At 28.3% G+C, this 57,671-nt stretch carries 68 protein-coding genes and 9 pseudogenes; 19 read left to right on the top strand and 58 right to left on the bottom strand.

Features of this window, described 5'->3' with window-relative positions:
• Positions 1-188: 188 nt before the first annotated feature.
• A complete protein-coding gene (locus DJ007_RS07235) occupies positions 189-1,796 on the top strand; it encodes an IS1634 family transposase (protein ID WP_129407969.1) in 1,608 nt (535 codons plus the stop codon).
• Positions 1,797-1,896: 100 nt separating this feature from the next.
• Here DJ007_RS07235 and DJ007_RS07240 read toward each other — a convergent pair.
• Both DJ007_RS07240 and DJ007_RS07245 read right to left on the bottom strand, forming a co-directional pair.
• Positions 1,897-3,281, bottom strand: a pseudogene (locus DJ007_RS07240) (IS1634 family transposase); the annotation flags it as partial.
• Between the two features lie 26 nt (positions 3,282-3,307).
• Positions 3,308-3,529, bottom strand: coding sequence for an IS1634 family transposase N-terminal domain-related protein (locus DJ007_RS07245; RefSeq protein WP_129409028.1), 222 nt, complete (start codon positions 3,527-3,529; stop codon positions 3,308-3,310).
• Between the two features lie 94 nt (positions 3,530-3,623).
• Between DJ007_RS07245 and DJ007_RS19095 the strand changes: the two genes are divergently transcribed.
• Positions 3,624-3,824, top strand: coding sequence for a S1 RNA-binding domain-containing protein (locus DJ007_RS19095; protein WP_276318718.1), 201 nt, complete (start codon positions 3,624-3,626; stop codon positions 3,822-3,824).
• Positions 3,825-3,843: 19 nt separating this feature from the next.
• Here DJ007_RS19095 and DJ007_RS07255 read toward each other — a convergent pair whose 3' ends face one another.
• The 7 genes and pseudogenes from DJ007_RS07255 to DJ007_RS07280 form a co-directional block, all read right to left on the bottom strand.
• Positions 3,844-5,241, bottom strand: a complete 1,398-nt coding sequence (locus DJ007_RS07255; protein ID WP_206076201.1) for a sensor domain-containing diguanylate cyclase — start codon at positions 5,239-5,241, stop codon at positions 3,844-3,846.
• Positions 5,242-5,370: 129 nt separating this feature from the next.
• On the bottom strand, positions 5,371-6,561 hold the full coding sequence (locus tag DJ007_RS07260; RefSeq protein WP_206076202.1) for an amidohydrolase family protein: 1,191 nt from the start codon (positions 6,559-6,561) through the stop codon (positions 5,371-5,373).
• Between the two features lie 46 nt (positions 6,562-6,607).
• Positions 6,608-7,963 (bottom strand): 8-oxoguanine deaminase, encoded by a 1,356-nt coding sequence (locus tag DJ007_RS07265; RefSeq protein WP_129409031.1) that lies wholly within the window; start codon positions 7,961-7,963, stop codon positions 6,608-6,610.
• Complete coding sequence (locus DJ007_RS07270; RefSeq protein WP_129409032.1) at positions 7,960-9,375, bottom strand: pyridoxal-phosphate dependent enzyme; 1,416 nt, start codon at positions 9,373-9,375, stop codon at positions 7,960-7,962. Before DJ007_RS07270 ends, DJ007_RS07265 begins: the two co-directional genes overlap by 4 nt.
• A gap of 52 nt (positions 9,376-9,427) precedes the next feature.
• Positions 9,428-10,324: a xanthine dehydrogenase family protein molybdopterin-binding subunit gene (locus DJ007_RS15750; RefSeq protein WP_206076262.1), complete on the bottom strand. Its 897-nt coding sequence runs from the start codon at positions 10,322-10,324 to the stop codon at positions 9,428-9,430.
• 11 nt (positions 10,325-10,335) lie between these two features.
• A pseudogene (locus tag DJ007_RS20130) lies at positions 10,336-11,644 on the bottom strand (xanthine dehydrogenase family protein molybdopterin-binding subunit).
• Between the two features lie 130 nt (positions 11,645-11,774).
• Entirely contained in the window at positions 11,775-12,632 is an 858-nt protein-coding gene (locus tag DJ007_RS07280; protein ID WP_165974062.1) for a GNAT family N-acetyltransferase, read from the bottom strand.
• A gap of 98 nt (positions 12,633-12,730) precedes the next feature.
• Between DJ007_RS07280 and DJ007_RS07285 the strand changes: the two genes are divergently transcribed.
• Positions 12,731-14,107, top strand: coding sequence for a glycoside hydrolase family 13 protein (locus DJ007_RS07285; RefSeq protein ID WP_165974063.1), 1,377 nt, complete (start codon positions 12,731-12,733; stop codon positions 14,105-14,107).
• Between the two features lie 24 nt (positions 14,108-14,131).
• Here DJ007_RS07285 and DJ007_RS07290 read toward each other — a convergent pair whose 3' ends face one another.
• The 4 genes from DJ007_RS07290 to DJ007_RS15775 all read right to left on the bottom strand — a co-directional run bounded on the left by DJ007_RS07290 (position 14,132) and on the right by DJ007_RS15775 (position 16,203).
• A complete protein-coding gene (locus DJ007_RS07290) occupies positions 14,132-14,641 on the bottom strand; it encodes a uracil-DNA glycosylase (protein ID WP_240739373.1) in 510 nt (169 codons plus the stop codon).
• Positions 14,587-14,796: a hypothetical protein gene (locus DJ007_RS17485; protein ID WP_240739374.1), complete on the bottom strand. Its 210-nt coding sequence runs from the start codon at positions 14,794-14,796 to the stop codon at positions 14,587-14,589. The genes DJ007_RS07290 and DJ007_RS17485 overlap by 55 nt, the downstream gene beginning before the upstream one ends.
• A 481-nt stretch (positions 14,797-15,277) precedes the next feature.
• A complete protein-coding gene (locus DJ007_RS15770) occupies positions 15,278-15,667 on the bottom strand; it encodes a transposase (RefSeq protein ID WP_206076205.1) in 390 nt (129 codons plus the stop codon).
• 29 nt (positions 15,668-15,696) lie between these two features.
• Complete coding sequence (locus tag DJ007_RS15775; RefSeq protein WP_206076206.1) at positions 15,697-16,203, bottom strand: IS110 family transposase; 507 nt, start codon at positions 16,201-16,203, stop codon at positions 15,697-15,699.
• 573 nt (positions 16,204-16,776) lie between these two features.
• On the opposite strand from DJ007_RS15775, the gene DJ007_RS07300 reads away from it, so the two are divergent.
• Positions 16,777-17,091 carry a hypothetical protein gene (locus DJ007_RS07300; RefSeq protein ID WP_129409035.1) on the top strand — a complete coding sequence of 105 codons (315 nt, stop codon included), beginning with the start codon at positions 16,777-16,779 and terminating at the stop codon, positions 17,089-17,091.
• Between the two features lie 87 nt (positions 17,092-17,178).
• Here the strand turns inward: DJ007_RS07300 and DJ007_RS07305 are convergent, their stop codons facing one another.
• The 41 genes and pseudogenes from DJ007_RS07305 to DJ007_RS07490 all read right to left on the bottom strand — a co-directional run bounded on the left by DJ007_RS07305 (position 17,179) and on the right by DJ007_RS07490 (position 44,102).
• A complete protein-coding gene (locus DJ007_RS07305) occupies positions 17,179-18,672 on the bottom strand; it encodes a restriction endonuclease subunit S (RefSeq protein ID WP_129409036.1) in 1,494 nt (497 codons plus the stop codon).
• 1 nt (position 18,673) lies between these two features.
• Positions 18,674-19,018 carry a hypothetical protein gene (locus DJ007_RS15780; protein ID WP_206076207.1) on the bottom strand — a complete coding sequence of 115 codons (345 nt, stop codon included), beginning with the start codon at positions 19,016-19,018 and terminating at the stop codon, positions 18,674-18,676.
• Positions 18,972-19,775 carry an HsdM family class I SAM-dependent methyltransferase gene (locus tag DJ007_RS15785; protein ID WP_206076208.1) on the bottom strand — a complete coding sequence of 268 codons (804 nt, stop codon included), beginning with the start codon at positions 19,773-19,775 and terminating at the stop codon, positions 18,972-18,974. Before DJ007_RS15785 ends, DJ007_RS15780 begins: the two co-directional genes overlap by 47 nt.
• A 101-nt stretch (positions 19,776-19,876) precedes the next feature.
• Positions 19,877-20,800 carry a hypothetical protein gene (locus DJ007_RS15790; protein ID WP_206076209.1) on the bottom strand — a complete coding sequence of 308 codons (924 nt, stop codon included), beginning with the start codon at positions 20,798-20,800 and terminating at the stop codon, positions 19,877-19,879.
• A gap of 2 nt (positions 20,801-20,802) precedes the next feature.
• Positions 20,803-21,120, bottom strand: a complete 318-nt coding sequence (locus DJ007_RS07315) for a hypothetical protein (protein WP_129409037.1) — start codon at positions 21,118-21,120, stop codon at positions 20,803-20,805.
• On the bottom strand, positions 21,117-21,419 hold the full coding sequence (locus DJ007_RS07320) for a hypothetical protein (protein ID WP_129409038.1): 303 nt from the start codon (positions 21,417-21,419) through the stop codon (positions 21,117-21,119). Before DJ007_RS07320 ends, DJ007_RS07315 begins: the two co-directional genes overlap by 4 nt.
• A complete protein-coding gene (locus DJ007_RS07325) occupies positions 21,416-23,350 on the bottom strand; it encodes an LPS-assembly protein LptD (RefSeq protein WP_129409039.1) in 1,935 nt (644 codons plus the stop codon). The genes DJ007_RS07320 and DJ007_RS07325 overlap by 4 nt, the downstream gene beginning before the upstream one ends.
• Positions 23,290-23,778, bottom strand: coding sequence for an LptF/LptG family permease (locus tag DJ007_RS19105; protein WP_165974064.1), 489 nt, complete (start codon positions 23,776-23,778; stop codon positions 23,290-23,292). Before DJ007_RS19105 ends, DJ007_RS07325 begins: the two co-directional genes overlap by 61 nt.
• The gene (locus DJ007_RS19110) at positions 23,769-24,254 is read right to left on the bottom strand and encodes an LptF/LptG family permease (protein WP_129409041.1); all 486 of its coding nucleotides are present in this window, start codon (positions 24,252-24,254) and stop codon (positions 23,769-23,771) included. Before DJ007_RS19110 ends, DJ007_RS19105 begins: the two co-directional genes overlap by 10 nt.
• Entirely contained in the window at positions 24,254-24,895 is a 642-nt protein-coding gene (locus tag DJ007_RS07340; protein WP_129409042.1) for a phosphate signaling complex PhoU family protein, read from the bottom strand. The genes DJ007_RS19110 and DJ007_RS07340 overlap by 1 nt, the downstream gene beginning before the upstream one ends.
• 82 nt (positions 24,896-24,977) lie before the next feature.
• A pseudogene (locus tag DJ007_RS20135) lies at positions 24,978-25,543 on the bottom strand (NAD(+)/NADH kinase).
• Positions 25,544-25,563: 20 nt separating this feature from the next.
• Entirely contained in the window at positions 25,564-25,803 is a 240-nt protein-coding gene (locus DJ007_RS07355; RefSeq protein ID WP_129409045.1) for an NAD(+)/NADH kinase, read from the bottom strand.
• Positions 25,804-25,807: 4 nt separating this feature from the next.
• The gene (locus DJ007_RS07360; RefSeq protein WP_129409046.1) at positions 25,808-26,107 is read right to left on the bottom strand and encodes a YggT family protein; all 300 of its coding nucleotides are present in this window, start codon (positions 26,105-26,107) and stop codon (positions 25,808-25,810) included.
• A gap of 5 nt (positions 26,108-26,112) precedes the next feature.
• The gene (locus tag DJ007_RS07365) at positions 26,113-26,811 is read right to left on the bottom strand and encodes a YggS family pyridoxal phosphate-dependent enzyme (protein ID WP_129409047.1); all 699 of its coding nucleotides are present in this window, start codon (positions 26,809-26,811) and stop codon (positions 26,113-26,115) included.
• A gap of 1 nt (position 26,812) precedes the next feature.
• Positions 26,813-27,838, bottom strand: coding sequence for a Holliday junction branch migration DNA helicase RuvB (ruvB, locus tag DJ007_RS07370; RefSeq protein WP_129409048.1), 1,026 nt, complete (start codon positions 27,836-27,838; stop codon positions 26,813-26,815).
• 213 nt (positions 27,839-28,051) lie between these two features.
• Positions 28,052-28,699, bottom strand: a complete 648-nt coding sequence (locus DJ007_RS07375) for a methionine ABC transporter permease (protein WP_206076210.1) — start codon at positions 28,697-28,699, stop codon at positions 28,052-28,054.
• On the bottom strand, positions 28,696-29,661 hold the full coding sequence (locus tag DJ007_RS07380) for a methionine ABC transporter ATP-binding protein (RefSeq protein WP_240739431.1): 966 nt from the start codon (positions 29,659-29,661) through the stop codon (positions 28,696-28,698). The genes DJ007_RS07375 and DJ007_RS07380 overlap by 4 nt, the downstream gene beginning before the upstream one ends.
• A gap of 23 nt (positions 29,662-29,684) precedes the next feature.
• Positions 29,685-30,481: pseudogene (locus DJ007_RS20140) on the bottom strand (MetQ/NlpA family ABC transporter substrate-binding protein).
• Between the two features lie 300 nt (positions 30,482-30,781).
• Positions 30,782-32,079, bottom strand: a pseudogene (gene asnS / locus DJ007_RS07390) (asparagine--tRNA ligase).
• A 75-nt stretch (positions 32,080-32,154) separates the two neighbouring features.
• A complete protein-coding gene (locus DJ007_RS07395) occupies positions 32,155-32,343 on the bottom strand; it encodes a helix-turn-helix domain-containing protein (protein ID WP_129409050.1) in 189 nt (62 codons plus the stop codon).
• A gap of 324 nt (positions 32,344-32,667) precedes the next feature.
• On the bottom strand, positions 32,668-33,285 hold the full coding sequence (locus DJ007_RS07400; RefSeq protein ID WP_129408989.1) for a zonular occludens toxin domain-containing protein: 618 nt from the start codon (positions 33,283-33,285) through the stop codon (positions 32,668-32,670).
• Entirely contained in the window at positions 33,282-34,256 is a 975-nt protein-coding gene (locus DJ007_RS07405) for a helix-turn-helix domain-containing protein (RefSeq protein WP_129409051.1), read from the bottom strand. The genes DJ007_RS07400 and DJ007_RS07405 overlap by 4 nt, the downstream gene beginning before the upstream one ends.
• 45 nt (positions 34,257-34,301) lie before the next feature.
• Positions 34,302-34,775 (bottom strand): hypothetical protein, encoded by a 474-nt coding sequence (locus tag DJ007_RS07410; RefSeq protein WP_129408995.1) that lies wholly within the window; start codon positions 34,773-34,775, stop codon positions 34,302-34,304.
• Between the two features lie 98 nt (positions 34,776-34,873).
• Complete coding sequence (locus DJ007_RS07415; RefSeq protein WP_129408996.1) at positions 34,874-35,629, bottom strand: tyrosine-type recombinase/integrase; 756 nt, start codon at positions 35,627-35,629, stop codon at positions 34,874-34,876.
• Positions 35,630-35,671: 42 nt separating this feature from the next.
• Positions 35,672-35,929 carry a hypothetical protein gene (locus DJ007_RS07420; protein ID WP_129408998.1) on the bottom strand — a complete coding sequence of 86 codons (258 nt, stop codon included), beginning with the start codon at positions 35,927-35,929 and terminating at the stop codon, positions 35,672-35,674.
• Positions 35,930-35,945: 16 nt separating this feature from the next.
• Complete coding sequence (locus tag DJ007_RS07425; protein WP_129409052.1) at positions 35,946-36,296, bottom strand: hypothetical protein; 351 nt, start codon at positions 36,294-36,296, stop codon at positions 35,946-35,948.
• 77 nt (positions 36,297-36,373) lie between these two features.
• On the bottom strand, positions 36,374-36,718 hold the full coding sequence (locus tag DJ007_RS07430) for a hypothetical protein (protein WP_129409002.1): 345 nt from the start codon (positions 36,716-36,718) through the stop codon (positions 36,374-36,376).
• A gap of 12 nt (positions 36,719-36,730) precedes the next feature.
• Positions 36,731-37,483 carry a hypothetical protein gene (locus DJ007_RS07435; protein ID WP_129409053.1) on the bottom strand — a complete coding sequence of 251 codons (753 nt, stop codon included), beginning with the start codon at positions 37,481-37,483 and terminating at the stop codon, positions 36,731-36,733.
• Positions 37,462-37,908: pseudogene (locus DJ007_RS07440) on the bottom strand (transglycosylase SLT domain-containing protein); the annotation flags it as partial. The gene DJ007_RS07435 and the pseudogene DJ007_RS07440, both read right to left, overlap by 22 nt.
• Before the next feature lie 34 nt (positions 37,909-37,942).
• The gene (locus tag DJ007_RS14705; protein WP_165974065.1) at positions 37,943-38,098 is read right to left on the bottom strand and encodes a hypothetical protein; all 156 of its coding nucleotides are present in this window, start codon (positions 38,096-38,098) and stop codon (positions 37,943-37,945) included.
• Positions 38,099-38,227: 129 nt separating this feature from the next.
• Positions 38,228-38,863: a hypothetical protein gene (locus DJ007_RS07445; protein ID WP_129409055.1), complete on the bottom strand. Its 636-nt coding sequence runs from the start codon at positions 38,861-38,863 to the stop codon at positions 38,228-38,230.
• Positions 38,863-39,183, bottom strand: a complete 321-nt coding sequence (locus tag DJ007_RS07450; RefSeq protein WP_129409056.1) for a hypothetical protein — start codon at positions 39,181-39,183, stop codon at positions 38,863-38,865. The genes DJ007_RS07445 and DJ007_RS07450 overlap by 1 nt, the downstream gene beginning before the upstream one ends.
• Positions 39,184-39,359: 176 nt before the next feature.
• On the bottom strand, positions 39,360-39,698 hold the full coding sequence (locus DJ007_RS07455; RefSeq protein ID WP_129409057.1) for a hypothetical protein: 339 nt from the start codon (positions 39,696-39,698) through the stop codon (positions 39,360-39,362).
• 41 nt (positions 39,699-39,739) lie between these two features.
• Positions 39,740-39,985, bottom strand: coding sequence for a hypothetical protein (locus DJ007_RS07460; protein ID WP_165974066.1), 246 nt, complete (start codon positions 39,983-39,985; stop codon positions 39,740-39,742).
• A 256-nt stretch (positions 39,986-40,241) separates the two neighbouring features.
• Entirely contained in the window at positions 40,242-40,493 is a 252-nt protein-coding gene (locus DJ007_RS07465; RefSeq protein ID WP_129409059.1) for a hypothetical protein, read from the bottom strand.
• A gap of 122 nt (positions 40,494-40,615) precedes the next feature.
• Positions 40,616-40,945: a hypothetical protein gene (locus tag DJ007_RS07470; RefSeq protein ID WP_129409060.1), complete on the bottom strand. Its 330-nt coding sequence runs from the start codon at positions 40,943-40,945 to the stop codon at positions 40,616-40,618.
• Positions 40,946-40,955: 10 nt separating this feature from the next.
• On the bottom strand, positions 40,956-41,492 hold the full coding sequence (locus DJ007_RS07475; RefSeq protein WP_129409061.1) for a hypothetical protein: 537 nt from the start codon (positions 41,490-41,492) through the stop codon (positions 40,956-40,958).
• Positions 41,493-41,946: 454 nt separating this feature from the next.
• Positions 41,947-43,014 (bottom strand): IS110 family transposase, encoded by a 1,068-nt coding sequence (locus tag DJ007_RS07480; protein WP_368359664.1) that lies wholly within the window; start codon positions 43,012-43,014, stop codon positions 41,947-41,949.
• A gap of 206 nt (positions 43,015-43,220) precedes the next feature.
• Positions 43,221-43,433 (bottom strand): hypothetical protein, encoded by a 213-nt coding sequence (locus DJ007_RS14710; protein ID WP_165974067.1) that lies wholly within the window; start codon positions 43,431-43,433, stop codon positions 43,221-43,223.
• 20 nt (positions 43,434-43,453) lie between these two features.
• Entirely contained in the window at positions 43,454-43,849 is a 396-nt protein-coding gene (locus DJ007_RS14715; RefSeq protein ID WP_165974068.1) for a hypothetical protein, read from the bottom strand.
• Positions 43,824-44,102, bottom strand: coding sequence for a hypothetical protein (locus DJ007_RS07490; protein WP_129409064.1), 279 nt, complete (start codon positions 44,100-44,102; stop codon positions 43,824-43,826). The genes DJ007_RS14715 and DJ007_RS07490 overlap by 26 nt, the downstream gene beginning before the upstream one ends.
• A gap of 540 nt (positions 44,103-44,642) precedes the next feature.
• Between DJ007_RS07490 and DJ007_RS07500 the strand changes: the two are divergent.
• The 14 genes and pseudogenes from DJ007_RS07500 to DJ007_RS15815 all read left to right on the top strand — a co-directional run bounded on the left by DJ007_RS07500 (position 44,643) and on the right by DJ007_RS15815 (position 53,120).
• Positions 44,643-45,049 (top strand): annotated as a pseudogene (locus tag DJ007_RS07500) (ADP-ribosylglycohydrolase family protein).
• A 256-nt stretch (positions 45,050-45,305) separates the two neighbouring features.
• Positions 45,306-46,055, top strand: a complete 750-nt coding sequence (locus DJ007_RS07510; RefSeq protein ID WP_129409066.1) for a glycosyltransferase family protein — start codon at positions 45,306-45,308, stop codon at positions 46,053-46,055.
• Positions 46,056-46,789: 734 nt separating this feature from the next.
• The gene (locus tag DJ007_RS17500) at positions 46,790-47,368 is read left to right on the top strand and encodes an extracellular solute-binding protein (RefSeq protein ID WP_240739377.1); all 579 of its coding nucleotides are present in this window, start codon (positions 46,790-46,792) and stop codon (positions 47,366-47,368) included.
• A gap of 56 nt (positions 47,369-47,424) precedes the next feature.
• Positions 47,425-48,069: a type 2 periplasmic-binding domain-containing protein gene (locus DJ007_RS17505; RefSeq protein WP_240739378.1), complete on the top strand. Its 645-nt coding sequence runs from the start codon at positions 47,425-47,427 to the stop codon at positions 48,067-48,069.
• Between the two features lie 58 nt (positions 48,070-48,127).
• Complete coding sequence (locus tag DJ007_RS07520) at positions 48,128-48,994, top strand: carbohydrate ABC transporter permease (RefSeq protein ID WP_129409067.1); 867 nt, start codon at positions 48,128-48,130, stop codon at positions 48,992-48,994.
• A complete protein-coding gene (locus tag DJ007_RS17510) occupies positions 48,988-49,314 on the top strand; it encodes an ABC transporter permease family protein (RefSeq protein WP_240739379.1) in 327 nt (108 codons plus the stop codon). The genes DJ007_RS07520 and DJ007_RS17510 overlap by 7 nt, the downstream gene beginning before the upstream one ends.
• A gap of 17 nt (positions 49,315-49,331) precedes the next feature.
• Complete coding sequence (locus tag DJ007_RS17515; RefSeq protein ID WP_240739380.1) at positions 49,332-49,958, top strand: carbohydrate ABC transporter permease; 627 nt, start codon at positions 49,332-49,334, stop codon at positions 49,956-49,958.
• A 12-nt stretch (positions 49,959-49,970) separates the two neighbouring features.
• Positions 49,971-50,129: pseudogene (locus DJ007_RS20150) on the top strand (MurR/RpiR family transcriptional regulator); the annotation flags it as partial.
• Positions 50,130-50,137: 8 nt separating this feature from the next.
• Positions 50,138-50,776 (top strand): MurR/RpiR family transcriptional regulator, encoded by a 639-nt coding sequence (locus DJ007_RS07530; RefSeq protein WP_206076211.1) that lies wholly within the window; start codon positions 50,138-50,140, stop codon positions 50,774-50,776.
• 14 nt (positions 50,777-50,790) lie between these two features.
• A complete protein-coding gene (locus DJ007_RS15795) occupies positions 50,791-51,738 on the top strand; it encodes an alpha-amylase family glycosyl hydrolase (RefSeq protein WP_206076212.1) in 948 nt (315 codons plus the stop codon).
• A 62-nt stretch (positions 51,739-51,800) separates the two neighbouring features.
• Complete coding sequence (locus DJ007_RS15800; RefSeq protein ID WP_206076213.1) at positions 51,801-52,472, top strand: alpha-glucosidase C-terminal domain-containing protein; 672 nt, start codon at positions 51,801-51,803, stop codon at positions 52,470-52,472.
• 101 nt (positions 52,473-52,573) lie between these two features.
• On the top strand, positions 52,574-52,777 hold the full coding sequence (locus DJ007_RS15805) for an NUDIX hydrolase (RefSeq protein ID WP_206076214.1): 204 nt from the start codon (positions 52,574-52,576) through the stop codon (positions 52,775-52,777).
• Between the two features lie 8 nt (positions 52,778-52,785).
• The gene (locus DJ007_RS15810) at positions 52,786-52,923 is read left to right on the top strand and encodes an NUDIX hydrolase (protein ID WP_240739434.1); all 138 of its coding nucleotides are present in this window, start codon (positions 52,786-52,788) and stop codon (positions 52,921-52,923) included.
• A gap of 29 nt (positions 52,924-52,952) precedes the next feature.
• Positions 52,953-53,120, top strand: a complete 168-nt coding sequence (locus DJ007_RS15815; RefSeq protein WP_206076215.1) for a hypothetical protein — start codon at positions 52,953-52,955, stop codon at positions 53,118-53,120.
• A 319-nt stretch (positions 53,121-53,439) separates the two neighbouring features.
• Here the strand turns inward: DJ007_RS15815 and DJ007_RS07545 are convergent, their stop codons facing one another.
• Together DJ007_RS07545 and DJ007_RS07550 are read right to left on the bottom strand one after the other, a co-directional pair.
• Positions 53,440-53,991: a DMT family transporter gene (locus DJ007_RS07545; protein ID WP_165974069.1), complete on the bottom strand. Its 552-nt coding sequence runs from the start codon at positions 53,989-53,991 to the stop codon at positions 53,440-53,442.
• Between the two features lie 2 nt (positions 53,992-53,993).
• Complete coding sequence (locus DJ007_RS07550) at positions 53,994-54,206, bottom strand: hypothetical protein (protein ID WP_129409069.1); 213 nt, start codon at positions 54,204-54,206, stop codon at positions 53,994-53,996.
• Positions 54,207-54,369: 163 nt separating this feature from the next.
• Here DJ007_RS07550 and DJ007_RS07555 point away from each other — a divergent pair, with 163 nt between their 5' ends.
• Positions 54,370-55,488 (top strand): DUF362 domain-containing protein, encoded by a 1,119-nt coding sequence (locus DJ007_RS07555; protein ID WP_129409070.1) that lies wholly within the window; start codon positions 54,370-54,372, stop codon positions 55,486-55,488.
• 21 nt (positions 55,489-55,509) lie between these two features.
• Here the strand turns inward: DJ007_RS07555 and DJ007_RS07560 are convergent, their stop codons facing one another.
• Together DJ007_RS07560 and DJ007_RS20155 are read right to left on the bottom strand one after the other, a co-directional pair.
• A complete protein-coding gene (locus tag DJ007_RS07560; protein WP_129409071.1) occupies positions 55,510-55,959 on the bottom strand; it encodes a flavin reductase family protein in 450 nt (149 codons plus the stop codon).
• Positions 55,960-56,000: 41 nt separating this feature from the next.
• A pseudogene (locus DJ007_RS20155) lies at positions 56,001-57,664 on the bottom strand (foldase protein PrsA).
• Between the last annotated feature and the right edge of the window lie 7 nt (positions 57,665-57,671).

Genomic DNA, 57,671 nt, shown 5'->3' on the forward strand with positions numbered 1-57,671 from the left:
AAATTCAAGATTTTTGAAAAATCGAAACGGTAGAATGCGGGTTTGCGACGATGAAAAGGGTGAAAATTGGGGGTTGAAAAATTTTTGTAGTGACACAAATATTTTTAACAATAGCGTTATATTCTTGATTTCATAATATTTTTGTGGTATAATAAGTAATGGTATTATGAAATCAAGAGGTGATTTTTGTGTTTTTGAGAGTAGTTAAAAATAACAAAGGTGTTGAATATTTAAGAATTGTTGAAAGTTATAGGGAAAATGGTAAGATAAAGCAAAGAACTGTTGCAAACTTAGGAAGGATTGACTCTTTTAGTGAAAATGAAGCGAAAAATATAGTAAATAAACTCATACAAATATTTGATTTAAAAAATTATATTGATACGGAAGATATAAAAAAAGCACCAGATAAAAGAAATTACGGAGCCAAAGTAATAGTAAATAAGATATTTGAAAGATATGAGATGAAAAGATATTTTGAAAGACTGGATAAAGAAATAAAATATAACGCGGAAGAAATGTTAAAAATAATGGTGATGAATAGAATAGTAGAACCGAAAAGTAAATTGGGAATATTTAATAATTTAGAGTATTTTGGATATAACAAAGTGGAAGTTAAAAAAGAAAAAGACCTGGAAGAAAAAGATGTAATGTTGCACTGGTTATACAGAACATTGGATATATTAGCAGATAATAAAGAGTCGATAGAAAAACATATGTATAATCAAAGGATAAGTTTGTTTAATACAACGGTAGATTTAGTATTTTACGATGTAACGACATTAGCGTTTGAAACACAACAAACAAATGAAATATTACAAATGGGATATTCAAAAGATAAGAAATTTAATGAATCACAAATAGTATTAGGGATGTCAATAGATCAGGATAGAATGCCAGTTAGTTTTGATATATATGCAGGAAATACATTTGAAGGGCATACATTTAAAGATTCAATAGAAAAAATGAAAAAAGAATATCAATTAGGAAAAGTAATAGTAGTAGCAGATAGAGGAATGATGAGTAAAAAAAATATAGAAGTAGTAGAAAATTCTAATTATGAATTCATAGTAGGAAAATCAATAAAACAGTTAAAAAAAGTAAATATATTTGAAGGAGAATTCATAGAAATAGCAAAAGGAATAAAATATAGAGAAGTAGAATATGAAAATAAAAGATTACTCATAATATATTCAGAAGAAAGAGCCAAAAAAGACAGAGCAGATAGACTACGATTAATAGAAAAAGCGAAAAAAATGTTAGAAGAAGGAAATATAGATTCAAAAAGTAAAAGAGGAGCGAAAAAATATTTAAAAGAACAGAATAAACAAAATTATATACTGGACATAGAAAAAATAGAAAATGATGAAAAATACGATGGATACTATGGAATAATAACAAACACAAAACTATCTCCAAAAGAAATATTAGAACAATATCATACATTATGGAAAGTAGAAGAAACATTTAGAACATTAAAAAATTATCTTGAAACAAGACCGGTATTTCATTGGACACCAAAAAGAATAAAAGGACATATTGTAATGAGTTTCATATCTTACATAATTCAAAGAACACTAGAATTAGAACTGGAAAAAAATAATGTTGAATACTCTCATGAAAAAATAAGAGAAGCTATTAAAAATATGGAATACATTGAATTTAAAACACAAAAGCAACATCTTGTAGCGAGAATGAATTTAAATAAATTAGGGCAAAGAATATTAAATACATTAAATATTCCTGTACCAAAAATAATTTCACCCTATACAGAATTCAAAGAAAAATATAAAATTTAGGGGTGTAATGACACTTTTGTATTTAATAAAAAATTAACAATAACTGTTTTTTAGAATAATACAGCTTTTCCAAATTTTATTGAAATAAATACTGTCAAACTCAGGAGATTATTTTTTTAAATTCATCTAATTCCATCATTTTTTTCGGTTTTTCTATTTTTAATGTTTTTAATATGGCTTTTTGAAAATCGTTTAAATTGGCTCTTAATGCAAATAATTTGTCTTTTAATCTTATTTCAGAGTATTCCATTTTTTTATAGCTTCTCTTATTTTTTCATGAGAGTATTCAATATTATTTTTTTCCAGTTCTAATTCTAATGTTCTTTGAATTATGTAAGATATGAAACTCATTACAATATGTCCTTTTATTCTTTTCGGTGTCCAATGAAATACCGGTCTTGTTTCAAGATAATTTTTTAATGTTCTAAATGTTTCTTCTACTTTCCATAATGTATGATATTGTTCTAATATTTCTTTTGGCGATAGTTTTGTGTTTGTTATTATTCCATAGTATCCATCGTATTTTTCATCATTTTCTATTTTTTCTATGTCCAGTATATAATTTTGTTTGTTCTGTTCTTTTAAATATTTTTTCGCTCCTCTTTTACTTTTGGAATCTATATTTCCTTCTTCTAACATTTTTTTCGCTTTTTCTATTAATCGTAGTCTATCTGCTCTGTCTTTTTTGGCTCTTTCTTCTGAATATATTATGAGTAATCTTTTATTTTCATATTCTACTTCTCTATATTTTATTCCTTTTGCTAGTTCTATGAATTCTCCTTCAAATATATTTACTTTTTTTATTTGTTTTATTGATTTTCCTACTATGAATTCATAATTAGAATTTTCTACTACTTCTATATTTTTTTTACTCATCATTCCTCTATCTGCTACTACTATTACTTTTCCTAATTGATATTCTTTTTTCATTTTTTCTATTGAATCTTTAAATGTATGCCCTTCAAATGTATTTCCTGCATATATATCAAAACTAACTGGCATTCTATCTTGATCTATTGACATTCCTAATACTACTTGCGACTCATTGAATTTCTTATCTTTTGAATATCCCATTTGTAATATTTCATTTGTTTGTTGTGTTTCAAACGCTAATGTTGTTACATCGTAAAATACTAAATCTACCGTTGTATTAAACAAACTTATCCTTTGATTATACATATGTTTTTCTATCGACTCTTTATTATCTGCTAATATATCCAATGTTCTGTATAACCAGTGCAACATTACATCTTTTTCTTCCAGGTCTTTTTCTTTTTTAACTTCCACTTTGTTATATCCAAAATACTCTAAATTATTAAATATTCCCAATTTACTCTTCGGTTCTACTATTCTATTCATCACCATTATTTTTAACATTTCTTCTGCATTGTATTTTATTTCTTTATCCAGTCTTTCAAAATATCTTTTCATCTCATATCTTTCAAATATCTTATTTACTATTACTTTGGCTCCGTAATTTCTTCTTGCTATTTCTTCCATTAAATCATCTTCTATTTTTCATATTCATCTATTTCAAATATTTTAAAAAGACTATCTACAAGTTTTGTTATATCTTTTTTACTATACTTATCTATATTTCCAAAATTTATTACTGTATGCTGTTTCACTTTTCCATTTTCTCTTTTGCTTTCCATTATCCTTAAATATCTTTTTCCTTTCACTTTTGATATTTTAGGATACATTTTAAAACATCTCCTTTCAGTGGTTGTCATATATATTATACCACCAAAAGGACTAATATATTACTAATTATAGTTAATTCTCTGTAACAAAAGTTAGCCACACAATTTTTCGACTTCCTGAAAAATACACGCCTCAAACCCGCATTCTACCGTTCCATTTCCCTTAAAATCGCCAGATTGCTGTCAAAGGCAGGATAAATCAAATGTATCAGAAAAATTCATAAGACATCCTTCAGAAGTTCTGAGTATTAATCAAATAGTTACTGTAGAAATTTTAGATATCGACAAAGATTTAAAAAGAATAAACCTGAAATTAAGATCATAAAAATGCTGAGGGTCATCCCTCAGCATTTTTTTTCTTTCTTCATTTCATACATTAACGTATCCACTTTTTTTAGATTTTCTTTTAAAGATATTTCTTTATCCAATTCCATTATTCCAAAAGATATATTTATTGGAAATTCTGAAAGCTTTAATTTTTCTTTTATTCTATTCATAATTTTTTTTGAATCTTCTATATAGGTATTTGGAAAAATAATGATAAATTCATCCCCACCATATCTTGCAAAAACATCAGATTCACGTATATTTTCATTAACCACTTCAGAAAATAAAATCAAGCACATATCCCCATAATCATGTCCATATACGTCATTTATTATCTTAAAGTTATCTATATCTATAAAACTAATTGTTATAATTTCATCATATCTTTTGCTTCTTTCATAAATTTTCTTTAAATATTCTTCCAGGAAATTCCTATTATACGCTTTGGTTAAATGATCCTTTATCGACATTTCATAGTATTTCTCTTTTTCTAAGTATAATTCTTTGTATAAATTATTAAATCTTATAACTGATTGTATAGCATAGGTTATTTCATTTAACAATTCAAACTCTAATTTTGTAAATCTGTTTGTTTTAGGTCTTTCATATAAAATCGCACCATATACTCTGTTATTTTCATCTTTCAAGGGAACTCCATAAACACTATATGATTTAGGATTATTACCTACATGATGTATTTTATATCCATCTGGCAATTCATATTCTAAAGAATCTGATATATATATTTTTTTATTATTATCTATAATATATGAAGTCAATGTTTTATTACTTCTTAAAAATTCTCTGCCTGTTAAAACTATATTATCTATAATCCCAAACTCAATATAAATTTTATTTTCATCTTTCAACGTTGCTATAGCTATTTCTTTAATAATATTATATTCTTTTAAAATGTTAAATATTTTTTCGTATATCCTTCTACTATTAAAATTTAATCTTGATAATTCTTTAAAACTTATCTCACTTATTTTTTTTGATATTTCAAGATATTTATAATCAAGTAATTTTATTTCATTTGTTACATCTAAAACAGTTATTACATAATATTTTTCATTCTCTATAATAAATCCTTCAAAACCAATTTCTATATATCTTCCTTTAAATTCTTTTACGTCTTTAAAAGAAATTTCATTATTTGTAGTATTTTGAAATATATTTATGTAATCCATCAAATTAGCTAACTTACTTATATCTGGTTTTATTTTCAAATATTTTTTATAATCAAAATAAATATCCAATGGCAGATCTTCTTCTAAATCCACATCAAATAATCTTGCTATATTCTTAAATGGCATATTAAGATATTCAACTTTTCTATTATGAACTATTAATATCCCCATATTTTCATTTTCAAAATATTTTTCAAATATAACGTTTTTCACTTTATCATTCATAGCCATCCCCTGAACAATAATAACCATATATTCTTATTTATATTTTTATTTTATATTCATTTTTTTACAATTCAGTGTTTTTGATGACAATAATTTTAATTATTGATTAGCGGGAGATTGCCTATTACTTTATATCAAATTTCCATTAGAAATAACATATTGTGGCTTTTCATGATATCTGAACGCTTCTAATATATTATTTTGATTTAAAATTACTAAATTAGCTTTATTGCCTATATCAATTCCAAAATCTTTTATTCCCATACTTTTAGCGCCATCAATGGTTATCATATTATATAATTTTTCCATATCTTCTGTTGTGGTCATCCATAACAAATGCGAAGCCAAAAATGCAACTTCAAGCATATTATTCCTACCATAAGGATAATATGCATCTGAAATATCATCCTGTCCTAAAGCTACTAATGCTCCTTCAGTTAGTAATTCCTTTACTTTTGCATGAAGAGGTCCTGTATGTGGATCTGTAATCACACCAATTTTTGCTTTTTTCAATAACTCAATTAATTTCATTAAATAGGGCGTTGAATACATAGACATAGCTCTAGCATGATGGGCTAACACTCTTCCTTCCCAACCTTCCTTTATTGTTTTTACTGCAAGCATTTCCAGAGTTCTTAAATTCGGATCTCCTGCATCATCAACTAACATAGATATAGGTTTATTAAATTCTTTTGCAATTTCAAACATTTTATCTATATGTTCTTTTTCATCACTTTCAGTTAATTCTATCCAGGGAATTCCTCCAACAATATCAGCACCTAATTTCATTGCTTCTTTAATTAGTTCATATGTTCCAGGCTCTTTTACAACACCATCTTGTGGAAAAGCCACAACTTCTATATACAATTTATCTTTAAATTCTTCTTTTGCTTTCAATAATGCTTTTACTCCTATTAATTTTGCTTTACTATCAACATCTGCAAATGCACGAATGTGCAATACCCCATTTTCAATAGCCATGTTTAATGCTTTTCTAACGTTTGGGAGTATCCATTTTTCGTCATATTCTTCTTTGACTTTTGCTGCAAGTTCAATAGCCGTCATAGCCTTTCCCATATTCTCTCCATGATAATCCTTTAACGCATTTTCTGACATTTTCATTAGTGTATATACCTTACATAAGTGCAAATGTGGATTTACAAAAGATTCTGTTACCAGATTTCCTTTTGCATCTATAACTTTTTTTGCTTCTTCAATTATAGTATCTGAAATTTCTACAATTTTTCCATCCTTTATACCAATGTCTTTTGGTTCTTTGTAATTTCTTAATTTTGCATTTTTAATCAAAATATCAAACATTTTAATCCCCCTTAGAAAAAATGCGGCATACAAATGCCGCATTTATTTATAAGCTATTTATAACCTTTTTAGAAATTTCATTATGTCTTTCTATTAATTTTGGTAACTCTTCATCGAGTATTTCTCCATCTTTTATTCTAATCTCTCCGTTTATAACGTTTAAATCAACCTGTTTTCCATCACACATTAAAACTGCTCCAAGCGGATCATCAAGACCTCCTGCAAACTCTAATCTGTTTAAATTAAATCCTATAAAATCTGCAGCCTTCCCTATTTCAATACTTCCAATGTAATCATCCATTCTTAAAACCCTGGCTCCACCCATAGTTCCCATTTTCAATGTTTCTTTTACTGTTAAAGCATCTGCTCCATATTTTACTCTTTGCAATAATAACGCATTTCTAATCTCAGCTATCATATTATTTGTATCATTACTTGCACTTCCATCAACTGCAATACCAATTCTAATTTTGTTCTTCATTTTAGTAACAGGCGCAATACCAGAACCCAATCTCATATTTGATGAAGGACAATGTGCCATACCAACATCGTTCTTTGCTAATTTTTCTATGTCGCTATCATTTAACCATACTAAATGTGCAAACCAGGCTCTTGGATTTAACCAGCCCAATTCCTCCATATAATCTACAGGCCTTTTACCAAACTTCTCAATACAATATTCTTCCTCATCTAATGTTTCTGCAACATGAGTATGCATTAATACATCGTATTCTTCTGCAATTTTAACGGTTTCTTTCATAAGGTCTGCAGTAACAGAAAATGGAGAACAAGGTGCTAAAGCAATTCTAAGCATTGAATATTTTTCCGGATTATGATATTTTTCAATAACTCTGATACTTTCTTTTATTATTTCTTTTTCCGTTTGTACAACGCTATCTGGTGGTAGACCACCATCTTTTTTACTCATTGACATACTACCTCGCGTAGGATGAAACCTTATCCCAGTTCTAATAGCTCCTTCTATTTCAGCATCTATTGCTTCATTTAATCCATATGGATATAAATACAAATGATCTGTTGTTGTGGTAACACCAGTTTTCATCATTTCATAATTTGCTATTATAGAACTTATATAAAATCCTTCTCTATCTATAAATTTCCATCTTTCATATAAAAATACCAGCCAATCAAATAATTTGGCATTCTGAGCGCCTTTTACATTTCTTGTTAATGATTGATACAAATGATGATGTGTATTTACAAAACCAGGCATTATAAGCATATCTTTACAATCAATTATTTCATCAGCATCTAAATTCGGATTTCCAGTACCAATATCTTTAATTACGTTATCTTCTATATATATGTAAGCATTTTCAAGCTCTGTATCTTTATTATCAAAGGTTGCAAGATACGCTATATTCTTAAATAATCTTCTCATTCGTCAAGCCACACCTTTCTTAATGTTGCTTTATGTTCTTCTCTATATTGTTCTAATAATTTATCCATTTCTTTTACTTTTCTTTGATGTTCTTCCCAATAAGCCTGCTCTTTCTGAGCATTTAATTCTTCAAGGGTTTTTCCCTGCTGTTCAATCCATGTGTAATATTTTAAGTTATGCCATCTTTCCCTATTGTATTTATCTCCTTCAAATATTCCTGATGTTTCTTGATATAAGAATATTCTTTCAACTCTTGATTTTGCCTCCGCTCTATCTAATTTACCGTAGGTTTCTGTCATTTGTTCCATTACAGAATGGTATCGGTCTATATTGTCAGTAGCCACTACAAAGATATTATCGTCTGCTTTTAAATTATAGAATTTTGCCATTTTTATTGCACCAATTACATTTGCAACACCAGAAATTCCAAATTTATCAGAAATATATTCAACCATTTCTGGATCTACGAATTCTTTTAAGAATTTCTTTCCTTCTTCGTCTGTTAATACCTGAAGCATTTTCTTACTATCAATATCATCAACCAAAACAACTGCATCATTATTCATAACGTTATGAATCCATGTTACGTGTTTATCCCCAATACCCTGAATATCATGTCCTCCATATCCATTTAATGAAATTGTTGGACATTGAACAGGTTCCATAGCAACTACTTTTGCTTCAGGAAATTCCTGTTTTACTCTATCGCCACTCGCAATTGTGCCAGCAGAACCTACACCAAGTACAATAGCAGCAACTCTTTCATTACCTATATGATAACGTCTTACTGTTTCTATCATAGTATTTCCTGTTACATAATAATGGAATCTATAATTCGCAAAAGCTTCAAACTGGTTTAAAATCCTTATATGTTCCGGATCAGCCTCATATAATTCCTTTGATTTATCATATATTTCTTTTACATTAGATTCACAGCCAGGTGTAGGTATAACTTCAGAACCATATTTTCTTATAATTTCAAATCTTTCTTTACTCATTTCCTCCGGTAACAACACAAGAGAATCATAATTCATTCTTGAACTAACAAACGCACCACCTATCCCGTAATTTCCTGTGGATGGCCATACCAATTTATGAATTGATGGATCAACCTCATGAGTTATTGTTTTTTCCATTAAAACTGAATAAGTCGCACCTACTTTATGACTTCCAGATGGAAAATCTTTAGCATATAATACTATTATGTTTGCTTCTACTCCTGTTAATTCCTTTGGCATTACAAAATACCTTATTTCATTATTTTCATCCTTCCATGATATATTAAATAAATTAATTGGATGAAGCGGATCTTTCTTTTTCATTTCTAAAGCTCTTTCTCTAATCTCTGGATCGATTTTTTCTGGATGTAACATTTCTTCATAAGTTGGACCTACAATTGGCACTCTTTTCATTCTATCAATACCCCCTATAATATAATATCTTCCATTGATATTGGAATTTTTGTTATTCTCTTTTTATTGCATTAGAAACAGCATTTGCTATAGATGGCGGAGCACTCATTAATGAAGGTTCTCCTATACCTTTAGCTCCAAAAGGCCCATGAGGAAATTCCTCTTCCACAACATCAGGAATTATTTCTGGAATATCTTTTATTGTTGGAATTATATAATTATTAAAATTATCTGTAATTATTTTCCCATCCTTTTGTTTTATTTCTTCCATTATTGCGTGACCCATTCCCTGAACGGCACCACCCTGAATTTGTCCAATAACTCCATCATAATTAATAGCTTTTCCGATATCATGGGAAATCCACATTTTTTTCACATCAACTTTACCTGTCATCATATCAACTTCAACTAATGATAATTGAGTGGAGTATGTATATGTAACATAGGCCTCACCAACACCGTTTTCCATATCAAAATTAAGCTTTGGTGATTTAAACCATCCCGATTCATTTAATTTAACATTTGCATCATTACACATCTTAGCTATCTCTTCAAAAGAATATTCTTTACCTTTTATAGTGTATTTTCCCAATTCTATTTTTATTTCATTTTCACTTACATTAAATTTATTACACAAAAATCCAATAATATTCCTTTTTATTTTTTCTGCAGCATCTTTTGCAGCATTTCCACTAAATACAGTTGTTCTTGAAGCAACCGTTGGTCCGCTATCCTGAACTATAAATGTATCTGTTTGTAAAACGTTTATTTTATCCAATTTCTGACCTAAGATTTCTGAAACAATCATAGAAACAGCTGTTTTTGCACCTTGCCCAATCTCTGTTCCTCCAAACATAATATTTATAGTACCATCTGGAAATACATGAACTTCAGAATTGGATGCATCTAAATGTTGCCCACCTGCGCCTAAACTTACTCCATATATAATATGTGACCAACCTAATCCTCTCTTTTTATATTATTACTTTTATTAAACTCTTCTATTTCTTTTTTTAATTTTTCATAGTTAGATAATTTTTTTATATTCTCCAGAGTTTTCTTGGCACCGACTGAATACTCTAATTTATGGCCTGTAGAGGTTTCATCTCCTATATCTAATGCATTTTTATATCTAATTACCCATGGATCAATTCCTAATTTTTCTGCAGCTTCATCCATTACCGATTCAATAGCAAAAAGAACCTGTGGAGAACCAAATCCTCTAAATGCACCGCATGGTACTTTATTTGTATATACTCCATATACATCAACGTGAACATTCGGAACTTTATATGCTCCTGCAGAATGAGTTAATGTTCTATACATAACTATCGGTGATAACGTTGAATAAGCCCCATGTCAAGATATGTTTCGCTTTTCAAACCTATTAGTGTGCCATCTTTTTTAAAGGCCGCTTTATAATATGATTTTGAAGGGTGTCTTTTACTCGTTTCCTTAATATCATCTTCCCTTTTATATATAATTTTTACTGGTCGTTTTGTTAAATAGGATAGTAATGCAGCTTTGGATGCAATATATGAAGGAACATCTTCTTTACCTCCAAACCCCCACCTGTTTCCATTTGAATAACGTCAACTTTATTAAAAGGAATATCCAGAATTTCTGAAACATCTTCCTGAACATAGAATGGACATTGCATAGAAGCATAAATTTTCATAACCTCTCCATCATAATATGCAACTGCTCCCTGGGTTTCAAGATAAGCCTGCTCCTGATAATCTGTTTTGAATTCTCTTTCTATAACTAAATCTGCATCTTTAAATGCTTCATTTATTTTGCCCCTTCTTATTTTTTTATGAAATGCAATATTGGTTTCTTCATTATTTACTTTTATTTCGTTTTTTATAGCCTCATCAATAGTCAACACTGCTGGTAATTCTTCTACCTCAAATTTTACCTTTTCTATAGCTTCCTCTACAGCTTCTTTTGTTTCTCCTGCTATTAAGGCTATTGCATCATGTTCAAATCTAATTTTTTCACCTACTGGAATTAGAAATAGCATATCCTTAGTTACAACTCCAAATCTATTTGTTCCAGGAACATCTTTATATGTAGCAACTTTAACAACTCCAGAAACTTTTTCCGCTTCTGAAATGTCTATACTTTTCAATATTCCATGAGGAATATCGGAATATACTACTCCTGCGTATAGCATTCTATCAAAATATATATCAGGTGTGTATTTGGATTCACCATAAGCTTTTTCTTTTCCTTCAACTCTTTTTACACTCTTTCCTATTACTTTCATTTTATCCCTCCAATATTGACTGATTATAAATTCTATTTTAAATTTTACCTTATTTTAGTCTTTTTTTAATAACTCGTTTTAAAAAGAAATACTATCTTTTTTAGACATAACTCAGCATAAAACCGCCAAATCACTGTTTTTCAAGAACATATAAAAATACATTATTTTCTTCTTTATCTTCTTCTATAAACCCTTTATTTAAAGCAATTCTTTTATCTATTTGCCCTTTAGGAATCATATATGTCATATATATTTTGTCAGTTTTACTAAATAAATCTATAGAAAAATTCAAAGCTTTTTCATAATTTCTAGAAATAAATGATATAGAAAGCGTATTATATTTTTTCATATAACTACTTAAAATTATTAAAGATTCTATATTTCGTTCTTTTTTTAAAATATATATTTCTTCTCTATCAAATAATTTTTTCAATAAAGCTTCATCCAATTCTATAAAAATCCAATCAAAAGACAATATTTTTGAATATCTATATTCCCTGGAATTTAAAATATATGATTTTACTTCTTCAAAATTTTTTGCAATTTCAAAGCGTTCAAAATTTTTAGTTTCAATTTTGTTATTTTTGTTATTATAGTATATCCATTTGAATTCCTTATAAACCCTAAAACCATAATTTTCCATAATATGTCTACTCTCTATATTTTGATAATATGTAGAAAACATTATTTTTTTATAACCTTTTTCTTTTGCTAATTGTAAAAAAAACTCCGATAGCTTTTTCCCATATCCTTTGTTTCTATAATTCCCGTGAACTCTTAATCCCTCTAACCAGAATACTCCCTTTTTTAATTCTTTCATTCTTCCACAACCAATAACTTTTCCATTCTCTTCAATTACATAAAAGTTACTATTTTTATCATTCACCCATTCATCAAAAACTATAGGAATATAATCATCCTCCCATGCATATTTAGAAACTTCAACTAAATCCTTTTTATCCTTTTTTTCTGCTTTTCTTATAATCACAAAAATCCCCCTATGTATTTTGTTATTATTGAAAATAATCTCTATTTATGATAAAATATTTTGGATTATGTAAAAAATTCTCACGAAAGAGGTGTAATATGGAAGCTAAAATCGGATATCAAATTTTTCCTGACAGATTTTATTCATATTATAACAGAGGAAATGTGAAATGGAATACTCCTATTATTGCTGAAAATTATTCTGCTCATACTATGTATGGTGGTGACTTAAAAGGAATACAGGAAAAGATTGATTATCTTAAAGAATTAAATGTGGATTTCTTATACTTAACACCTATTTTTGAAGCTAATAGCAATCACAGGTATGATGCAAAGGATTATTTTAAAATAGATCCTATTCTCGGCGATGAAAAAGATTTAAAAGAACTCATTGATGCTTTACATAAAAATAATATAGAATTGTGTTTGGATATTGCTTTAAACCACATGAGCAATGAAAGCAAATGGTTCAAAAGTGCCTTAAAAGGAGGAAAAGAAAAGAACTTTTTCAGGTATGAAAATGATGATTTTACATATTGGCGAGATCATAAAACTCTGGTAGAGCTTAATTTAGAAAATCATGATTTACAAAAATTATTATGGCAAGATGAAAATTCTGCAATGAAAAAATGGATGAAATTAGGCGTTGATCATTGGAGACTTGATTGTGCATATGATTTAGGTTTTGATATTTTAAAAGACGTTGTTAAACACATAAAATCACTTGGAGAAAATCATTATATAATCGGAGAAGTCTGGTCTTATCCAAAGGAATGGATTCAAGTTATGGATGGCATAATGAATTATTATTATACAGTAATAATAAAAAATATGTTAAATGGTTCATTAAAACCAAAAATTGCTGCAGAAATACTTAAAAAAACTATAAAAGATAGTGGTATGAAGATTTTAAAATCATGGAATATGCTTTCATCTCATGATTCACCAAGGATAAAAAATCTTTTTGGTGATAAATGGAAATTAGCAATTGTAATGCAATTCACATTACCTGGAAGTCCATTGATATATTATGGCGAAGAATTAGGAATGGAAGGCGGGCATGATCCTTTTTGTAGAGGAGCTATGCAATGGGAAAATGTTAAAGAAGGTAATAAAACACTTTCATTTTATAAGAAACTAATAAAATTATTTAAAGACTCTGAAGCTTTAAGAAAAGGATGTTATTATGAGGTTATTTCAAATGATGAAGATATTTTAGCTTATTATAGAAAGTATAAAAGCATAAGGGATGGAAAATTAATTGTAATTAATCCAACAAATAAAGATAAAGAGATTCAACTTTATTTTGAAGAATCACTATTGTTAGATGCAATGCATCTATTTGATCATTTTAGTGATAATGAACTTTATATAGAAATGGGCAGTGTAAAAGGAAAAATACCCGCTAATTCGTTTGGGATTTTTCATATGAAGCCAAAAGAATATAATACATATTCTGCTTATAAACGGTTATAAAAATAGTTCCAGGAGTTCCTGGAACTATTTTTTTACCCTATTTTCAGCTGCTACTATTCCCTTTTCAGTGGTTTCGACTAATTTTTTCAAGTCAAGATTTGGATTAGCTTTTAATTGTTTATACATATATCCAATTGCCTGCATATCTAATTTAGCATAAAAAAGAGGTGACCCTTCTTTCTCACTTCTATTTCTTAATAAATAACTTGGATGAAATGTTGGAAAAATATATATTCCTCCATACCATTCTTTAAACTTTCCTCTGTGTTTTGTTATTGGAACTACCTGTTTTAAAAAATAATTTAAAGCTGTTGACCCTAACGCTACTATTATTTTTGGTTTTATAACAGATATTTGAGCCATTAAAAAATGACTGCATTTTTCCATTTCTTCACCTGTTGGAACTCTATTCTTTGGTGGTCTGCATTTTACTACATTTGTTATATAAAGATTATCCCTTTCAACTTTTGCTACTTCTTTTAATAACTTATCAAGGAGGTTACCTGCTCTTCCAACAAACGGTCTTCCCTGCAAATCTTCATTTGCACCGGGCCTTCACCCACTAACATTATAGGAGAATCAGCATTTCCCTCTCCTATAACAACATTAGTTCTTGATAAGCTCAAAGAACAACTGTCACATTTTTTTATTTTTTCTCCAATTAATTCCAAATCTTCAATTTTAGACATATTATTCCACCTCTTCAAAAAAATATTTTCAATTAGCCTCCTGTATCTCATTTTTTCTTAGTTTTTTTGAAAATAAACACCTTTTTCTTTTTGTTTTTCAAAAGAGCTTGTTCCTTTGTTATTTCATTTTATTTATCTTAAATTTTTATTTTTGGTTATTACCCCAAGTTGTTATTTGCCATAGTTTAATTTATTTTTGTGATTTTAATTATTTATTTTCACTCACCATTTTTTCTCCCAAACTAACCCTCTTATGTCCAACTGGATTACTCTTTTTTGAGTATCCTAACGTTCCTTCGTCCTATTTGAGGCATGGTGAGCCTGCTTTTTCTCGTGTCCAGGATTTTCTCCTAATGGAGTGAATCTGCATTTTTCACCTATATATATACTTTTTCTGCTTCATATTTCATTTTGCTTTTTGCCAATTTGAATATTATTCTTATCATTTTTAATCCTATTGCTATTAATGTTTGATTCTTTTTTAATGGATTCTTTTTCGTTCTCTTATTTTTTTATATTTCTCTTTCATTTCGTTATTATGTTTTAATATACTTTTCGCCATTAAATATATTATTTTTCTCAGTAACGGTCTTCCTCTTTTCGTTATTTTTGTTTTCCCTTTATGTTCTCCTGAACTTACTTCATACAGATTTAATCCTGCTAATTTCCTTATTTCTTTCCAGCTTTTAAAGCTGCTTATTTCTCCTATTTCTCCTAATATTGTTGCTGTTATTATTATTCCTATTCCAGGGATGCTTTTTATATATTCTCCTATTTCTGTTTTTTCTATTAATTTTTCCATTTCCCTTTCTGTCTCTTCTATTTGTTTGGTTAAAAATTCTATTTCTTCTATTAATAATTTCAACTTCATTTTTGCACTTTTTTGTCCTTCTGTTACTCCTATTGATATTTTTGCTGTTTCATATAACTTTTGTGCCCTTTTTTTCCAATCCTTCCCTGCGTCGCTTCTTTTAATACTTTCTCTATTTTTTCTTTTCCCGCTTTTTTTATTTCTTCTGGAAATGGATATTTTTTTAATATCGCTATTGATCCTTCTGTAAATATGTTTTTATACACCTTTTCATATTCTGGAAAGTATTCATCTATCACTGCTATTATTACATTTTTTGCGTTTTTCCTTTTTGTCACTAACTGATCTCTTGTTCTAGATAGCACTCTTAGTTCGCTATATACTCCTTCTGGTAAATACATTTCAAAATATCTTCCATCTCTTATTAATCGCGCTATTATTCCTGCATCTTTCCTATCGCTTTTTTCCGGTGAATTGTCATCAAATTCTTTACTCTTTTTTACATGATATGGATTTACTCCTACTAAATAATCTACTTCCTTACTTAAATTCATTTGCCACGCTAATGCTTTCCAGTAATGTCCCGATGGTTCCATTCCCAATATTACTTTTTTTAATTTATTTTTTTCTCGTGTATAATGTTTTCATATAATTACTAAATATGATAATTCTTTTTAAAAAAACATTTTATTCATATGTAGATTTTTGATCAAACAATATCACAATCTGGAAAATATCGAAAAAAGGAAACAGCCATTTAAGGAGTATATTTGCATTATAGGCACAAAGAATATTAAAACTTGTTCCACAATATAAAGCAAAATACAAATCACTAATACAACGAAGAAAACCTAAAAAAGTTGCATTAACTGCAATAGCGAGAAAGTTAACTGAATTAGTATATATGCCGTGGAAAAATAACACAATATTTAATTATGAATATTTAAATTTAAAGACAGCATAATTATATTTTTTCAAGTGAGATAATATCAAGTATTAAATTAAAAGTTTAAATCCTCAATCAAAAGTACTACAGCGTTAAATGCTGCAAAGAATAATTGTGTTTTAAAATATCAAAAAAAATTTTAACATAATTTTTTGTTTTACCTCTTGACTTTTTAGAAAATACAACGAACCACAATTTTAAGAATAAAATTACCGCTGCGTTTATGGAAGAACTAAATATTATTCATGAATTTGGATACAAAAATAATCCTAATCCTCAGGCATACATTGAGTCTTTTCATTCTAGCGTTCAACATAAATTCGTTGAATTCCTTAAATTTAATTATATTGATGATATTTATAATTATTATATTTCATGCATTTATTTTTACAATAATTTAAGACCTTATGGTTCTTTATATTATTTTACTCCAGACTTTGTTTTTAATCTTTTTTCTGAAAAAAATACCAATGATTCTAATTCCGAATATTTTAAATCAATTAAATTTAATGATTTTATTGTTTATGTAAAAAAATGAGTTTTTCTTATTTCTTCTTCAATTTCCATGGGACAAACCAAACTTGCGTTAGCAGGCAAAGAATTCTACACGGTACACCAACAAAATTCATTTTATTACCTCAAAATCAATTTTAACTTTTTCATTCATAACAATTTGATGTATAATTTCATTTAATCTTTTTTTTAATTTTTTAGCAGATAAATCAAGTTGTAATATACCTGCTTTTTCATTCCATTTAGCATCTTCTTCTAAGAAATTATTAAGATTTAAGTCTGTGGGATAATCAACAAAATTATAGTAAAGCTCAGCAACCTCTTTTTGTTTTGATTCTGGGAAGTTTGGAAAAGGAATCGTCAAAAATTGATATATTTTGATTTCTTTCATTTTTGAGCCAACAGATAAGTTTGCACAGTATTGTCTCATCAATTCAGTATTCATAAAAGCTGTCATAAATTGTAATTGTTGGATTGGGTAATCTACAACACGATAAATTCCCTGGTTATGATGGCCTTCACCAAAAATATTAAAATCATAAAATAAACTAATTCCTACATACTCTCCTCTTCCACCTTTAGAAGTTCTATTTATCAGAAGCATAGCACTTTTGTTAAGATTATTTTTTGTAGGCATTGATATTGTTTCTAAATTAATAATATGACCATAATCTGAGATTTGAGTAGGTGTTAGCCATTTATATTTTAAGTTGTCTTTGTTAGAGATTATTCTTTTCTTTGGAGTATTTCCCCCAAAAATTTTTTCTTTATCAATAAAATAAAATCCATGTATATAGTTTTTTACAATAAAATCTATATATCTAAAATTCTCAGAATAAATCCCTGCATCAATTCTCGTTTTGCTTTCAATCTCTCCGATATGTGGCAATTTATACTCAAATTTGTTTGGCTTTTGATTTTCTAAAAGCTCTTTTTCTATCTTTTCAAGAATTAATTTATGTTTTCTTCTGATTTCTTTTTCTTTATCTATTATAGATTTAGTTAAAAGTTCTACATATTTTATTATTTCATCTGCGTTTATTTGATTTGGGAATGGTATTAAGCAATCTAAAAATAATGTTTTTGCATGTTTTATTGTAGCGCCGCGAGATGCTAAAAAATTTAGTTGACTTTTAAAAAAATCATTTTTCATAAATGCTAATAAATAATATTTCCATTTAGAAATAGGTAATCTATAAATCCCTCCAGAAGGCATATAATTAGATAAATCTTTATCTAAAATAACAGCTTCTCCAATATTAGAATCTTTAGATATTAAAATATCTCCTTCTTTTAAATTATAATTCTTAAAACTTTGAGGCAATATAGGAACAATACTTTCTTTATCATAATTTGGTAAAAAAGATGTTGGTTGTAAAGATTTTGTTCTAATAAAGAAATATTTTGAGTTATAAATATATGATTTTGAGCCAACCTCAAATCCTTTATCTTTAGGTTTTAATTCTCTATCTAATAAATCTTTAACTTTCCTAACATTTTGATTCTTAAATTCCACTCTTTTAAACAATGATGGAGATAACGTAAAACCTTTATTTTCAATTTCATTTATGCTTAAAACTTTTGGAATAATAACATATGATGCCATATTAATTCTCCTTTAAAAATAAATTTTTTAATGTTTCCTCTTGGGTAAGAGCCCATTTTCTAAATTCTTTAATAGTTTGTGTAAATTCCTCATCTAAAACAGGTCTTCCTTCTTTATCTTGTACAACCTCAAAGGTTTCTTCATCTATTTTGTAAATGGGCTCAAAGTATTTTACTCTCTTTTTTGTTTTTACTTCATAACCTACTTTTTGAATATCTTTAACAAAGACCTCATACTTTTGCTCTTTTAATTTCTTCAATTCTTCAGGATTTGGTTTATAAGCAACTATTAATGTAGTATTAACCCTGTATCTGCAAAAACATTTGGGGTAAATCAAATAAAGCAACAATCCGCATTTTATCAATTAACCAGTTTCTTGCTTTTTCCCATCTGGCAATAGAAGCAATAGAATTGGATAAAACGATTCCCAATCTTCCATTTTCTTTTAAGATTCTATATGCATTCTCTAAAAATACAAGCCCTAAATCTATCCAATTCCCGTATCTTGCAATATGCCATAACTCATAAAGTTCAGCTAATTTCTTTTCTTCTATTGTTTTTGGTTCCCATTTCCTATCTTCTCCAAATGGAGGATTTGTTAATACAACATCAAACTTCATTAACTTAGTGTCATCTCTCCAATTATCCCAATTTCCTTTATTATGTAAATCTGGAATCAATTCTACTGGCTCATTTTTAATAGATATCTTATGGGTTATTGAGCCTTTATCAGAAATATGATATAACTTAGCGTTTCCGTCTCCATTAAGAAGCATATTCAGCTGGGCAAGCATAATCATTTGTTCATCATTATCTATTCCATAAATGTTATTATCATCCAATTTACTATTTGAATTCACATAAGAAACAGATAAAAAGTCTGCAATTCCAACAGTAGGATCGATTACAGTTTCGCCATTTCTCGGATTTACTATTTCAACTAAGAAATCGATTAAAGGCAAAGGAGTGATAAATTGCCCTTTTTGTTCTTTTGAAAAAGCACTTGCAAAACGATAAAATATTAATTGATATAAATCGGTTTTGTGTGATTTTACAAAAGAGAAATCCTGAAATTGCTTTACTGTTTCTACTAATATTTTCACATGTGCATTATTCTTAAGATTTATTTTCTGTTCTTTTAAGATATTGTAGTATGTGCTTTGAGCATCTTCGAATAATTTTTGTATTCTTTTTAAAAAAGGTTCTATTTTTTATCATTTAAATTTGAGTAATTAGCTTCCTCGTTGGTAATATAGAATTTTAATTTTTCTCTTGAATTTTTTTCATTTCTTTTTTCATCAAATATCTTTAAAGCAAGAATCTGTATAAGTAACTCATAACCTTTTTGATTAACCATACTTACTTTGTCCATTGCCCTCAAAATATTGGACATTGCATCATTAAGTTGGGTAGAATGCACACCAGAAATCTTTCCAAGATCATCTATATTTCTATTTGTTCTATCTATCTCAGATGGTCTATTCACCTGATTAAGAATCTCTTCAAACGAAGGAATGTTTAAATATGGATCAGTCAAATGTAACGATAAATCTTTAGTTGTACTTTTTTCGCCTTTTTGATTATAAGATTCATCATATCTCAGTATTTTACCATTCTTTTTTTGGAAAATATAAAGTCTTTCTGTATCATATAAAAATCCTATACAAAAATCGGCTTCGGACTCTTTCATATATGCTTTCAATTGTTGATTAAAAACAGTTTCAATATCTTTACTGTCTTCTTTCTTAAATTCTATTACTCCAATTAAATGTTTTCTTAACCAGTCTAAATCGTCCTGTTTTTTTTCATCCCAAAATCTTTTGTATATTTCAAACCAATTTTTATCATCAAAAATAGCACCATCTAATTTAATGGGTGCAGAATTTTTATTTCCTTTAGGCAAGGAAACTTCACAACCTAAATAATCCTTAGAATAAAGACCAGAATTAACTAATGCATAAAAGAACTGCCATTTATAAAATTCTTCATTAGGCTCTCCTTTAATATTTTTTATTGAATACTCTTTATTCAAGTCCATACCAACAGGAATAAACGACTTGAACTTATTCTTAGCGAAATACTCTTTGTTAAATTGCTCTTTTTGTACTATGAAATTTGTTTTGCACATTTTTATTCCTCCTCAGAAAATATTAATATCCACACCTTTTTCTTCTGTATATCCAAATGACTTTTCCGGAATATCTGTAATAAAAATTTTAATTCAAAACTTTTTAAAGAAAATTCAGGCAATAATTTCAAATCACCTTTAAAATAAACTGACCAACATACCAGTTGCTTATTTATTTCAAATTGTGTAAAATTCCATACATTATTTTTTACATCATAAATAAAAGAAATTTTAGCCCAATCGTATTTAGTCGAGGTATCATAGCCTATTCCTGTCTTCAAATATTCATTTTTAATATCATAATCAAGATTTAAAATCAACGATTTTTTTGCCCTTTGGATTTATATTTCAAATCATAATGTATATTTTCGTAATTATTAAACAAATTAAGGTTTCCCTCGTATTTCCCACCTTTTGAATCATAAAGCGAATATTTTGATTTTATTTGAGGTATGGTTTCCTTAAATGTTGTCTTCTTTAAATAATAATCAAAATTTATTTCTATTTTATTTTTACCAAAAATAATTTCATCTTTATTATTTATCACTTTTATTGGCATATCCTCATTTTTATGATCATAATCAAACTGATAATTATGTTTTATTAACCACACTTTCAAAAACCATTGAATTTTGTATTTATAAATTCAAATTTTTCTTTCTCAAGCGTAGTTTTAGTATTATTTTCAAAGTTTAAAGGGCCATATTTAAACGTGTATTTCGATGTTAAAAAATGATTAACAAATTTTTCTTGAGGTTCTTTCATAAAATCAAATGTTCTATTATACCTCAAATCAAAATAATTATTTGTTTTTAATAAATTTAAATTAAACTCTATACCAGCAAAGTCGGTCAATTTGTTTGTATGTGTTGCAGGATTTGATACCCACTTTGGTTCATTTACCAATACTCTATAATATTGATAATCTGAAACACCATATTGAAAAATTAAAAACTTACTTTTAAAATTAGCTTTTAATCCATAAGCATAATAATTATATATTTTATCAGGGAAACTATTCCTAAAGGCAAATTTTAATTCCGGAGTTAGTGTTGTATCCAGATATAATAAATTTTTATTATATTTTAAAGGCTTATAATTATCTGAAATCTCATTTTTAAAATATAAGTTGTAATTTTTTAATTCATTTTTCTCATAAAAACTCGAATAACTAAGCTTTATAGTATTTTTTTTATTTTTATTAAAAATCTTTGAATCTAGAGACGTATTTATTGATATGCTTTTTGCATTCCATGATTCAAAGATTTTTGTAGCAGGACCGGTAATATTCACTCTTGTAGAATTTAATTTTAAAAATGTTTTTTTATATTTTTTTGTCAAAGATGGTGTTGTAAGATTTAAAAAATTTATTTTCATAATTTGTTTATCTTTCCATGAAAAAGATGAAGAAACGGAGAAATTTCCCAGATCTGTCTTTATATCTTTAAAATTAAGAGAAAAAGTATCACTATTTGATGAAAAGCTATGTGATAGAGATGAATAAAAATTTAAATATTCTAATTTTTTAGAAAGGTTTATTTTCAAATCAGAAAATGTATTATTTTTTATACTATTAGAGATGGCTAATGTTCCTAAAATAAAGGGTATTGAATATGTATAACTTAAAGATTGAGAAAGTTTATCTTCTTTAACATTTCTTGCATATTCCTGAGAAAAAGATAATGCTGATTTATTTGAAAAAGTATGATTAATTTTAACAGAAATGGTTACTGTATCTTCTTTAAAAGCAAAAGCAGCAATAAATGGAGCTTCCTTTTCACCAGAAAGACTTTGAAAATAAAAAGGAAAATAAAATACAGGTATACCAAAAAATTCAAGCGTAACATCACGTGCTACTAAAAATTCTTCCGGATATATTGTAACATGTGAAGCTTTAAAATAATATGTTATACATTCCTTACATGTTGTCATTTTAACGTTCTCTGAAAATACTACATTTTCATCTGTTTTCTTTTCAGAAATTTCAGACCAAACTCTTACCTTTACATTTTTCTTCTTTTTGTTTTTAAATGACTCAATTGAATATGTGTTATTCAATACAACATCTTTGCTTTCAAAATTCACTTCCATCGCTGAAGCTTCAATTGTTCTTTTATTAAATATATAAGTTACATTTCCAAATAAATTTGCCTTTAGTATTTTATTTTCATTATCCAATACTCCCAATCCTTTGTCTGAAGTTATTATAGAATCTTTATATTTTATAGTTGTGCTGCCTTCAAATGTAATTTTAGTTCCTTCAAGTGTTATATTTGGAGATTCAATATATACTTTTTCTGAAAATCCATTTATGCTTAAAATAATTAATATAATAATAGTACCAAATACTCTTTTTAATGGTTCTATTAATTTATACGCAGCCCTTGTATCCAACAATACAAATAATATTATACCAACGATGCCAAAAACAACATTTGGAATCCACGGAGCAAAATATGGATCAATTATTTTTTCCTTTCCAAGAGCACTTAACCATGCCCTGAACCCTGATATAAAACAACCAGAACAAATGTTGAAATAACACTCCATGACTTACTTCTAAGATTGATAAATAAAGATAAAGCTACTCCTAATAATGCAATAACTATTGGAGCAAAAGAATTAGAAAACTTTTCCTGATAACCAACAATTAATGCTGAGGCATCTCCACCCAATTTTTGAGTTATCTCTATTTTATGTTTTAACTCTTTTGTTGTCATATCATTCGGACTTTTTGAAAATCTTAAGTATTCTTCAACATTTTTTGAAATATCTAATTCTAACTTTTTAAATGTTATATCCAATTTTAGTAATCCATCATCAGTTAATCTAAATATACGCCCATTTTCCATATACCATTTATCTTTATCTTTAAATGCTTTTTCAGCATGAAATACTGTCGTTTTAGAATAATCTACTTCATATAATAATATTCCATATAATATCCCAGAATCTTTATCTATCTTTCTTACATACAAATATTTCTTATTTTTTCTACTTCTACAAATTTATTCATTTCAATATTTGCTTCAACATTTTTATATACATATTTTGATATTGCTTCCTTTGCTTTCATATTGGATTTAGGAACGATTGTATCATACAATGAAAAAGTAACCACAGCAAGAATCATAGCCAGTACTAAAAAAGGAATAACTATTCTTTTTGATGGAATTCCAAGAGATTGTAAGGCTATGATTTCATTATCGTTAGATAATCTGGACAAGACCCAGAATATAGAAAAAAGTATTCCTACTGGAATACCCATAACTAAAAAATATGGTATGTGGTATGCAATTAATATAAAAAGTTTATCAATTCCTACCTTATTTCTTACGATTATATCTGAAAGTTGATATAGTAACTCAACACTTACAAAAACTATAAATCCTACTAATCCCATAAAAAATGGAGCTGTAAACTCTTTTGATATATATTTTATTAACTTCAGCATTAATTATTCCCCAAAGAATAAAAAATATTAAATCCTTCTTTATTACATTTATATCTGTCTCCTGTAAGGATAAATATCGAATATTCAGCTATGTTGGTTGTTAAATCAGAAAATTTTTCTAAATTTGATAATATTTCTATATTTGCCATAATAGATCTAAAGTTATCCTTTGTTACTTTACCCATCAAATTTCTTTTAAATGCACTATATAAACTATCCACTTCTGTATCTGTTTTACATATCCATTTAGCAAGATCTATTGATTCTTTTATCAAATATGAATTTTTGTTTTCAACTATATTTGAATATAATCTCAAAGATTCACCAAGCATATTTTGTGATATCTCAAATAAATCTTCAAATTGATAGGGATTAATTGAATTGGGATAGGATAACAAATCAATATTATTTTTAGCCATTGTTTCACACATATCTGCCATGCTTTCTAAAATCCCAATTATTTTATTTCCCAAGAATACAATTTTAAAATATTTCCCATACAAATTGTTAATAGCCAGTATTTCCATAGATTTATACTCTAATCTGGCTTCAATAAAATCAACTCTCATATCCTGTTGAATTATCTCTTTGGATAGCTTCACATTTTTTTCAAAAAAAGCATCTTTAAACTTTAAAAACATCCCTGAACAAGACGTCCCATTTTCAATATTTCATTATGATAGGATATAACCTGTCTTTTGGTTTCCTCAGATAATAACTCTATCATATAATTCTCCTTCCAAAACCAAGCTTATTATTTAACACTTTAAAAAAAGAATAATCATTTTTTTGAGCTAAAGTTACTTTTTTCTCAGAAGAAGAAACTACTACTGCCATTCCTGCTTCTATCCTATGCACAATATCTCCATCTACTGTCACATAAGCATTACCTGCATCTATATGATGAATTACAATTTCAACATAATTATCCGGAGAAATCACAAGTGGTCTTATATTTAACGAATGTGATGCCAGAGGGTTTATGGTTATAAGATTTAAAGTTGGTTCAACAATAGGTCCCCCATTGATAACGCATATCCTGTAGAGCCTGTAGGTGTGGATAATATAACACCATCACCTGAATAATTTAACACGCTTTCCCCTTTTATGAATATTTCAAGATCTACTGTTCCTATAGGCTGGCTTTTTTGAATAGTTATATCGTTTAAAGATATTAATTTTTTACCGCCAACATAACATTCCAACAAATATCTATCAGAATAATGTAAATTATTGGAAGCAATATCTTTCGCAGCTTGCTCAATCTCTGTATTATCATATGCTGTCATAAAACCTAATGTTCCAAGATTTATCCGATGATTGGCACAGAATTTTCTGCAGAAAGTTCTGCTACTCTTAATACTGTGCCATCTCCACCAAGAACAATAAAAATATCAGCTTCCTGATATAAAGAATTATCTGCCAGAGCAGAACCCGCTGGCATTATTTTAAGAATTTCTATATCATTATTATGAAATATATCAAAAAATTGTTCTTGAATCTCATCTTTTCTGGCTTTTAATGGGTTAAAAAATAAAATTGCTTTCATTCTATCACCTCAAAACTCTTGCCAGGTCAAACAATGAAGCAACTACAAAATTATCCAATAATATTAATAATAATATAGCCGCAAATGGTGTAAAGTCAAACATCCCAAAAGTTAAGTTAATATATCTTCTTATTGGCCTTTCTATTATTTCTGAAACAGAGTCAAAAAATTGTCTGATTGGGTGATGATAATTAAAGGATATGAAGCTAAATATTGCTGAAATAATTATGGAAATCTCGAAAAAATTTATTACTATTCTTAAAACAACTGCTAAAGCATAAAACAAATTTGCTAATATAAACAATTTTATCAACCTCCTGTATTATAATTTCTTTTTCCAAATATACTTGATCCTATTCTTAACATAGTAGATCCACACTCAATAGCAATTAAATAATCATTGCTCATTCCCATAGAAAGTTCTTTTAAATCTGGATATAACTTTATATATTTATCTCTTATATCTTTCAATCCACAGAAGACATTTTTTATAATCTTTTTATTATCTGTATATGGTGCCATTGTCATAAGGCCTACAATTTTTACATTATTATAATTCTCTGCAACCTTTAATAGTTCTTCTAATTCATTTTTTGATATTCCACCTTTTGTTTCTTCACCAGATATGTTCATTTCGATTAATATCTTCTGAACTTTATTATGTTTTTTTGCTATTTTATCTATTTCTGCAATTTCTTTTTCTCTATAAACTGAATGTATATATTCTGCAATGGGAACGATATATTTGACTTTATTTGTTTGAATTCTTCCTATAAAATGCCAGTTAATTTCATAATCCTTTAATTCCTCGGCTTTTTTCCTTAATTCCTGAGCTTTATTTTCTGCAAAATGTTTAATTCCATAATCATATGCTTCTTTTATATATTCAACGGAAAATGTTTTAGAGACTGCTATTAATAGTAAATCTTCATAACTTCTATTTACTTTTTCTGTATGGGTCTTAATTAATTGAGTTATTTCTTCGAGATTTTTCTTGATAAACTCCATTTTAATTCCCCCATAATGAATATAATTTTTTATTGTTTTCTCTGGAATATCCAAGATGTTTTAACGCTTTTTCAGTAACCACTCGTCCTCTATGTGTTCTTACCAGAAATCCTTTTTGAAGCAAATATGGTTCATATACCTCACTAATACTATCCGCTTCAATACCAAGAGAAGCTGCTAACGCTTTTAAACCAACAGGTCCTCCTTTATAAAATTCAATTATTGTTTTTAAAATTCTTCTATCCATATCATCTAAGCCTTCTGTATCAATTTCCAGCAATGTCATTGTTTTTTCTGCAGATTCTATATCTATTATTCCATTATTATTTATTTGCGCATAATCCCTTACCCTTTTTAACAATCTATTGGCAATTCTTGGAGTTCCTCTTGAACGTTCTGCTATTAATAAGGCTGCATCTTCTGTAATTTCTACATTCAACAGCTTAGCACTTCTTGTAATAATATCCTTTAATTCTTCTGGAGGATAAAAATTCATTTCCATTATTATTCCAAATCTACTCCTTAACGGTGCTGCTATCAACCCTGTTCTTGTAGTTGCACCAATTAAGGTAAAATGATTTAAATCTATTCTTATAGATCTCGCACCGGGACCTTTACCAATAACAATATCAAGTTGAAAATCTTCCATAGCAGAATATAATATCTCTTCAACAGATCTATTAATTCTATGAATTTCATCTATAAACAATACATCACCATTTTGTAAATTTGTCAAAATAGCGGCTAAATCTCCTGCTCTTTCTAAAACTGGTCCACTTGTAATTTGAATATTTGCTCCCATTTCATTTGCAATGACATTTGCTAGCGTTGTTTTTCCAAGCCCTGGAGGTCCTGCAAGTAAAATATGATCAAGCGGCTCTTTTCTTTTTTTAGCCGCATCTATAGTTATTTTCAATTTTTCTTTTACTTTTTCCTGACCTATATATTCATTTAATCGTTGCGGTCTTAAATTAATAATAGTACTTTCTTCCGTTTTTTCAGTTGGATCAAGAATTCTTTCATTCATATATTAATACCCTCCATTCTACTTTTTATATTATAACATATATTTATTTTAAAAACATAATTGAAGATTATCAATAAATTAAATTATTTTAACCACCAATTATTGTACAACAAAGTAAAAACTCCGGGCAAAAACCCGGAGTCAAACTAAAAAGCTACAAATCAGCAAGTAAGCGTCTGAGCGAATTTTATTTTTAATTGCATTTTAAATATTTTACTTTATATCTATTATCTTTTCTATTTTCATTCCAACAAATTGTATTATTTGAGTAATTAAAATTAAAATAATCAAATCATACATCAAAATATCCAATCTAAACCTTTGATATCCATAATTAATTGCCATTGCACCTAGCCCACCTGCACCGACCGCACCTGCTATAGCAGTATAGGTTACAAGATTTATTAACAATAAAGTTATATTAGCGACTATTTTCGGCAATGTTTCTGGGATGAGAATTTTTGCTATAAATTCAAAATTATTCATACCTAATGTATGTGCAGTATCAATCATTTCTTTTGGCAATGACTTAAAAGTGCTTTCACTTAATCTTGCCATAAATGGTATAGCGGCAATAGTTAAAGATACTATTGCTGATTTAGGACCAATTATTGTTCCTACTATTAATTTCGTTAATGGTATAACCAGAACAATTAATATAATAAAAGGTATAGATCGAAATATGTTTATAATTACATCAAAGATCCTGTATATAACTTTTGATATTTTAAGTTGACTAATAGATGTTAAGTATAATATTATCCCTAAAGGAATTCCAAAAATAACGCTTAAAAAGCCTGAAAAAAATGTCATATATACTGTTTCTAATGTTGCTTTAATTAATTCATTTAAAATATTCAAAGTCTTAGCACCTCCAAAGCATAAACATGTTCTTTTAAATCATTTATAAATTCATTTGTTTTTTCTCCTTCTATTTCCAGAATTAGTTTCCCAAAAGGTGCATTTTTTAAATCTTCTATTTTTCCATATAATATATTGAAAGTTATGTCATATTTTTTAGAAATTTTATTTAATACAGGTTTTCCAACACTTTCCCCATAAAAAATAACTTTTATTATCTTTCCATTCTTTAATTTTAATTTGCCATAATTATAATTGATATCCCTATAAAATTCTTCATTCAATTCTTTTTCAAATTCAGAAAAAAATCTATAAACTTCACCAAAATAATGAACCTTACCATTTTTTAGATATAAAATTTTATCACAAATTCTTTTTATTACATCCATTTCATGCGTTACTATAATTGTTGAAATTTTCATATCTTGATTTATTTTTAATATTAATTCAAGAATTTTTTCAGTAGTTTTAGGATCAAGCGCCGATGTTGGTTCATCTAAAAATAAAATATCCGGATTGGAAACTATTGCTCTTGCAATTGAAACTCTCTGTTTTTCGCCACCAGACAAATGTGCTGGAAATGCATTTTTTCTATGTTCAAGTCCCACTTTTTTTATAACATTAGATACTTTTTTCTCTATTTCATTTTCCTTATTTAAAATCAAAGGCAACGATATATTTTCAAAAACCGTCTTTCTTGATAATAAATTATAATGTTGAAATGCCACACCTATTTTTTTTCTAAATTTCCTTAATTCTTTCCTTGATAATTGAGTCAAATCAATATTATTAAACAAAATTTCACCCTGAGGTTTTTCAAGAAGATTTAAGGCTTTCAATAAAGAGGACTTCCCAGCTCCAGAAAGTCCTATAATTCCTAATATTTCACCTTTTTCTAATTTAAAACTTATATCTTTTAGTACATAATTTTTTCCATCATATGTAAGATTTAAATTCTTCACTTCAAGCAATTTATTCACTCTCCTTAAAAAGTTGGAACTACAGCCCCTTTGTATTTTTCAATTATAAAGTTTTTCACCTTTTCAGTTTGAAGTATTGAAATTAATTCTTTAATTATTTTATTATCTTTATTTTTCTTCTTTACAGCTATTATATTTGCATATGGTGAATTGGCATTTTCTATAAATAATGCATCTTTTAATGGGTTTAATCCGTTTTCTATTGCATAATTTGTATTTATTACAGCTCCAACCACAGAAGCATCTTCCTTATATGTTCTTGGCAAATATGCAGCATCCAATTCAACAAAAGTCAAATTATATTTATTTTCTTCGATATCATTAATAGTAACCTTTACAGAATTTGTATTTTTTAACTTTATTAACCCATTTTCTTGTAGTAGCAATAATGCTCTCCCTTCATTTGTTGCATCATTTGGAATCACTACTTTATCCCAGATTTAAATTCTTTTATTGACTTTTTAGAATAAAATCCCATAGGTTCAACATGAATTTTTGCAATTGATATTAAATCTTTATATCCTTTGTTTTTTGAAAATTCTTCTAAATAAGGTATATGTTGAAAATAATTCGCATCAATTTGTTCTTCTTCCAAAGCTATATTTGGCTGTACATAATCATTAAAAACAACAATTTCCAATTTATACCCTGTCTTTTTTTCAAAATCATCCTTAACAAATTCAAGAATTTCTGCGTGAGGAACAGCTGTTGCACCGATTTTTAACACCTTTTCTTCCTTTGAACATCCCGAAAACACTGATACTAATGCTAACAATAGTATGAAAACTCCTAACTTTTTCACTACAAACACCTCCTGATAAAATTTAAAAAAATAAGGCCGGTTATTTTCATAACCGGCCTTCTCAATTAATTCCACTCAGCACGAAAACAGAGTGGCATCAATCTTCCATGGAGAAGACCTTACATGCCACATCATCATATGTACTTTATATAATCTTTCTAAATTTTTAATTAATTTCATAATATCACCCACATATAATTTTTTTGTATTTTAACATATGTGTTTTTTTATGTCAAGTAAACAAAAGATTATTAGAGTAAATAAAATGTAAATTAAAAAGAGCTGAAAAGTCAGCTCTTTTTATGGATATACTCTATACAATGTTCTTGCAAACGGAATAGCTTCTCTAATATGTTTCAATCCACAAATCCATGCAACAGTTCTTTCTATTCCAAGTCCGAACCCACTATGTGGTACAGAACCAAATTTTCTTAAATCAAGATACCATTGATATTCTTCAACTGGTAAATTATTTTCCTTTAATCTCTCTACTAATACTTCCTCTTGCCAGATCCTTTCAGAAGCACCTATAATTTCTCCATATCCCTCTGGAGCTATCATATCATCACATAATACAACATCTGGATTTTCTGGATCTGGTTGCATATAAAATGCTTTAACTGATTTTGGATATTTTTCTATAATTACTGGTTTATCAAAATCCTCTGCTATCATCGTCTCATCATCTGCACCTAAATCTTCACCCCATTTAATGTCTGAGCCTTTTTTGTTTAATAATTTAATAGCTTCTGTATATGTAATCCTTGGAATGGACCTTCTATTTTTTCCAATTTAGATATATCTCTTCCAAGAGCAACTAAATTCTCTGATGCATTTTCAAGCACTTTCTTAACCACATAAGAAACAAGATTTTCCTGTAATTGCATATTATCCTCATGGGTATAATATGCAACTTCTGCCTCATTCATCCAGAACTCTATTAAATGTCTTCTTGTTTTTGATTTTTCTGCTCTAAATGTTGGACCTAAATTATATACCTTTCCTAATGCCATAGCTGCTGCTTCAAGATATAATTGTCCTGTTTGAGCTAAATAAACCTTTCCATAATCAAAATAATCTATTTCAAATGTGTTTCCTGCACTTTCTCCTATTGAACCTGTAAATATAGGTGTGTCTATTAATACAAATCCATTATTGTTGTAAAATTCTCTGATGGCTTTAATAATTTCATGTCTAACCTTTAAAATATGGAATTGTCTTCTTGATCTTAGCCATAAGTGCCTATGTTCCATTAAAAAGTCTATACCATGTTCTTTTTTAGAAATTGGATAGTCTTCAATTGGATTATGTACAATTTCAACATCATCAATATGTAATTCAAAACCAGCAGGTGATCTTTGATCTTCTACAACTGTGCCTCTAACTATTAATGAGCTTTCCATTTTTAATTTTTTTACTTTTGCATATTTTTCTTCGCCTAATGTACTTTTTTCAACTACACCTTGAACAAAACCTGTTCCATCTCTTAATTGCAAAAATGCGATTTTACCGCTTGCTCTTTTATTCCATAACCAGCCTCTAAACTCTACCTTTTGCCCTATATATTTTTTCATATCTTTAATATATACCCATTCCATATTTCTCCTCCCAAAAATTCAAATTTTTATATATTATATCATATTATATGTTATAATCCGTAGAAATTTTTACATTCAATTTTCTGTATCTTGCTTAAATAAAATATTTTTAATGTCTTCTTCTTTGATATAATATACATTTCCTACTTTATAGCTTTTTAGTTTTTTCTCTTTTATCCAACGTCGTATAGTTTCCGGATGTTTATTCAACATACTACCAGTTTCTTTTAAAGTAAAAAATTTTATACCTTCTAATTCAATCATAAAAACCCTCCTTTATATAATTTTGTATAGGCAACTCAATATTATTATATATTTTTACACATAAAAAATCAAGGTTTATTTTCTTTCTTAACATAATCTTAATAAAAAGATTTACGGTATTTATAAACTGTATTTATGTATTTAGCAATAGCGAAATATGTATTATAAGCTAATTTCATGTGTTAAGGTGGTAATCCACGGTTACCACATGTGGTAATCCACAGTTACCACCTTTTATTAAGGTAGTAATTCTCAATTACCACCTTTTAAACAAAAAACATGAAGGTGGTAATCCACGGTTACCACCTTCAAAAAAACGTAACATTATAAAACTTTATCATTTTTAGCAATTTCATAATTACCTCTCCAGGTATCAATGACAATACATTCATATTTATTTAGTTGTTCCATAATCTTCTTATCAACACCGTATTTTCTTGCAGTTTCGAGCTCATTAAGTTCAAAGAATTTAAATAAAATAAGGATATGAGCTTGTTTAATAGCCGCTTTATTTATATCACTAAACTGCTGGGTAACAAAAATAATATCAATACCTCGTTTTCTTGCAGTTTTAACGAGTTTTTCTAATTCAATAGGATTCTTTTTGAGCGGATAAAACATATGAGCTTCGTCTATTAATAAAACTATATTTCCCTTATTCCATACAGAACGAGAAAATCTATTTACAAAATTGAACAGCAAAGTATCGTCTATATATTCAGTCTCAATAATAAGTCTATCAAAAGAGGTTATAAGCTTATCAGTATTAATTTTATCAGCTATTTCATCGTTTAACTGTAATAACTTCATATTACCGAGTTTAAGGTGATCATGCGAATTATCCAGGACGAATAATTTCTTTTCTTCAGCTAATTCATTAGCTAATTTTCTTGCAAGATAACTTTTACCTGATCCTGATTTTCCAAGAATAGTATAAATCATTCTCCCACCTCTGGTAAATTTGGTAAAGCTGGGATAATAAACCCATTTCCTATAATACCGATTGCACCAAGGATAAGAACCATTTTAGGGCTCATTTTTTTAATAGAGAGTGTATTAACAGCATCTTTAAATCCTAACATTTTCAAATAAGCCATAGTAGATTGCTTATATCTTTCGACGAAAGTAGGATCATTAATTTTACGTATATTAGCGATTTGAGAGCCTACAAATTCAATACCCATTTCAATAGTCATATCATCGAACTGAAAATTATCGATAAAATCATTTTCGTTTATAGTTTCATCTGTTTCTGTATCTTCCATAATTTCCTGAAAATCATTAACAACAACATCATTTATATTCTCCATATTATAACCCCTTCTAAATTGTGCAAATGGATCTATTTTTTCCTGGACAACAGGTGCAGGCATAACCTTATTTTCAATAACTGGTGTAGAACTTCTTTGCATTAAAGCAATAACAAAACCGGCAAAAACAGCAATAGCAAGTGGTTTAACTATATCCAGGATATTGTCATTTTCTTTAGGTTGTTCTTTTTTTTCCTCTTTTTTTTCAATAACGGGTTCTGTATAATTTTCATACACAGTTGCCTTTGATTCTCTAACAGCCTGTCTTAAAATAACAGGCACAGAAGTTTTATTTACTTCCATATCCTCTATCACCTCAGTTTCATTTATATCTTCCTCAACGTATCTTTTACCTTTCAAAGTTTCTTTCAACCTATCAATTAAGTATTTTTTCTCTTCATAATACTTTGCAGCGATTTCCTGAGCTGCTTTAATTTTTTCCTCATAAGTTTGAGCTGATCTATCTATATTTTGAAAGAAAAAAGAAGGTAATTCTAAATCATCGGCATATTTTTCAAGTTGTTTCAAATGATGTTGTACTGAATTCTTATGCAAATCTAAAGCACTGGCAATTTGGCCAAAAGAAAGGTTATACCGTCTCATAAAATAAATACTAATAGCCTCTAACTCATAAAACTTCAAGAAACTTCACCCCCTCAATATTTTAAAAATGATAAATCCTATTAAAAAAATTCCCAGTGATCCAATCAAAAGACTTGATCCTGCACTTTGGCCAACGAGTTTTAATTCATCTGCATTTTTAGCGATAATATCAATTACACGTATTGTAATTACTTCAACTGCGAAAGTGCCAGCAAAAATAGTAACTAAAATGGCAAAAACCCACTTAGCGGCTAACTTAACATCAGTGGGATTATCAAGTCTATATATTTCCCCTTTTTTCAAATCCAATTTTTTAGCGTTATTAGTGGGATCTAAATCCATTCTATACATTATTTTCAAACCATCGTCATAATCTTTTATATCCAGGATATTTAAAGATTTCATAATCCAACCTTTTTTTCTAAATTCAGAATCTAATTTAAAATAAATATTATTATTAGCGGCATAAACATTAGCGACTGACTTAACAGGTAATATAACATCGAGAATTAATTCCATATTTTCACCTCGCAATACTACATATAGTATTAATAATATAACCACATACTAAATATACCATAAAAGTATACTTATTGTCAATGATAAACAAATGAATATCATGTCAGTTTAACGTCATTTGATGAAAACTTTAGATAAATAGCCGTAGTATTCAAACTTGAATGACCTAACAATGACTGAATAACGTTTATAGGCACACCTTCATTAATTTTTGATATAGCAAAAGAATGTCTTAGCTTATGAACGCTAACGTCCTTTTCAATACCAGCCTTTTTAGCTGCGATTTTAATTTCTCTTTGAATAGATCTTTTACCAGGTAAAATATCTTTAAAGTTTTCAAATAGATCTTTTAATTTCTTATCAATCTTCAAAACTCTTTCCTTATTACCTTTACCCAAAACACGTAATATATATGTATTTCTATTTATTTTTTCAAAATCCAGGTTATATAGCTCTGATAATCTCAACCCTGTTTTATATATAAACTCAAAGATATAGCAATAAGGTTCTCGAGAATTTTTAATAAGCTTTTTAATTTCTTTTTCAGTTAAAAAACGTGGTAAAGCGTTATAACGAGGGGGTTTTAAATGCTCCCAGAATTTCTTTTTAATTTTCCCATTATCGTATAAATAATTTAAAAATGAGCGAACTATAGTAATTTTTCGAGCTATAGTATTTGGCTTTTGATTTTTAATTTTCTCCATGAATAAATTTAAACCCTGCATTGAAGCAGGGTTTTTAACTTTAGAAAATTCATTTAAAACCTGGTTATAATTTTTCAAAGTAGTTGAATTTACATTTTTTATCAAAGATAATTCATTTAAAAAATTCTCTATTTCTTTTTTAATACGCATTACAATCACCTGTCATAAAATGTATATTTTGTGAAATTTGAATTATTCATATAGATCGATTTTATCTGTATCAGTTAGCCAGGTATCTGGTAAAATTGCTGGATCATAGGATAATGTCAATGCTTCTGGGTCATTATTTATTACTGTAATTTCGTGATTTGTGAATAATATAGAAACGTTGTTATAATTTGGGTTTGTAATTCCACCTTTACCTTTTATTTCCTCTCTTGAATATTCTTTAACATCTTTTATATAAAACAAAATTTGTTTATCTGATTTTTTAAACATTATTGCATTCATACTATTTCACCTCCTGCTATAATAAATTGTTTATATTTTTCACATTTGCAGTAAGAGATGTTCCGAATGTTCCACTTGATAAGTTTGCAAACGCTCCATTACTCATTCGTATATGATATTGATTATTATCAAATACGTTATTGTTTAGTCTAAAAATTGAAGTATGTAAATCAATTCCAAATGTATCATTAATTCCTGAATCAATAAAATTTTTAAATTGACAATTTGAGATATAACCCAGACCATAATATACAATCAACCCTTTTGAATTATTATAATCAATACTTTTTCCATCAAATACTACGTTGTGGACATTAATCTTTGAATTATACCCATCAATGTATATACAATATCTATAACTCCCCATACCATATGGTGAAATTTTAAAATTCTCAAAATCGAACGTTTTTGTATAAACATTTTTAAAAAATAAATAAAATTCATCTAAGTACGTATCATCTGCATTTGCTGTTTCCCTTGGATTAACAATCTTGTAATAAATTTATCAGGTATATCAATTATTTCTGAACCATTTATTGTATGTGTCCCTTTTTTTATAGTTACTATTAAAGAACTGAGATATTTTGGAAGAGCGTTAAATAATGCTGTAAATGTTTTATAAGGTTTATTATAACTACCGTCTGCTGTTGAATCATCACCATTTGTTGGATCAATATATAAAGATAATTCATCTGTTTTTATTCTATTATTAATATCATCTATATCTGCTTTACTCGCAATATCTGCCATGTTTATAACAGGCAAATTTCCAAAAGGATTAAAACCCATATTCTCACCTCGCTAAATTATTTTTCCTAAAATATAACTTAATGCTGCAATAGATCCGAATTTTAAAAAAGTATTAGTTTTCTCTTTATTTTCATATTCTGAGTTTCTGTATAGATGATTTCTAAGCTCGTTTATTGCTTTAGTTGGTGTTGCAACCTGTATATTATACTTATAGTCATTATTATCAAAAACTTCAGCCCTTTTATATTTGTAATAAATAAAACCGTCTTTTAATTCAATACCAAGCATTACATATGCATAAATAGGGAAGTAAATATCCTTTAAATAACTCAATATCCCCTTTAAAGAATTTGCATAAACATAAGCCTGGTAATCTGTAAGGATCTTTTCATTAATAACGCTTGTTGCATGAGCTCCAGTGATGTTTTCCTTATCGCCAAAAAACATAACCATCAAATTTACATTTTCCACCTTTTCACCAAGTGCAATAGCAACAGCATTATAAAACCTGTGTATATCCTCACAATCACCTTTCATAGCATAAATAGTTGCTCTTGCTGTTTGCATTAAATCCTCATGTTTTTGAGATAATAATTTTGTTGTAAATTCATCATCTGAATACCGCAAAAGATAGAATAAATAAGGAATATCGTTTAATGTTTTAATAGGTATATTATATTTTTTCAATTGTTCTAAAAATGCTTTTGTAGTTTCTATTTCATTTAATCCTGTTTCTACATCTAACGGTTTAGTTTTTATAAACTTATCCTCTACAATTTCCTTTAAATCTTTAAGACTCCACATTGTACCAACTCCAATGCAATTAACTTGCCCTTTCTAAGATTAGAAATATAAATTAATGTTTCCTTATCCTGTTTATTTACACTATTTAATTCAAACCTGTTTTTTGCACTCATTAATCCATAATGATATAAAATTGCAAGCCTTTCAAAATCACTTAAATACTGATAAAATTTCGTATTTTTATATTTTTCAAGTTTGGGTAAATCGATCTCTTCCAGCAAGTTTAAAAATTTGCATACTATTTCTGTTGAAGTTACTGGATCAAATATATTCAAATTCTCTGCTCTAACTCTTTTAATAGCCCATGGTGTCATTTGATAAAGCCCAACCGCATTAGTGGCAGGGTTACGTGCGGCTGGGTTAAAACTACTTTCTGCAAAAGCTAAAGATAATATGTCAAGGGGGGATAGAGTTTTACGCTGGCCATTATTTTTAAAAGTGTTCTTATTTCAAGCATTTTTAAATTCTCCCACTTTTATATTTTTTACTTGCTTTTTTTATTGCATTTTTCCAGGATATTGCACTATGTTTATATATTTTCTTTGCTTCTCTTACAATTTTCTTTAAAGCATTAGAACCTTTATTTGATTTTCTTTTTCTTCTCTTTTTAGCCATTTTCTTAACCTCCTGTTAAACTGTATTAGCCTTTTTAAGCGCTTTTTAAAAGTTTCTGTGATAAATTACATACCTAAAAAAATACACCATCCTTAAATCGTCATATTTTAGAAGCTAAAAACTGCACTATTACTGCGTTTCAAAATATTCAATATATACATTAATCGGTGAAGCATTTGCCAGTGGTTGAAAGGTTATTGCTCTTGCTACAAGCCTTACAAAAGTCGATCCTGCAATTTCTTTTGGATACTCTTTTATTGTTACCGTTCCACCAAATGCAACAGGTAAAGGTTCAAGAGTAACAAAAATTTGCCAGTTTGTTAGATCACCGAATACCTGAAAACCTGAAATAGCAGGTATAACTCCATTTTTTTGATATGTTTTTGCTGTTGTTCCGTCTAATTCTTCAAAGTCAAAATTATTACCACCTTGAACACCACCAGTAAAAAATTCAGGTAAATGTTTTATATTATCGTTTATAATCCTGTAATTAGTATTTGCATCAACGTATATATTTTCTTTTAAAACTAATATTTCAAGTGGGGCTATATCTGCAGGACAAGAAATATAAAACTTTTCAAAATTTACCAGGTTAATACTTTCAATATCCTGTAAAGGTATTTCCTGGCTTAATGTACTATCAAATTTAATAGTTGCTTCTTTGGGTGTTTGTAAAACTACAATTCCAGTACCTTTTTCTCTGTATTCCTTGTCTATTAATTCTTTAGAAGTATCTATTACAATCTTTTTTATAACTTCTTTCATTAAATCACCTCGATTATTTTTGCTACCTCCGTTAATAATCCTGCTGCGTCATCTGCATGATCGATAATTGAATAAATCACATCTGCTAATACTTCAAATGCTTTTTTTGTAATGCCTCTTAATTCATCTGGTATCTTTTCTTCATGTTCATCATAGAATGTCAAAATCTCTTCCTTTACACTTTGAGCTATTTTTTCATCATTTTCATCAATCTTTTTTCTTATTCTCTCTAAAATATCTACAAGCATTTGTTTTAATGCACTTTTTAAAAACGGTACAAGACTTATAATCATAGGTACAATAAATCTTAAATTAAACATTTTCTCAGTCCTTTCTTACAAATAATTTATACATATCCTCTCTGAGTTTATTAATCGCCTCGGTATTACGATCTAAACTTTTTTTAATTTCACGTACTGTGTAATATAATAAAAATGCACTATATGCTGTGGGTAATCCTACATTGCTTATCATGCTCATTAATTGATCCATTAAATCACTTCCTTAAAAGCAGGAATCCTCCAACTGCTGCAGCTCCAGCAAGAATAACAGGTAAGAAATTTGTTTTTTTCTCTGTTCTTGTTGGTACTGCGGCTTTTCTTGCAGTATCTCTGATTTTTCCACCTGTTGGATCAACTGCCGCTGCAACTTGAAAGGTTTTTCTTTGAACTGTTCTGGGAATATATGATCTTGAAACTCTGTGTGTAGGTTGCGGTGTTACTCTATGAACTGCAGAGGTAACTCTGTGAATTGAAGGTCTTGAAACTGCTCTATGTACAACAGGTTTTGGCTTTGACCTTGGTTTAGGTCTGGGTTTTCTTTTTTTCCCAAACATAGACCCCACTACACCGCCAACGGTTTTTGTTACTCCATCAACTACACCACCAACAAATTCAGCAGCACCTTTAAAGAAATCAAATGGCCCCAGCTTATAGGTATAGTCTTTTTTGCCTGTTTAATTTTTTTTACATGTGACACTTTTACTGGTTTAGGCCTTATTACAGGTCTTTTTACATGTGGTCTGGGTTTTCTTGGCATTACTCCTGGTCTTCTCATTCCTATACTTCTTGGTGGTTTTTTTATTCTTCCTGGTGTTAATCTTGTATATTTATGTTGCCTCATTCTCATCTAATCACCTCACTTATTCATAAGCAAAACTATTAATAATACACCTGCAAGCCCTAAAATAGCGAATAACATTGTATTATCATTTTTCTTTTCTTCTGTTTTTACCACTATTTGTTGTGGTTGTGGTCTTGGTGCTGGTGCAGGTGCGGGGGCTGGTTTAGAACCCCATTTAATAAATTATTTGCAAATCCTACTACGCCTTTTGCTGCATTAAAGATACCTCCTAATATATCCATGCGTTTCACCTCGCTTATAACTTTCTTTGATGTTCAAGCACCATTTCTATACTGTATCCCATACTTGCTGCAATTTCTTCGAATTCTGCTTTGTCAAATTCAATAACCGGTATTTCAACAAATGTCAATGGGTTGTCAAAATCAACTGCAACTGGTGCATTTACATATACTTGAAGCATGAAATCATCAAGTAATGCAATGTATGGAAGATAGTATGAACTTTCAAAAATTTTTTTGCTGTTTAAATCTCCTAAGGATCCTTTCATGAATGACTTAATTTCTGTAGAGGATCCGAGCGGTGCTTCCCATGCAATTTTGTAATATCCATCTAAGAATAAATAATAGACTTTTAATGTTCCTGTTATTCCTGTTTCTGAACTGGTTAATGTTATTTTTTGTTTATGCTATCTATGGCTTTCACGCCCAATGTATGTACTGTTCCGTTTCCTTCATCAAGTACGGCATATACTGATTTGCTTAAGTCATCTGTATCAACAACAGCGATTTTACCTGCAACTGTTACGTTAAATTCAGTAGCGCTAATTGTGTAATTAGCTGCTTCATGTTTTGAAGCTAATTTCATTCTAAATGGTCTATCACTGTCAATTTGATATATTTTTTGTCCTGGTACGTCAAATTCCAGGACTTTTGAATCTTTGTTTACTACATTTGCATATTTTTCAAAGTCATTTAAAAATAAGGTTTTTACTGTATTCATTTACATCACCTCAATATTCTTCATAGTCTTCATATTCTTCTGGTATATCCACTTCATAATCTGCTCCTAATAGATCCATTTCTTGTACTTCTGATGTTGTTAATTCAACTGCTGGAATTTCTATTTTTGATTTTGTTAAATCAAGGGTTATGTCTGAACTTACTTCTACAAATACTTCAAATTTTTCTAATTCTTCAAATAATAGGTCGTTTTCAACAGGGAATGTTAATGCTTCTTGATATTTTTCGTTGTATTGATCACTTTCTGTTATTTCTCTGTATGCTCTGTATTCTTTTTCTGCACTCAATTGTGTTGCAAGCATTTCTTTACTACTTTTACCTGCAAAACAAATTTTTGTGTCTGCTGATAATTCGTTTCCTGCTGCGTCTCTTAATTTCATTCTTATTGCAGGGTTATTTAATATTACAAATGCACTTTTTCTTGGCGGTACTATTTCCAATATTTTTATAGCCTGTCCGGCTTTTAAACTTACTGTGTCTGAATAACTTGCCCATTCATCACTTAATGAAAGTACTCTTTGATTCATATTTTCTTACCTCCTCTTACTTCTTTAATTTTTTTGTCATTTTTAATACTACAAATAATATTCCTGCTCCCGCTGCTGCTCCTGCTGCTAAATCCTTCCAGTTTGTTTTTAAGTAATCTACTAATTTATCCATACTTTCTACCTCCTTGAGTTTTTTTGTCGCTTTTTGTGCGATACAGTGTTATTTTGTTCTTTTTTGTTGTACAAATTCAAGATGGTAAAAAGCACATATAATAACAAAAAGACGGTCAAATTTTGATACTAATTTGACCGCCTTTTGTACAAATAATAATATATTTTCGTACAAATTTGTACGATTTTTTTTATATTTTTTCACAGTTTATAACAAGTCATCACATTTTTTGTCCGCTAAAATTTGAGCCTCTAAGCTTATTGAAGTACAAAAAGATATAGTTTTATACATAATAAATAAAAAAACGGCTTATTTTGGCCGTTATTTTTCATATATCACCATATTTTTACCCAGGAACTTTATTATTTTTTCATTCGCTATATATTTTCTTGATTTTTTGTTTGATAGTTTGTTGTTTTCTACTTCTATTATTTCTTTTATTAATATTAAGGTTTTTCTGTCTATATATTCAATACTTTTATTGTATTCTCTTTTATATTTTAATATATAAAATATCCTTATTATTATTCTCGCCGCTACTTTCATTACCGCTTTATAGTGATTGTTGTATTTATATGTGTAGTAATATACCGCTCTTTTTATGTTATTATCCCCGCTTTTTTGCATGTTTCTTAGTATGAATAGATACATTTTTGCTTTAAATACTTTGTGGGATATTATTTTTTTCGTCCTTTTTATGCTCGTTCCCGATTCTTCTTTTGCTACTCCAAAGCCTAAGAACTTTTTAAATGCTTTTACTGTTTTAAATCGTTTTATATCTACTATTTTTGATACTATTATACACGCGTCATAATATGAGAATTTCGGTATTGTCATTATCGCTTTTATCTGTTCTTTTATGAATTTATGTGAATCTACGTATTTATTTATTTTTTCTTCTAATAATTCAATGCTTTCTTCTATGTTTTTTATCCTGTTTACCCTTAAGTGTATTAATTTGTTTTCTGTGTTTAATGCATATTTTATTAGCTTCGCTTTTGTTAGATCATGCGTTTTTTCGTCTATTACATATAATTCTGATCTAAGCCTGTTAAATTCTCTTGTTTTCGCTTTTAATAAGCTTTCCCTTTCTGAAATCATTAAGTTAAGTTTTTTCGCTATTATATATTTTTTATCTACTTTGTATTTTGTAAATTGCTTTTCTTGCGTGTAATAATATGTTTCAAGTATTTTTGCGTCTATTGAGTCGTTTTTTTGAAATCTGTTTCCTTTGAATTTTGCTATTAAATATGTTGGTACTACATATACGTTAAATTCTTTATATAATTTTTCTATTAAAGGTATTGAATATACTCCTGTGGGTTCTAATAATATATTTTTTATTTTGTTTTCTTTTAAATGTTTTTTAGTTTGTTTATTTCTTTTGATGAAAACCTTTTTACTTTCTGGTTTATGCTTACATAATGCATGCTTTTTCCTACGTCAATGCCTGCTACCACCCCGTGTTACCCCCTTTTTTTGAGCTAAAATAAAAGCCAGTTCCTTGCCACTAATCCGTTAAATATACTTTTATTACCAATATACCCTTACGAGCTTTTGGAACTGGCTTTTATATGTCCTGGCACTCCACTAATTTAATAAAATCGTTGTTTCATTATAACATTAAGAGTTACCAGGACTATATCAATTTTAAACTGTATTCTTTTACTTCTTTTGCATTTTGTATAATAATTTTTTCTTATGTGGTCTTTTACAAACGTATTGTCCGTATTAAATATTATTTCTCTTGTTTCTTCTTTTATATCTACATTTAAGAATCCTGCATATAATTGTAATTCTGAATACATTTCATCTGTTAAGATATGCTTTAATATTTTATTTTTTCGCTTTCTTTTTCTATTTTTACTTTTTCCTGTTGTTGTATCTTTTTAGCTTGTTCTTCTCTTATTTTTTCTTTGGCCAACTCTCCGAAATATATTTTTGTCTTGTTGTATTTACTTTCGTAGTATATTAATCCTTCTTGTTTTAAGGTACGAAATATTTTTATTACTTTTGGTTTTCCTATATTTACTTCTTTTGAAACTTTATTTATAGTAACATTATCAATAGGATTATTAAAAAAATTTTCATTTAATTTAAATAGTAAATAATTATATATTCTACAAGTATAAACATCAAAATGTTTTTCTAATGCTATTTTCTGAAATTCAATAAATAGTGTTGCAACATTGAATGTTTTAGTAACTTTGTTTTCTTTGTACAACTTCCCCACCCTCTTGCACTATACGTCTTTTTTTGCTATAATTATTATGGGACTCATTGGCGTGGGATCCCAATGTGCTGGCGGTTGGCATACTTGTGTGCTGATCGCCTTTTTCTATTTTATATACTTCATATATCAGATCTAATATACTTTTTAATAATTCTGGATCCTTTATTTTCTCTGCTATTCTTATAACTCGCATTAATGCATTTTCATATCCTGTTATATATCCTCTTTCATACTCGGTTCTCATTCTTTCCCCTCCTTGTAAATTTATTTTTCTTAGGGTATAATTTAATTAAATAAATTTAAGGGGGCTTATATATGGAAAAAGTAAAAGATAGGTTTTATGGTGCATTATTTGGTTTAATTGTTGGCAATGCATTAGGTGCTCCTATAAAAATATAAACGTTGATACGATAAGTGATTTTTCAGGTGGAGGTATATATGATCTCGATGTAGGAGAATGGACAGATAGTGCTTCAATGGCATTATGTCTTGCTGAATCTTTGATTGAAGATGGTTTTAATTTAGATAGTCAAATAAAAAATATTTAAAATGGATTGATGATGGTTACTTATCTTCAAAAAGTAAAGCATTCGGCATAGATAATCAAACAATGGAAGCTCTTATTTATTATGAAAAAGATAATAAATTTCCTGAAATCACTAAAAAGATTCAAATAAACCGTTAGCTCGATTGTCTCCTGTTCCATGTTTTTTAAAAATTCTTTTAAAATGCTGTTTATTATTCCGGTCAAAGCTCATATACTACACATAATAATATATATTCAATTCATTCATGCAAACTCATGGGCGGAATTATTCAACAAGCAATTGTTGGAGAAAATAAAAGATTCTTAATTGATGAAGTGCATAAACATATGGATCTGATATACGATGTAAAATTAAGAGTTGTTGATATAAAATATAAAACAATGGATCAAATAAACTCCACATCTTCTTCTTTAGACTCATTGGAAATTGCATTATGGTCTTTTTATAATACCAATTCGTTCAAAGAGGCCGTTTTAACAGCTGTTAATTTCAAAGGGATACAGATACTATTGGTGCCATTATAGGACAATTAGCTGGTGCATATTATGGTTTTGATAATATACCAAAATTGTGGACTTTAAAAATAGCAAAAAAAGATACTATTCTCGATATTATAGAAAAACTTTATACTATTTCAAACTGAGACCTAAAGCTTTCTGCAGAGCGGAAGGTTTTAGGTTAATTTTTTTTGTTTTGTTATATATATTTTCTAAAACCTTTTGCAAAGCAAATCTTCCTAAGCCTTTCGCGTAGCGAAGAACTTTTGCGAAGCAAAGTTCTTCGCTACGCGAAATGTTTAGGTCTTTTTTTATTTAGATATAAAAAATTTATTTTTTTGTAATTTTAAATAAAGAAAAATTTTTATATAATATCAGTATCTTATAAAAAGGAGTGGGATTATGAAAATAGGTTTAATGCATTTCAGAGTGGGTGAAACTGATGGAGTCTCATTAGAAATGAAAAAGTGGAAACTCGTATTAGAAAAACAGGGCCATGATGTGCATTTTATTGCTGGAACATTGGGAAAAGAAAATGGAATAAAGGTTCCTTTATTAGCATACGAAGAACAAAGAAATTTAATAATTAGACAAAGAGCATTTCAATCTTTAGAAGATTGGTCAAAAGGGAGATTAAAAGAAGAAATAGACAAATTAGCAAATGATATATATAATCAATTAAATGAAAAAATGAAAAACTTTGATATCGTAGTTGTAAATAATATTTTTTCTTTAGCACATAATTTATCTGCAGCAATAGCTTTAAATAAATACTTTAAAGAAAATAATATGAAAGTTATAGGTCACCATCATGATTTTTACTGGGAAAGAAATTTTTATTCTGCTCCTACTTCAGAATATGTAGAAAAAATTTTGGAAAATATTATGCCACCAAGAAATATAAAACATATTGTTATAAATTCCATAGCTCAGGAAAGTATCAAAAACTTTAAGGGTGTTGAAAGTATTATTGTTCCAAATGTTTTTGATTTTGAAGCAAAACTTTGGAAAAAAGATGAATATAATAAAAAAATATTAGAACAGGTTGGTATTAAAGAGAACGATATTATATTTTTACAGGCTACAAGAGTTGTAAGAAGAAAGGCTATCGAATTAGCAATCGATACATTATCAGAAGTTCAAAAAATATAAATAAATATATTGGTAAAGAATTATATACAGGCAAAAAAGTTACAGAAGATACAAGAATTATATTATTATTACCTGGCTTAGACGAAGAACCTTCATATAAAGAATTATTAGTGAACCATGCAAAAGAAAAAAATATAAATACCATTTTTTGTAATGAATTATTAGAAGAAATTAGAGATGAAAAAAAGGCTCCTTTTCACTATGGGATTTTTATGCTATTAGCGACTTTATAACCTATCCAAGTGTTTTAGAAGGCTTCGGAAATCAATTTTTAGAAGGATTATTTGCAAAAAAGCCCTTCTTGTTTATGAATATCCTGTATATGAGAAAGATATCAAAAAAAATGGATTTGATATAGTAAGTTTAGGTAATAATGCAAAATATATAAATAAAAAATACAAAGTTGATAATTTTGTTATTAAAAATGCAGCTAATGAAATTTTAGAAATATTATTTAATAAAGAAAAAGCTGAAAATATTATCGAAAAAAACTTTCAACTAGGAAAAAAGTTCTATTCATATCAAACTTTGGATTCATCATTGAAAAAAATATTTAATTCATAAAATTTTTAGATTTTTATATCTAATCAAAAATATATATTTAACATCTTTTTTAATTAGCCATAATGTAGAATATTCTGATTGATAAAAAAATTTTTTTGTTGTATAATTAAAAAGAAAATTTTCTTTTTAATTATTTTGAAAAAAAAGAATTCTCTAAAGGGGGTATTTATATGAAGAAATTATTAGTATTGATGTTGGTAGTAGTATTAGTATCTGCCGCTTTCGCAAAAATTACATTCTGGACAACCGAGGTTGAATCAGACAGAATGCAAAGAATCAGAGCACTAGCAACTATTTTTAAAGCACAAACAGGTATTGATGTTGAAGTTGTTCCTGTAGAAGAAAATGATTTATTAAAACAAATCCCTATTGCTAAAAACGCTGGAACATTGCCTGATCTTTTAGAAGGTGGAATTGAACCAATGATATTGTTAGGATCTCAAAATTTCTTAGATGAAGATTTAGCAACAAAAATTATAAATGACTTTGGTGATATTTATAACGGTGCTGCAAGAATGTTAAGCAATGGTGCTGGAAAGTATTATGGAATCCCATTCACTGCATGGGTACAGGGAATATGGTATAGAAAAGACATGTTCGCATCTCAGGATTTAGGTGATCCTGTAACATGGTATAACATCGCTTTAGCTGCTAAAGTTTTAAATAACCCAAAAAAGGTGTTTATGGTATTATTTTACCTAAAAAAGCTGACGCTTATGCAGAACAAGTATTTACAGAAGTTGCTTTAGCGAATGGTGCAAGACCTATTGATGAAAATGGAAATATAACATTCAATACTCCTGAAATGATTGAAGCTTTCAGATTCTATAAAGAATTGGGAAAATATTCAAAACCTGGTTTCACAACAGTTTTAGATGCTTTAAAAGGTTATTTAAATGGTGAAACAGCAATGATTTTCTACTCAACATATATTATGGATGATATTGCTGTTGAAGAAGTTCAAAAAGGTAGAATAAACAAGTTTAATCCTGAATTAGTAAAAAATACTGGTTTTGCTAATAAAATGATTAACACAAGACCTACATCATATGGTCAAGTTGTAGCTTTAGGAATAACAAAGAATGCTAATAAAGAAGAAGTAGAAAAATTTGTTAAATTCTTAATGGCAGATAAAAACTACGTATATTGGGTACATATGGCTCCAGGCGGAATGAACCCAACAAGAAAATCAATTGCAGAAAGTGACGCTTTCTTAGATAATCCTGTATTAAAGAGATATGGAAAAGCTAAAATTGCTGAAATTGTTGGTGCTTTAGATTCTGTTGAAAGATTTGAATTTATTAAAGGTAAAGTTATTACAGATATGAGTAAGTTAAGTGCAAATTTTGTAATCGGTAAAGCTATTAACTATATGTTTGCTAACGATTGGACACCTCAGCAAACAGCAATGTGGGCACAAAAAGAAGCAGAAAAAGTTTTAGGTAAATAATTATTCTTTTTCATAAAGGGGATTCCAAATCCCCTTTTTTTAAAAAGGAGGTTTAAAGATGGCTGTAATGTCGCTAAGAGAGAAAGATGCAAGGTTTGGTTGGAAATTAGTACTACCAACGGTTATAATTATAGCTTTGTTAATTTTATACCCCGTATTTTATAATATATATTTAAGTTTTTTTGAGGTATCAATTTCAGATGCCCCAAACAAATTTGTTGGACTACAAAATTATAAGGAAATTTTAACTGATTCATCTTTTTGGAAATCTTTTGGTATTACCCTTTTATTTACATTTACAACTGTTATAGGAAGTATTCTCCTGGGGTTAGGTGTAGCTTTATTAATGAATAGAGAATTTCCCGGAAGAGGTATTGTAAGGGCATTATTGTTATTACCATATGTTACACCGTTGATAGCAATAGTGTTTGCATGGAAATATATTTTTTTGCCAATCGATGGACCTTTAATGAAATTTTTAGCATATTTTGGAATGGATCCAGGTAATGATTTTGTAAACAATCCAAATAATGCTTTTTGGGTTGTTTCAATATTTAATATCTGGAGAAATTTTCCATTTGTTTATTTAATGCTATTATCAAGATTACAATCAATTAATTCGGACTATTACGAAGCTGCAGAAATAGATGGAGCTAGCAATTGGCAGAAATTCGTTCATATAACTTTACCAGAGTTATACTTTGTTATTGCTTCTGTAGCATTATTAAGAGGAATATGGAATTTCTATAAATTTGATGAGGTATACCTTATGTCTAAATTTGCCAATACCTTGCCTATATATATATACGAAAAAGCTTTCACTGGAGTTCCTGAACAGGGTGTTGCTGCTGCTATAGCAACCATTTTATTTGTTATTATGATTTCATTAATAGGTATATACGTAAAGAAGGTGTTAAAATGGTAAAGAAAAAAAGCTTTTTAAGAACTCTTGGATTTTGGACTTTAATTGCTGCTTTAGTCATTTTTGTTACATATCCGTTTGCCTGGATGGTATCTGTATCCTTTAGATATGACACTGATGCTTTTGAACCCGGAATCATCCCCAAAAGGCCAACACTTGATACATATGCTATTCTTTTAGGATTCAAGAAATCAGTTCGTGAAGAGTTGAGTAATGAACAACAACAGTTGTTGGAAATTATAAAAACTTTACCTGAAGAGCAACAAGCAGCTGTATTAGCTCAAATTAAAGCTCAAAGAAAAAAGAATCTTTCCCATTTTTAAGATTTTTTAGAAACAGTTTGTTATTAGCAGGATTAAGTGCTTTTGTGAGCTTAATATTATCCATATTTGGTGCTTATGCGTTTAGTAGAATAGATTTTAAAGGAAGAGGATCAATACAACGTGGTGTATTAATTGTATACCTTTTTGGAGGTACAATATTAGCTGTTCCTTTATATCAAATTTTCGTTAAAATCGGTTTAACATCATCAGGAATATCTTCTGCTTTTGCTTTATTTGTTATTTATATTGTTCAAACTATACCTGTTTCACTTTACATGCTTGGAAATTATTTTAGAACTATACCAAGATCAATAGAAGAAGCAGCAATTATTGATGGAACGAGTAGAATGGGAGTTATCACAAAAATAATAATTCCTTTATCTTTACCTGCTATAATTACTGTATATATATATGCGTTTATGATTGCATGGAATGAATTCTTATTCGCATCTATATTTGTAAGACCATTCCCGGAATTTTATACATTACCATTGGGATTAAACGAAATATTCAATTCTGAACATGCAATATGGGCAAAAATGATGGCAGCTTCAGTAGTTACTGCTGTTCCTGTTGTTATAATGTTTATGATGATGGAAAAATATTTAACAGGTGGATTAACCGCCGGTGGTGTAAAAGAATAAGAGGTGATTTTTATGATTATTAACAAAATTAAGGGAATTTACAACTCATTAACCAAAAGAGAAAAAAAAGTAGCTGATTATATTATCGAAAGAGCTCCGGACGTAATTCACTATAGTATTACTGAATTGGCTAATTGGTCTGAAGTAAGCGAAACTACAGTATATAGAGTAATAAAAAATTGGGATTTACAGGATATCAGGATTTTAAAATTACACTTGCTAAAGAATTATCGGAGCCATCTTTTAAAGAAACTGGTGAAGAAGATCTTTTTTCTAATTTTCATAATAAAATTTGCAATAGTTTAAATATTATTTACAAAAATCTAAACAAAGATCTTTTAAATAAAGTCGCTGATAGAATATTACAATCTGAAAAATTAATATTTTTCGCTGTAGGTAGATCTTTTCCTGTAGCCCTTGATAGCTCTTTAAAATTTGCTGCTCTGGGATTACCTGCTGCAGCTTATTCGGATCCACATATGCAGGTAATCGTAGGTGCAAATTTAAGCGAAAAAGATACTGTTATATCAATTAGCCATTCGGGATATATTAGAGATGTTTTTAAATCCACACAAATTGCAAAGGATGCTGGTGCTTATACAGTAGCAATAACCTCCGGAGTAGATTCACCATTAAGTATGGTTGTACATGACGTGATCTATACCACACCAAGCGATCCTTCTGAAAATGAATTTACACATGACAGAATTGGAGAAATGTATATTATTGAATTATTATACAATATTGTTGTTTCAAAAAAATTTAGCGATGAACATTTTGATAAATTAAAAGATGTTATAAAACCAAAGAAATTTTAAAAGAGGTGTTTATAATGAACAAAAAAATATATGAAAAACTAAAGTTTTTATATTCAAATGAAGCAGAAGAAGTATATAATAAATTGATGAATTTAATAGAAAGATATAAAATTTCAGATAAAGATATTGATTTAACAGAAAAGGATGTTATTTTAATTACATATGGTGATTCAATAAAAAAAGAAGGAGAAAAACCTTTACATACTTTACATAAATTTTTAAATGATCATGTTAAAGATATTATTAATACTGTACATATACTTCCATTTTTCCCATATTCATCAGATGATGGTTTTTCTGTAATAGATTATAAAAAAGTAAATCCAGAACTTGGTAATTGGGAGGATATTGAAAGATTATCAAAAGATTATAATTTAATGTTTGATGCGGTGATAAATCATATTTCCAAGCAGAGCGAATGGTTTAAAGAATACTTAAAAGGAAATCCAAAATATAAAAATTATTTTATTGAACAGGAACCTGTGGAAGAATTAAAAAAAGTAACAAGACCCAGAGCTTTACCATTATTGCATGTATATGAAACAAAAGACGGAAAAAAATATATCTGGACTACATTTAGTGAAGATCAAATTGATTTAAATTATAAATCTACAGATTTATTCCTGGAAATAGTTGAAATATTATTGTTTTATGCTAAAAAAGGAGCGAAACTAATTAGATTAGATGCAATTGGATATTTGTGGAAAGAGTTAGGAACTACCTGCATCCACTTAGAACAAACACATAAAATGATACAGTTATTCAGAGATATACTTGACTTAACTGCAAAAGATGTAATTTTAATAACAGAGACAAATGTACCACATAAGGAAAATATATCTTATTTTGGCGATGGATATAACGAAGCACAGATGGTATATAATTTTTCACTTCCACCTTTAGTTTTACATTCTTTTTATCAAAGAATGCTTATTATATTTCACATTGGGCAAACACATTAGAAACACCAAGTGATAAAACAACGTTTTTTAATTTCTTAGCTTCACATGATGGAATAGGCTTAATGCCTGCAAAAGGCATATTAAAAGATGAAGAGATAGATTATTTAGTTGAACACACCTTAAAAAATAAAGGATTAGTTTCATATAAAAGTAATCCGGATGGTTCAAAATCACCATATGAATTAAATATAAATTACTTCGATGCATTATACGAAGAAAGTGAAGAAATGGAATTAAATATACGAAAATTTGTTTCTGCCTATGCAATAGCATCCGCAATGAAAGGAGTACCGGGTATATATATTCATAGCTTATTGGGATCCAGAAATTATTATGAGGGTGTAAAAAGAACTGGAATGAATAGAACTATCAATAGGGAAAAATTAGACTATGATAAACTTGAAAAAGAGATAAATAACCCTGAGTCATTAAGACATAAGATTTTTAACGCTATGAAGAATATGTTAAAAATTAGAACCGCACATAAAGCCTTTAATCCAAAAGCAAAACAAAAAGTTTTATTCTTAGACGATAGAGTATTCTCTTTTATCAGAGAATATGAGAATGAAAAGCTATTAGTGTTAACAAATGTCTCAAATGAAAAAATAACATTAGAATTAGAAAATACTCTTTCCGAAAGTCCAATAGACTTATTATCCAATAAATCAATTGAAGTAAATAATAATAAATTAATTATTAGATTAAAACCTTATGAGACTCTCTGGATAAAATAAATTAGCCCAAATAGGGGCTTTATTTTTATTTGAGAAGGTATACTTATAATTTGTAATACCGCCAGAGATATGATAAAATTTTCCTGAAAGGCGGTGTTAAAGTGAAAAATATTACAGATTTTTTTAAAGAACAAAAAATAAATTTTGACACACAAAGATTATATAAAAACAATAATCAAAAAATTGCAGTAATGTGTTATGCCGAAAATGAAGAAAATGAGATATTAATGCTTGAAAGAATTAAAGAACCTTTTTCAGGATATCTTGTTCCCCAGGAGGTAAAGTTGAAGAGAATGAAGATATAATAAAAGCCATTAAAAGGGAGTTCATGGAAGAAACTGGCTTTGAATTGAAGAATATAAGATTAAAAGTTTTTACCTCGGAAGAAGGGCCTAAACATTACAATTGGATATTGTTTATATTTTTAGCAGATATAAAAAGGATAAATTGAACTATTGCAACGAAGGAATATTAAAATGGGTGAAAAAAGATAAATTATTAGAAGAAAATCTTACCGATATTGATAAAAAGATTATTCCATATTTATATGAAAATGAAGGAATATACTTTATAGAAATTAATTATAACGAAAACAAAAAAGCAGAAATCATAAATATAGACAAAGTACAAGATAAAATAATAAAATAATATTCGCTCATCCGGTGAAAATTCTTATTCTTTAAAAATAGACTAAAAATAAAACTCATTCAGACGCTTGATTGCTTTTCTGAAAAAATCATTCATTCTCAGCCGCCGCTCAGATTTTACATCCTGCAAAAGCTTCGCTCAAAAAAACGTCCTGTTTTTTTGTCGGCTTTCATTCATGATTTTTTCAGGCAATCCGCGAGTCTTCATTCGTTTTATTTTTTTATTCTATTAAATATCTTTTGGAATTTTCAAGGACTTGCTCATATTATTTTTCTTATTTTATTTTATCGACAATCTGTACAGAATTGTCAGGTTTAAATTATATTTCTCTAAACTCTTTAATTCCAAGTCTTACTGATGCTATTATTAAAGCAGATAATAGTATTAATGCTCCGATTATTTGTTTTATCGTCATTGTTTCTCCTAAAAACAGATATGCAGATAACATTGCAAAAATAGGTTCTCCAACGAAAATAAAAGCTGTTGTATTAGTTGAAACAACTTTCTGATATTTTAATTGAATTAATGTTGCAAAGGTGGAAGCCAATGCCGCTGTAAAAAAAGCCGTTCCTATCATTGGAAGAGTTATGTTTACAGGTTTTGTAAATGCCAATACTCCATTTAATACAGCAACAACTAAAAATTGATACCCTAATAATGATGTTTCTTCTACTATTTTAGAGTATTTTGTAATATATACCATCGATAATGCAAAGGCTACAGCACATATAAATGTAAGAATGTCACCTAAATTAATTCCATGAATTCCACCCGATAAAAAGTATGAACCAATAGCTGCCAGAGGTAATGCAATTAAATGATTTATGCGTGGCTTTTCTTTTTCTACTAAATAAGAAAATAATGGAGTCAAAACTATATATAATGAAGTAATAAAACCACTTTTGATGCAGTTGTTAATGTTAACCCAATTGTTTGGGTAATAAATCCTAAAGCTATAAATAAACCTATTATGGCACCATACTTAAAATTTTGTTTCTTCCAGATTAAAAAAGATAACAATGATGCTATTGCAAACCTAATTGTTAGAAAAATATATACATCGTCTCCTCCAACTGTTACCTTCACTAAAGGAAATGTGCTTCCCAGATAAATGTAACAAGTAATAACAAAAAATATGCTTTAAACATTTTATCCCCCATTTAATATTTCGTATTACTAATTATTTTATCATTTTTCTTTTTGGATGTCAAAAAAATGTTATAATAGAAACAAGAAATAACGGGGTGAAATTATGGCATCAAAAGTTTATTTTACTGATTTAAGAACAAGACCTGGTATGAATCTACTTGATAAATTAGAACGTTTGGTAAAAAAAGCAGGAATTGAAAATATAGATTTTAAAGAAAAATTTGTCGCTATTAAAATTCATTTTGGAGAACCAGGAAATCTTGCATATATAAGACCTAATTATGCTGCAAGAATTGCAAAGATTATCAAAGAATTGGGTGGAAGGCCTTTCCTAACTGATGCTAATACTCTATACACCGGAAGAAGATCAAATGCATTAGACCATTTAGAAAGTGCATATGAAAATGGTTTTAATCCATTAGCTGTGGGCTGTCATGTTGTTATAGCAGATGGAATAAAAGGAACTGATTATACTGAAATCCCTATAAACCTGGAATATTGTAAAACCGCAAAAATCGGAACTGCTATTGTGGATAGCGATGTAATTATTGCTATGTCTCATTTTAAAGGGCATGAACAGGCTGGTTTTGGCGGAACATTAAAAAATCTCGGAATGGGGTGTGCTTCACGTGGTGGAAAATTAGAGTTACACTCTACCTCTCAACCAAAAATTGTAGAAAAAAATTGCGTTGGTTGTGGTATTTGCGTTAAAAATTGTGCTCACGATGCTATTCATTTAAATGAAAACAAAATTGCCTATATTGATTATGACAAATGCGTTGGTTGCGGGCAATGTGTTGCGGTTTGTCAATATAATGCAGCTCAGGTTGTATGGGATGAATCTTCCGAGATTATGAATAAAAAAATTGCAGAATATACATATGCAATTGTTAAGGATAAACCTGCTTTTTATATCAACTTTATTATGAATGTCTCTCCAGATTGTGATTGTTGGTCCAATAATGATTATCCATTAATTCCTGACATTGGTATTGCTGCTTCATTTGATCCGGTTGCGCTGGATACAGCAAGCGTTGATTTGGTTAAAAACGCACCTGTTTTACCTGGAAGTAAAATATACAAAGATCACACACATGATTTTGTAGGGGAGGATAAATTTAAATTTGTTCATCCAAATGCAGATTGGGAAGCTGGATTAAATCACGCAGAAAAAATCGGTTTGGGTACTAAAGATTACGAGTTAATAGAAGTAAAATAAAGCAGCCAAAAGGCTGCTTTATTACATTAATTTATGTTCCCCGTATAATAATGGTGTATCAGTTTTTAATATTTCTTGATTTATAACTTCACCAATATATATTACATGATCACCAGCATCGGCTTTATTTACAATTTTACATTCAAAAAATGCTACAATATTTTTAATCTTTGGAATTCCGTTTTTTGTTAATTCGAAATCCACATTTTCAAATTTATTAACATTTCTGCCACTTTTACTACCAAATAATTTTGCTAAATCTTTTTGTTCTTTCGATAATATACATACACCAAATTTATCAATATTTTCTAATAACTCATACGAATATCTTTGTTTTCCAATAGAAATTGCTATCATTGGAGGTTTTATGGATACCCTTGTAATCCAAGCAACCGTTATTCCATTTAAAGTACCATTAGAGTTTATAGTAACAATTGAGACAACATTATATATTTTCCCCAATGCATCCATATTTTCTCTCCTAGTTTCAAAAGTATCTTTCAGCATTTTTATTAGTTATTATCTCCCATCATATTTTTTAAAGTTGTTTTTATTTCGTCTACCGCTTTTTGAGATTCTGCTTTTATTTTTTCATCATTTGTAGTATCTATTATTTTTTCAAATGCTCTAAGCATTTTTTCTAATTCAGGCTGTATTACATCTTTAGGTTGTGAAGAAATGTATTGTTTTATATATTGATAATATGTGTAATTATATTCAAAGGAAATTTGAGGATCATCTGGATTTAATTGATATAATCTTATCAATGTATCCATATCTTTATTTTTCATATACATCTCTTTAAGTATGTTGAACTCTTTTGTTTTTAATCCTTCTTCATATTTTTTAGTTGCTTCTATATCAATTGGCTTTGTAAATAATTCCGGATACATAATTTTGGCATAATACAAATTTTCTAAATCTTTTTTCAATGCCGTTTTTTTATCTTTTACTTTCTCATCTTTAATATTTGATAATTCTGATTCAAGAGCATCAATTTTATCACTTATTTGTTTATCTGTCATATTAATATATTCACTGTTTTTATATTTTGAAATAAGAGTGCTTAATTCAACCATTTCTGGTAAAGTGCTATCCAATTCCTTAACTAAACCCAAATAACTAATTTTCCATAATTCTGGTGCATTCGGATTTGATCTAATTGCATCATATAGCTTCTTTTCAATATCCATTTTATCTTCTAAAGTTTTTGCCTTTTCAATTCTATCTTCATATATTAGAGGTTCATATTTTATGGCATAACTAAAATCTTTTGAGTAATTCATATACCATTTATATAATTTATTATTTTTTATTTCATCTTTTAAAGAAGCCATTAATTTAGAATCATTCTCAATATCTTCAACGGAGTTATATACTTTTTTCCCTTCAACTTTAATTATATGATAGCCATAATTTGATTTTACTGGACCAACTATTTCCCCAACTTTTGCATTATATGCTGCATTGAAATATTCTGGAACAATTTGACTTCTTGTTACCCAATCCATTTTCCACCATTTTTAGCTGATTGTGTATCAATAGAATACTTTTTAGCTGCATCCTCAAATGAGATTTGACCACTTTTTATTTCTTTTAATATCTTATTTGCTGTAGCTTCATCTGTAACCAATATATGTTTTGTTAAAACTTTTTCATTTTTTTCTTTTATGTCATTAAAATTATTTTTTACATAATCATCTAATTCTTTTTCAGTTACTGTTCCAATTGTTGAATCTACATATTTATAATATTCTCCTGTAGATAAAGCATCTCTTAAATATTGTTTAAGTTTTTCTTCTGAACCAAAATAATTAATAATCTGCTCTTTTGTTTGAGGATTGCTTAAATATTGGGAAGCTAAGTCTTCCACTTTTTGATTTATTTTATCCATATCTATAGTATATCCGTTTTCCTTTGCATAATATTCAAGAATCTTATAATTCAATATATCTTTTATTGTTGATAACATATAATATGGTTCCTTCATCTTATCATATTGCTGACCACTCTGCTGTAAGGAATTAATTCTATTCATATATTCAATTTCAAACCTTTTGTCATCTAAAGAATAGTTTTCCAAAACCTTACCATCTTTTGTCAAATACCCAACTATTTCTGAAAAAGCAAAAACACTAAATACAACTAATAGTAAAACTAAAACTATTTTTCTCATACTACAC

The organism is Marinitoga lauensis, assembly GCF_004135675.1.
In the GTDB taxonomy this organism is placed as follows: domain Bacteria; phylum Thermotogota; class Thermotogae; order Petrotogales; family Petrotogaceae; genus Marinitoga; species Marinitoga lauensis.

What these genes read in the sequence shown, in the direction of transcription:
- DJ007_RS07245 (WP_129409028.1), bottom strand. Translation starts at nt 3,529, where the DNA reads ATGACAACCACTGAAAGGAGATGTTTTAAAATGTATCCTAAAATATCA.
- DJ007_RS17500 (WP_240739377.1), top strand. Translation starts at nt 46,790, where the DNA reads ATGAAGAAATTATTAGTATTGATGTTGGTAGTAGTATTAGTATCTGCC.
- DJ007_RS15775 (WP_206076206.1), bottom strand. Translation starts at nt 16,203, where the DNA reads ATGGAACCATCGGGACATTACTGGAAAGCATTAGCGTGGCAAATGAAT.
- DJ007_RS07410 (WP_129408995.1), bottom strand. Translation starts at nt 34,775, where the DNA reads ATGGAATTAATTCTCGATGTTATATTACCTGTTAAGTCAGTCGCTAAT.
- DJ007_RS07450 (WP_129409056.1), bottom strand. Translation starts at nt 39,183, where the DNA reads ATGTTTAATTTAAGATTTATTGTACCTATGATTATAAGTCTTGTACCG.
- DJ007_RS07270 (WP_129409032.1), bottom strand. Translation starts at nt 9,375, where the DNA reads ATGAAAAGAGTGCCAATTGTAGGTCCAACTTATGAAGAAATGTTACAT.
- DJ007_RS07455 (WP_129409057.1), bottom strand. Translation starts at nt 39,698, where the DNA reads ATGTTTGGGAAAAAAAGAAAACCCAGACCTAAACCAAGGTCAAAGCCA.
- DJ007_RS15800 (WP_206076213.1), top strand. Translation starts at nt 51,801, where the DNA reads ATGCCTGCAAAAGGCATATTAAAAGATGAAGAGATAGATTATTTAGTT.
- DJ007_RS07255 (WP_206076201.1), bottom strand. Translation starts at nt 5,241, where the DNA reads ATGAATGATAAAGTGAAAAACGTTATATTTGAAAAATATTTTGAAAAT.
- DJ007_RS07415 (WP_129408996.1), bottom strand. Translation starts at nt 35,629, where the DNA reads ATGCGTATTAAAAAAGAAATAGAGAATTTTTTAAATGAATTATCTTTG.
- DJ007_RS17510 (WP_240739379.1), top strand. Translation starts at nt 48,988, where the DNA reads ATGGTAAAGAAAAAAAGCTTTTTAAGAACTCTTGGATTTTGGACTTTA.
- DJ007_RS07435 (WP_129409053.1), bottom strand. Translation starts at nt 37,483, where the DNA reads ATGTGGAGTCTTAAAGATTTAAAGGAAATTGTAGAGGATAAGTTTATA.
- DJ007_RS15790 (WP_206076209.1), bottom strand. Translation starts at nt 20,800, where the DNA reads ATGTGCAAAACAAATTTCATAGTACAAAAAGAGCAATTTAACAAAGAG.
- DJ007_RS17485 (WP_240739374.1), bottom strand. Translation starts at nt 14,796, where the DNA reads ATGTCTAAAATTGAAGATTTGGAATTAATTGGAGAAAAAATAAAAAAA.
- DJ007_RS14710 (WP_165974067.1), bottom strand. Translation starts at nt 43,433, where the DNA reads ATGTATTCAGAATTACAATTATATGCAGGATTCTTAAATGTAGATATA.
- DJ007_RS07365 (WP_129409047.1), bottom strand. Translation starts at nt 26,811, where the DNA reads ATGGAGTTTATCAAGAAAAATCTCGAAGAAATAACTCAATTAATTAAG.
- DJ007_RS07490 (WP_129409064.1), bottom strand. Translation starts at nt 44,102, where the DNA reads ATGAGAACCGAGTATGAAAGAGGATATATAACAGGATATGAAAATGCA.
- DJ007_RS07465 (WP_129409059.1), bottom strand. Translation starts at nt 40,493, where the DNA reads ATGAAAGGATCCTTAGGAGATTTAAACAGCAAAAAAATTTTTGAAAGT.
- DJ007_RS17505 (WP_240739378.1), top strand. Translation starts at nt 47,425, where the DNA reads ATGATTGAAGCTTTCAGATTCTATAAAGAATTGGGAAAATATTCAAAA.
- DJ007_RS07405 (WP_129409051.1), bottom strand. Translation starts at nt 34,256, where the DNA reads ATGAGACGGTATAACCTTTCTTTTGGCCAAATTGCCAGTGCTTTAGAT.
- DJ007_RS07470 (WP_129409060.1), bottom strand. Translation starts at nt 40,945, where the DNA reads ATGAATACAGTAAAAACCTTATTTTTAAATGACTTTGAAAAATATGCA.
- DJ007_RS07400 (WP_129408989.1), bottom strand. Translation starts at nt 33,285, where the DNA reads ATGATTTATACTATTCTTGGAAAATCAGGATCAGGTAAAAGTTATCTT.
- DJ007_RS07510 (WP_129409066.1), top strand. Translation starts at nt 45,306, where the DNA reads ATGAAAATAGGTTTAATGCATTTCAGAGTGGGTGAAACTGATGGAGTC.
- DJ007_RS07460 (WP_165974066.1), bottom strand. Translation starts at nt 39,985, where the DNA reads ATGAGGCAACATAAATATACAAGATTAACACCAGGAAGAATAAAAAAA.
- DJ007_RS07430 (WP_129409002.1), bottom strand. Translation starts at nt 36,718, where the DNA reads ATGGGTTTTAATCCTTTTGGAAATTTGCCTGTTATAAACATGGCAGAT.
- DJ007_RS14705 (WP_165974065.1), bottom strand. Translation starts at nt 38,098, where the DNA reads ATGGCTAAAAAGAGAAGAAAAAGAAAATCAAATAAAGGTTCTAATGCT.
- DJ007_RS07520 (WP_129409067.1), top strand. Translation starts at nt 48,128, where the DNA reads ATGGCTGTAATGTCGCTAAGAGAGAAAGATGCAAGGTTTGGTTGGAAA.
- DJ007_RS07425 (WP_129409052.1), bottom strand. Translation starts at nt 36,296, where the DNA reads ATGGGGAGTTATAGATATTGTATATACATTGATGGGTATAATTCAAAG.
- DJ007_RS07395 (WP_129409050.1), bottom strand. Translation starts at nt 32,343, where the DNA reads ATGATTGAATTAGAAGGTATAAAATTTTTTACTTTAAAAGAAACTGGT.
- DJ007_RS07325 (WP_129409039.1), bottom strand. Translation starts at nt 23,350, where the DNA reads ATGGAGTGTTATTTCAACATTTGTTCTGGTTGTTTTATATCAGGGTTC.
- ruvB (WP_129409048.1), bottom strand. Translation starts at nt 27,838, where the DNA reads ATGAATGAAAGAATTCTTGATCCAACTGAAAAAACGGAAGAAAGTACT.
- DJ007_RS07445 (WP_129409055.1), bottom strand. Translation starts at nt 38,863, where the DNA reads ATGAAAGAAGTTATAAAAAAGATTGTAATAGATACTTCTAAAGAATTA.
- DJ007_RS07475 (WP_129409061.1), bottom strand. Translation starts at nt 41,492, where the DNA reads ATGAATCAAAGAGTACTTTCATTAAGTGATGAATGGGCAAGTTATTCA.
- DJ007_RS07420 (WP_129408998.1), bottom strand. Translation starts at nt 35,929, where the DNA reads ATGAATGCAATAATGTTTAAAAAATCAGATAAACAAATTTTGTTTTAT.
- DJ007_RS07340 (WP_129409042.1), bottom strand. Translation starts at nt 24,895, where the DNA reads ATGTTTTTAAAGTTTAAAGATGCTTTTTTTGAAAAAAATGTGAAGCTA.
- DJ007_RS15795 (WP_206076212.1), top strand. Translation starts at nt 50,791, where the DNA reads ATGAACAAAAAAATATATGAAAAACTAAAGTTTTTATATTCAAATGAA.
- DJ007_RS07355 (WP_129409045.1), bottom strand. Translation starts at nt 25,803, where the DNA reads ATGAAAGCAATTTTATTTTTTAACCCATTAAAAGCCAGAAAAGATGAG.
- DJ007_RS07560 (WP_129409071.1), bottom strand. Translation starts at nt 55,959, where the DNA reads ATGGATGCATTGGGGAAAATATATAATGTTGTCTCAATTGTTACTATA.
- DJ007_RS07265 (WP_129409031.1), bottom strand. Translation starts at nt 7,963, where the DNA reads ATGAGAAGATTATTTAAGAATATAGCGTATCTTGCAACCTTTGATAAT.
- DJ007_RS15770 (WP_206076205.1), bottom strand. Translation starts at nt 15,667, where the DNA reads ATGAAGTTGAAATTATTAATAGAAGAAATAGAATTTTTAACCAAACAA.
- DJ007_RS07260 (WP_206076202.1), bottom strand. Translation starts at nt 6,561, where the DNA reads ATGTTTGATATTTTGATTAAAAATGCAAAATTAAGAAATTACAAAGAA.
- DJ007_RS19110 (WP_129409041.1), bottom strand. Translation starts at nt 24,254, where the DNA reads ATGCTGAAGTTAATAAAATATATATCAAAAGAGTTTACAGCTCCATTT.
- DJ007_RS07305 (WP_129409036.1), bottom strand. Translation starts at nt 18,672, where the DNA reads ATGGCATCATATGTTATTATTCCAAAAGTTTTAAGCATAAATGAAATT.
- DJ007_RS07300 (WP_129409035.1), top strand. Translation starts at nt 16,777, where the DNA reads ATGGAAGAACTAAATATTATTCATGAATTTGGATACAAAAATAATCCT.
- DJ007_RS07285 (WP_165974063.1), top strand. Translation starts at nt 12,731, where the DNA reads ATGGAAGCTAAAATCGGATATCAAATTTTTCCTGACAGATTTTATTCA.